Genomic DNA, 57,403 nt, shown 5'->3' on the forward strand with positions numbered 1-57,403 from the left:
GGGTTTGCAGCACCTGAAACGTGTCGCGCACGTCGTTGAACAGCGCCTGTTGATAAACCGCCAGCTGGTCGGCCGTCTCGCGCCGCTCCAGTCCGTCCCCGCGCAGCATTTCGCGCCGGAGATTTTCAATGGCGGTGCGCAGGGACTTCAGCCGGTCTGCCAGGGCCGCATCGTTGGTTTTAACTTCATCATACGCCGCGCCAAAATAGCCGTAGAGCGAGTAGAGCGTCCGGCTCAATTCCGGCACATTCACGGGCGCGGGGTCCGGCGGGGCAAAATTCAGGGGGGCGACGTCCTGTTTGATCGCGCCGATCAACCCCAGCTTTTTCTTCGGATTTTCGCGCAGGTATTGCGTAATGGAATCCACGCCGGACACCGCAGGCAGGTTGGTGAGCCGCGCCTCCCAGGCGGCCGCCTGGTCGAGATTCGACGCGACGACCGCGCCAAAGATGACCGATTTATTGGCGGTGGCGATCAGCTTGTGCTCGGCTTGCACCGCGGCCAGGCCCTTGCTCTGCATGTTGAGCAGGTTGTAGTCAAAAAACACCTTCCGCAGCTGGGTGCCCGCCAGCACGCACAACCCCACCGTCAATCCGGTCGTCAGCACGGGCCGTTGCAGCCACAGTCTCTCGATGCGCGCCCGGTGCTGGGGTTCGTGGTAATCGTGATCCAGCACATTTTGCCGGCCGCGCAGCAGCAGGGCGGGGAGCAGGGTCATCATCGGAATCAGGCAGACAATCAGCCCGCCGCCGCAGATCACGCCCATTTCCTGAATGCCTTTGAAATGGGTGAACGCCATGGCCAGAAAGCCGGCGGCCGTGGTGATGGCGCCGGTGAAAATGCCCTTGCCCGTGAACACCATCGCCTTGGTCAGGGCTTCCAGTTCGGTGTGCTGATGCCGCAGCTCCTCCTCGTAGCGCGTCACGAGGTGCACCCCAAAGTCGATCGCCAGCCCGATCAACATCGGCACAAAGGTGATCGTGAGGATGTTCAGATGCCCCACCGTCAGCGTCGCGAAGGCCATGGTGTAGGCCAGCCCGATCAGCAGACAGAACGTGGCCTTCACCGGTCGGCCGGTTTCGTTGTAGCCGTAGATGAAAATCAGCGCGCACAGGAACAGCGACACCACGCTCGCCAGCATCGTGTCCTTCTGCGATTGCAGCATTTCGTCCTCTTCCAGCACGGGCTCGCCGGTCAGGCCCACGTTGACCCCCGGCACTTCGATGCGGGTTTGCTCAATCAACTGGCGGAGGCGCGCCACCGCCGCGCTGTTCAAATCGTCGGTTGGCGCGTGCGCCGTGACCAGGAAGATGCGGCCGTTGTCGAAGGTGATGTAAATCTGCTGCTCCGCCTCGGGGCCGGCGTTGAACAGGGCGTTCAAGCCGGGCGACGGCGGTTTGCCCGGGCGTTTCAGCGCGGCCGTGGCCTGGTTGATGATGCGTTCGAGCGCCGGCAGGGCGTCAACCAGCGACCGGTTCTCCGGATTGTCCTCCCGGCTGGCGGTGCGAATCTGCGTGTTCACCAGGTTGAACAATGAAACGAGATTGGTCGCCTTGGTGAACTGGCTGACGAACGGCCGGTAATCCCGCAGCGTCTTTTGCAGATCCCGCAAATCCTCCTCGGGCACGAACAACAACGCCTTCGAGCCCAGCGTCTTGAGGTCACCCTTGTAGAAGACGTTGACGAAGTGGTTGGTGTCTGCTTCGAGCTTGGCGCCGAGCCGTTCGACGAACTGCCGGTTCTTTTCCGCCTCGCCGCTTTGCACCACCACCACCAGGTCGTCCGGCTGCGGGAACTCGGCCTTCAACCGCAGGAAATCCTCGTTGTATTTCAAGTGCGGCCCGACGAGCGCGTTGCGGTCCGTGTTGAACTGGAGGAAGCAAACCGTGTAGGCCGCGCAGGCGACCGCCAGGAGCAGTTGGGGCCAGATGAACCACGCGGGCCGCCGGTGAATGGCGCCTGTCAGCCACGTCAGACAACGGCCGAAAAAGGTTTCGCCAGACAGCGGCTTCATGCGGGGTTCACGGCGGGCAGGGGCGGAAGGCCGGCTATTTCACCGGCTCGACGAATACCGCCGTGCCGTAGCACAGCACCTCCGTGATGCCGGGCGCGATTTCGGTGGCGTCATAGCGCACGCCCACCACGGCATTCGCGCCCATCTGGCCGGCATGTGCCAGCAACTGGTTGAAGGCATCCTCTCGCGCACGTTCGCACAGCGAGGTGTAGAGCGTGATATTGCCGCCCACCAACGCCTGCAGGCTCGCGCCGATGTTTCCGATGACCGAGCGCGAGCGCACAATGATGCCCCGCACCACCCCGAAGTTGCGGGTGACCCGGTATCCGGGCAGCTCGAAGGTCGTTGTGGTGAGAGGATGCGTCTGGCTCATACGCAGGGGAATTCAACACCATGAAGCGAGCCGGCAAAAGCGGAAACTGACAGGGTCAGCCCGCGGCCTGCAACCGGTAGCCAATGCCCGGCTCCGTCAGAATCAGCGTTGGCTGGGCGGGATCGGCCTCCAGTTTTTCCCGCAGGTGCGCCACATACACCCGCAGATAGTGCGTCTGCTCCACCGCGCCGGGCCCCCAAACTTCCGTCAAAAGCTGGCGATGCGTGATCACCCGGCCGGCATGACGCACCAGCAGGCGCAGCAGATTGTATTCGGTGGCGGTCAGGCTGACCGACCTGCCCTTCACCGTCACCTGGCGGGTGGCCAGATCCACCACCACGTTTTCCGCCTGATAAACCCGTTCCGCTTCCGGCTGGGTGGCATGCCGCAACGCCACCCGGAGGCGCGCGAGCAATTCCGCTGAATTGAACGGCTTGGTGACATAGTCATCTGCGCCGCCGTCCAGCGCTGCGACCTTGCCGGCCTCGTCGTCCTGCACGGAGAGAATCACCACCGGCACGCGGCTCCATTCGCGAATGCGCCGCAGCACTTCCTGCCCTGAAAGATCGGGCAGGCCGAGGTCGAGGACGATGATGGCGGGACGATGTTGCGCCGCCAGCGCGAGACCCGCACTGCCGCTGCCGGCGGCCAGCACGCGGTAGCCATTGGCCTCCAGCGTCACGGTCAACAGCCGCCGGATTTGCGGCTCGTCATCCACGACCAACACCAGGGGTTTCGGAATTTCGCTCATGGCCTTTCTTCCGGAACAGGCGGCAGTTTCACGCGCGGCAGCCGGACGGTAAAGCGCGCCCCACCATCGGGACGGTTGGCGGCCTCGACCCGTCCGCCTTGGGCTTCGGCGAAGCCCTTCACCAACGAAAGTCCCAGGCCGGTTCCGCCAGGTGCGGCGTCCGGGCCGCGTTGAAAGCGGTCGAACAAACGCGTCGCCAGTCCGGGCGGCAGGCCGGGGCCGCGATCCGCCACGTCCAGCACCAGCCAGTCGGGTTCCAGCCGGGCGCTCACGACGATGGGCGTGCCGGGGGGCGTGTGCGCGGCGGCGTTGCCGAGCAGGTTGACGAGAATCTGTTCCGTCAGTGCTGCATCCAGCTTCACGGGTTCATGACCAAACGCGATGTCCACGGTCACAGCCCGATCCGCCAGCCCGCGGCTCAAACTCTCGCACGCCAGCCGCACCACGTCGTGCAGGTCGTGCCAGTCGAGGCGCGGATGCAGGTGGCCCGCTTCCAGCCGCGACAGGTCGAGCAGGTTGCGCACGAGCCGGTTCAAGCGCGCCGTGGCCTCGTCAACTTCACCCGCCAGCGTTCGTTGCGCGGGATTCAGTGCGCCGGCTTCGCGCAACCCGCTCGCGGCGCTCGCGATGGCGGCCAGCGGCGTGCGCAGCTCGTGTGAGACGGAGTTGAGCAGAGTTTTGCCGAGCCGCTCCGATTCGGCCACCAGCGTGGCGCGTGCCTCCGCATCGCGCAATTGCTGCCGGTCCAGCACCAACGCGATCTGCCGCGCAAAGGCGTCCAGCAGCTCTCGTTGCGCCGGCGGCACGGTGGCCGCATTGGGAAACCGCAAGCTCAACACGCCGGGCACCCGGTCGCCCGCCATCAACGGCAGGTGAACCCCCTCGGCCGAGGCCAGCGTGTCGGTCCCACGCCCAGCGGGCTGCTGATGTTGCAACGCCCAGACCGCGACGCTGAGCTCCTTTTCCGGCAGCGTCCACGTGCTGGCGAAGTAAGGCGTCAGCGGTGCTGGCCCGGGTTCGTCCGGCAGCGACAACGCCACGTCTGCGCGAAACGCTTCCCCCACGTGCCGCACGACGACGCCCAGCAGTTGCGCGAGGTCGCCAGACTCCGCCAGGTCGCGCGTGAGCAGATACAAGGCGGTGGCGCGCTGTTCGCGGGCACGCTCGGCGATTTGCTGTGCCCGCAAGCGCGCGGCGAGATGCCCCATCGCCAGCGCAACGACGAAGTAGGTGGCGAACAACATCGTGTCCTCGGCGTTGTCGATGCGGAACGTAAACCTCGGTTCCGTGAAGACAAAGTTCCACAACAGCGCCGTGACCGTGGCGGCGGCCAGCGTCGGACCGCGCCCCACGAACATGCCCAGCAACACCACGCTCAACAGGAACACCAGCGCCACGGACTGGTAACCAATCCAACGCTGGAGCACCGCGTTCAAAACGGTCGCCACCGCGCTCACGCCCAGGGCGATGCCGTAACTGCGCAAATCGGATTGCGCCAGCCGCGGTGGCCGTCCGGGACGACCGGGTGCCCCGGCCGTCTCCGCGCGCACCGCCAGCACATCGACGTTGCCGCTTTCGCGGATCAGCCGGTTCAGAAACGATCCGCCCCGGAACAGCTCGAGCACGCGCCAGCCGGCGGGTTTGCCGACCACGATCTGCGTTGCGTTGCGTTCACGCGCCACGCGCAACAGCGCCGCTACCACGTCCGGGTCGCTCGTGGTGACGACCTCGGCGCCCAGCTCACGCGCGAGGGCGAGGTGTTCGGCGAGGCGCCTGTTCTCTGGCTCGCCCACCGCGCGGGGTTGTTCGACATACACGGCCAGCCACGGTGCGCGCAGCTCGCCCGCCAGCCGCCGTGCCCAGCGAATCAACGAGGCGGAGGTCGGGCTCGCGCTCACCGCCACCAGCAGTCGCTGCCCGGACTTCCAAGGGTCGGCGATGCCATGCGCCTGTCGGTAATCGCGCACGTCCTGGCCAACCTGTTCCGCGGCGAAGCGCAACGCCAGTTCGCGCAGCGCGGAAAGATTGCCCGCGCGGAAAAAATTGTCCTGCGCTGTCGCGGCCCGTTCTGCGAGGTAAACCTTGCCGGCGGCCAGGCGCGCCCGCAATTCATCCGGCGGCAGGTCCACCAGCTCGAGTTCGGCCCCGGCCAGCACGGTGTCCGGCACGGTTTCGTAAATGGCGATGCCGGTGATTTGCCGCACCACTTCGGCGCGGCTTTCGAGGTGCTGGACGTTGAGCGTGGTGAAGACGTCAATGCCCGCCGCCAGCAGTTCGAGCACGTCCTGGCAGCGCTTGGGATGACGCGCGCCCGGCGCGTTGGTGTGGGCGAACTCGTCCACCAGCACGAGCTGCGGCCGGCGTGCCAGCGTGGCATCGAGGTCGAAATCCGTGAGCTGCACGCCGCGATATTCGAACCGCGCCCGCGGCAGGGTGGGCAGCCCCGCGGTGAGCGCGTCCGTTTCCTTGCGCCCGTGGGTTTCGACGTAGCCGATCACAACGTCACGCCCTGCCTTCAATTCGCGCTGGCCGGCCTCGAGCATGGCGTAGGTCTTCCCGACGCCCGCACACATGCCGAGAAAGACCTTGAGCCGGCCGCGTTGCTGGCGCAGGGCTTCGCTCTGAATGGCGGCCAGCAACGCATCGGGATTGGGGCGGCCTTCGCTCACGGCCTTATCTTAATGAATCCACCGCCAGGTTCAGCTTCAAAACATTCACGCGCGGCTCGCCCAAAAAGCCGAGCTGCGGCAGTTCAACGCTGCGGTCAACCAGAGCCGCCAACCGTTGCTGCTGCTCCGGCGTGAAATGCCGCGCCGCCGCCACGCGGTTAATCTGGAAGCGCGCGGCCTCCGGGCTGATGTGGGGATCCAACCCGCTGGCCGAGGCGAGCAACAAGTCCGCCGGCACGGGTGCGTCCGCCGGCAAATGCTGCGCTGCGCGCCATTGAGCCGCGCGCGCTTCGATGGCGTGTTTCAAGTCCGCGCTCGCCGGGCCCTTGTTGCTGGCGCCGGACGGAACGGTGGCGAAGTCGCCTGCCGAGGGCCGGGGCCAGAAGTAAGCCGCGTTGGTGAAGCTTTGTGCGATCAGCTCCGAACCCGCCAGCTCGCCATCACGCGCAATCAAGCTGCCCTGTGCCTGCCTTGGGAATAGCAGCCTGGCCACGCCGGTTACGGCAAGCGGATAGATGATGCCGGTGAGCAACGTCAGCACGGTGAACATGCGAAGGGCCGGAAGAATCGTTTTCATGCGAGGCCAATGTGGGTGATGAAGAGGTCGATCAACTTGATCCCAACGAATGGCGCAACCAGGCCGCCGAATCCGTAAACCAGCAGGTTGCGCCGCAGAATGATCGCGGCCCCAAGGGGACGATAACTCACGCCGCGCAGGGCCAGCGGCACAAGCGCGATGATGATCAATGCGTTGAAAATCACCGCGCTGAGGATTGCGCTTTGCGGCGAGGCCAGCCGCATCACGTTCAACGCCGCGAGCGGCCCCGCGTTGGCGCCGGCCACCGCATAAAGCCCGACGAACATTGCCGGCAGGATGGCGAAATATTTGGCCACGTCGTTCGCAATGCTGAACGTGGTCAACGCGCCGCGCGTCATCAGGAGTTGCTTCCCGATCTCGACGATCTCGATGAGCTTCGTCGGGTTCGAGTCGAGGTCCACCATGTTGCCGGCTTCGCGCGCGGCCTGCGTGCCGGTGTTCATGGCCACGCCGACGTCAGCTTGCGCGAGCGCCGGGGCGTCGTTCGTGCCGTCGCCGGTCATCGCGACGAGATGGCCCTTTTCCTGTTCAGCTCGGATGCGCGCGAGTTTATCCTCGGGCTTGGCCTGTGCCATGAAGTCGTCCACTCCCGCCTCGGCGGCGATGGCGGCGGCGGTCAGCGGATTGTCGCCCGTGATCATCACGGTGCGGATGCCCATCTTGCGAAGCTGCGCGAACCGCTCCTTGATGCCGCCTTTTACCACGTCCTTGAGTTGAATGACGCCGAGCACATCGGCATTGTCGGCAACGACGAGCGGCGTGGCGCCTTGGCGGGAAACGTCCTCCACCGTGCTGGCAACCGCATCCGGGAAACGGCCGCCTTGGGATTCGACGAATGATTGCACTGCGCCGGCCGCGCCTTTGCGGATCGCGCGCGGCATGTGACCGTCGAGTTTTGGAAAATCCACGCCGCTCATCCGGGTTTGCGCAGTGAATGGAACGAACTGCGCGTGTGGCGCTGCGACTTCGCGTCCGCGCAGGCCGAATTGTTCCTTGGCCAGCACCACAATGCTGCGACCTTCGGGAGTTTCGTCCGCGAGCGAGGCGAGTTGCGAGGCATCCGCCAGCCGCTCCGGGGTGATGTTGGGTGCGGGTAGAAACGCGGCGGCCATGCGGTTGCCCAATGTGATGGTTCCCGTCTTGTCGAGCAGCAGCACGTCGATGTCCCCCGCCGCTTCAACCGCTCGCCCGCTGGTCGCCATCACGTTGCGGCGGATCAACCGGTCAATGCCGCTGATGCCGATGGCGCTGAGCAGCCCGCCGATGGTCGTGGGAATCAGACAGACCAGCAACGCCACCAGCACCGGGAGGCTCAAGTTGGAAGAACCTGCTTGTCCGGCGGCGGTCTGACTGTATCCAGAAAATGCCGGCAGCGTGAACACCGCCAGGATGAATGCCGCCGTCAAGCCGAGCAGCAGCAGGCCCAGCGCAATTTCGTTCGGCGTCTTCTGACGCTGGGCGCCCTCGACCATCGCAATCATACGGTCGAGGAAGGTGTTACCCTTCTCCGAGGTGATGCGAATGACGATGCGGTCGCTGATGACGCGCGTGCCACCGGTCACGGCGCTGCGATCGCCGCCACTCTCGCGAATCACGGGCGCGCTTTCGCCCGTGATGGCCGATTCATCCACGGTCGCGATGCCTTCGATGACTTCGCCGTCGGCGGGGATGACGTCATTCGCCTCGCACACGACCGTATCGCCTTTCTGCAACTCCGGCGCGGCCACGCGCTCTTCACTGCCGTTGCGAAGCCGCCGGGCCATCGTCTGGGTGCGCGCCTTTTTGAGGCTCTCCGCCTGCGCCTTGCCGCGCCCTTCCGCGAGCGCCTCGGCGAAGTTCGCGAACAACACGGTGAACCAGAGCCAGAGGGTGATTTGCAGGTCGAAGCCGGACCACTGACCGGCGAACAGGTTGCGCAGCACCGCCACCGTGCACAGCGCCGCACCCAGTTCGGTGATGAACATCACGGGGTTTGCCCACTGCACACGCGGGTCGAGCTTGCGCAGCGCCGACCAGACGGCCGGTCGGAGCAGTTGCGGGTCCAACAGGGAGGATGATTTTTTCATGGTGATCAGCCCGGCGGGTTAAAACACCCGCCCTTGCAGCATCAGCAGTTGTTCAATGACCGGACCCAGCGTCAGCGCGGGCAGGAACGTGAGCGCGCCGACGATGATGACCACGCCGATGAGCAGCACGACAAACAAAGGTCCGTCTGTGGGAAAGGTGCCGCTCGAAGCGGGTGCCACCTTTTTGCCGGCCAGGCCGCCCGCCAGCGCCAGCGCCGGGATGATGACGGCAAAGCGCCCGACCAACATGCAGAACGCACCGAGCAGATCATAGAATGGCGTGGCGGCATTCAAGCCCGCGAAGGCGGAGCCGTTGTTGTTGGCCATCGAGGCGAACGCGTAAAGAATTTCGCTCAAGCCGTGCGGGCCGGCGTTGTTCAGGCTGCTTGTGCCCGCTGGAGTCACGGCGGCGATCGCCGAGCACACGAGCACCATCACGCACGGAGCGAGCACGGCGATCATGGCGAGCTTCACTTCACGCGCCTCGATTTTCTTGCCCAGGTATTCCGGCGTGCGTCCCACCATCAGACCCGCGAGAAATACGGTGAGCACCACAAACATCAGCATGCCGTATAAGCCCGCGCCCACCCCGCCGAAGACGACTTCGCCGAGGAGAATGTTGAACAACGGCACCAGCCCGCCCAGCGGCGAAAAGCTGTCGTGCATCGCATTGACAGAACCGTTGGAGGCGTCGGTCGTTGCGGTGGCCCACACCACCGAGTTGGCAATGCCGAAACGCGTTTCCTTGCCTTCCAGATTCGGCAGCCCCGCAAGCGCCGGGTTCGGTTGGTATTCGGCCCATAACGCCAGCCCGAGTCCCGCGAGGAACAGCACCATCATCGCGGCCCAGATCGCCCAGCCTTGGCGCCGCGAACCCACCATGCGGCCGTAGGTCAGGCACATCGCCGACGGAATCAGCAGAATGGCGAGCATTTCGAGGAAGTTCGTCAGCGGTGTGGGGTTCTCGAACGGGTGCGCCGAGTTCGCGCCGAAGAATCCGCCGCCGTTGGTGCCGAGTTGTTTGATGGCGATCTGTGAGGCGGCGGGTCCGAGCGGGACAAGCTGGTGGGCGTGTTCCAGCGTGGTGACATTGGCGTAGGGGGAGAAGCTTTGCACCACGCCCTGCCCTACCAGCACCACAGCCAGCACTAGCGACAACGGCAGCAACACATAAAGCGTCGCGCGAACGAGGTCGGCCCAGAAGTTGCCCAGCGTTTGCGTGGATTTACGAGCGAGGCCGCGCGTCAACGCCAGCAACACCGCGATGCCGGTGGCGGCACTGACGAAGTTTTGCACCGTGAGCCCGAGCATCTGCGTGAGGTAGCTCAGCGTCACCTCGCCGGAATACGCCTGCCAGTTGGTGTTGGTGACGAAGCTGACGGCGGTGTTCACCGCCAGATGCCACGCTGGCGCGGGCAGATGCTGCGGATTCAGCGGCAGGACGCCCTGCCCCCATTGCAGCAGGAACAGGAACACGACGCCCGCGAGATTGAACCACAGCAGCGCGGCGGCGTATTCGGTCCAGCGCATTTCCCGTCCGGGATCAACGCCGGCCAGCCGGTAGATGAACTGCTCGATGGGACCCAGCAACCGCGACAGCAGATGCCGCTCGCCCGTCAGGGCGCGGGCCAGGAATTCGCCGTGCCACGGGGTCAACGCCACCAACGCGCCGACATACACGATGATCTGGAGCCAATCGCGCTCGTTCATGCCGCCACGCTAGGCGGGTGTTGCGGAAGGCGTTAATCAAAACGCGGTCTCGCCGCGTTAAAAAAACGTCAAAATGAGCGGGATGCTCCGTTGACGCCGTTCAATGTTTCTCCGGCATGATCCGGTCCGGATGGCGCGCCCGGCTGACGGCGGTGTCGTAGGTGATGAGGCACTTGCAGTAGAGGTCGTAGAGGCAGTTGTCCATGAGCACCATGCCGTCCTTGCGCCCCATTTGCAGCGTGTTTTCCAGCTGGTGCAGCTGGTTTTCGCGGATGAGATTTCGCACTGCGCCGTTCGCGGTCAGCATTTCGTAGGCGAGCACGCGGCGGGTGCGGTCCGCGGCGGGCAGCAAATCCTGCGAGATGATGCCCTGCAGGGCATTGGCCAGCTGCAAAATGATCTGTCGTTGGGCGCTGCCTTCAAACACGCCGATGATGCGCTCCAGGGCGTGCGAGACGTTCGGTGAATGCATCGTGGCGAGGACGAGGTGGCCGGTTTCCGCCGCGGTCAACGCCGTGGAAATCGCTTCGTAGTCGCGCATCTCGCCCACGACGATCACGTCCGGATCCTGCCGCAACACGTGGATCAGTGCGCGGTTGAACGAGCGCACGTCGGTGAGCACTTCCTGCTGCACGACGATGGCGCGCTTGTTCTGATGCACGAATTCGATGGGATCCTCGATGGTGACAATCTTGCAGCGCCGCTCGCTGTTGATGAGGTCCACCAAGTAGTTCAACGTCGTCGTCTTGCCCGCGCCGGTCGGGCCGGTGATGAGCACCAGGCCGTTGGGCTTGCGCGCGAGTTCATCCAGGCGTTCGGGCAGGCCGAGCTCTTCGCGGGTGGCGATGCGGTCGCCGCAGAAGCGGAAGCTCAGTTCGGGATGCCCGTTGCGGCGGTAGAAGGTCACGCGCACCCGGCCGGCGGCGCTGTGCAGCAGCGAAATGCAAAGCTCCCACTCATTCTCAAATTTTTTCCGCTGTTGCTCGTTCAGCAGGCCGTTCGTGATGTCCGTGATGTCGGTTTCGGTGAGCGCATCTTCGTCGGCGAGGATGATTTCCCCGTTCACGCGATACGCGGGCGGCACACCGACGACCAGGTGCAGGTCCGATGCATCAAAATCGCTCGCGGCGGCCAGGAAACGATCCAGGTTTTCTGAGCTCATGGATGTGCAGCAGGACAAGCATCGTGCCCGTCCCGTGGGTTTTTCAAGTTGAAACGGCGCCCGGGATTGATTCTGACGCACCACCGAACAGGCGGGACGCCTGTCCCACTACCCTGGCGGCGCCAGCCTGAATCGGCATGCCTGGTCTTCATCGTCTGAAGCACTGCCTGACCAAACCGCGCACGCGGAGCCAGAAGCCGGTCTGGGCGACGTGCAGCAACGCGGCGCGCACTTCATCCGAGCGCGGGTTCAATTCCCGGGCGCGGTTGAATGAAACCGTGGCGGCGCCGGCCAGGCCGAGCGCCTGCTGGCACCGGCCCAGTTCGAGCCAGAGCAAAAAATGCCCCGCATTCCACTCCACCGCCTGCTGGAGCAGTTTCAAGGCGAGCGCGAACTGCTCGTAAAAGGAGCGGACGCGGGCGGCGAGCCAGGTGGTGAACCAATCCTGCGGCGCGAGCAACCGCGCCTTGTCGAAGCAATAATCGGCGCGGCTTTCCCGCCGGGCGAGCAGCACATCGCCGCGCGCCAGCCAGACGTAGGGAGTGTCGCCGCGTTCCTCGAGCGCCGCGTCCGAAAACGCCATCGCGCCCTGCAAATCCCCGGCGCGGCCGAGCGCCACGGCCTTGGCGGCAAGCAGCTCGGGCTCGTGCGGAAATTGTTCGAGCGCCTTGTCCGCCCACAGCCGGGCTTCTTGAAATTCGCCCAGTTCAATGAGCATGCGGACCTGACCGGTCCATGCCGCGGCGCAGCGCGGATTGAATTCGAGCACCTTGGAAAAGTGGCGCAGCGCGGACTCGAACCGGCCATTCTCGAACGCCGTCCGGGCTTCGGCAAGGAAGTGCGCCTCATCGCGCCGGGCCGTTTGCAGCGGCTGATGTGAACGCTCCTCGGAACCGTCCCCGAGTTCAAGATTTCCGAAGCGGCTCATGACCCGTTGATAGCAAGCTCACGCCGGCGGAACCACCGAATTCTTTGGCGCGCCGGCCGGACGTTTCACCAGCTTCGCGCGCGCCTTGCGCAATTCGTCGGCCGACAGCGCGTGGCCGACGAGGCGTTCCCGTCGCCTGGCGCGGGCCAGCCACGCGGCGCGGATGATCTGGGCGGCCAGAAGCAGCGCCAGCCACGGCAGCACGGGAAAAACGTAATCCCGATAGGCATCCGCCGGAAGCCGGGCCGCCAGGAACGTCGCGACGAGCAGGCACGCCAACGCGACGAGGAACACGGCAGCATTGCGTCCGCGTCCCCGCAGGTTCTCAAACAAGCCGGCCCAGAACGGACTCATAACGAAGCAAAAAGTTTAGCTCCCCCGCGCCACGTTGGCGCTGCGCGCCCGGCCTTCGGCCCACGTGCGCAATTCACCAATCTGTTCCGCCATCGTCTTCGCGAGCGGCACCGTCTGCGCGATAGACGCGAGCACCTGCGCCGTCGTCAAATCGGTGCGGGCATAAAATGCATCGTAGAGCGCGCTGTTGATGGCCTCCTCGATTTCCGCGCCGCTGAACTGGTCGCTCGCGTCCGCCAGCGCGGCCAGATCGAAGGCCGCCGCGTCACGACTGCGCCTGGCCAGATGGATGCGGAAAATCTCCCGTCGCTCCGCACGGCTGGGCAGATCCACGAAGAAAATTTCGTCGAGCCGGCCCTTGCGCAGCAGTTCGGGCGGCAGGTGTGCAATCTCATTGGCGGTGGCGACGACGAACACCGGCGCCGTTTTCTCGGAGAGCCAGGTCAGGAACGTGCCGAACACGCGCGCGGTCGTGCCACCGTCGGCAATGCCCGAGCCTTGCGAGCCGGCGAACGCCTTGTCGATTTCGTCCACCCACAGAATCGCGGGCGCCACGGACTCGGCCACGGCAATGGCGCGGCGCACGTTTTCCTCCGACGAGCCGACGAAACTGCCGAACATCCGGCCCATGTCGAAGCGCAGCAGCGGGAGCTGCCAGAGGTTCGAGACGGCCTTTGCGCACAGGCTCTTGCCACAGCCCTGCACGCCGAGCAGCAGCACGCCCTTCGGCGCGGGCAGGCCGAACGCACGGGCTTCGTCGGTGAAGGCGGCGGCACGTTTGGTCAGCCACTCCTTCAACACCGCCATGCCGCCGACGTGGTTGAAGTTTTCGTCGGTGGCGTAGTATTCCAGCAGGCCGCTCTTGCGGATGATTTGCTGCTTCTCCGCAAAGACGTCGCCCACGGCGTCCGCGCTCAAGCGCTCGTCCTTCACGATGATTTTGGCGAAGACATTCTCCGCCTCGCCAATCGTCAGGCCGAGTGCGGCCTGCAGCAGGCGCTCGCGCCCGGCTTCATCGAGGTCGATGGTTACCTGTTTGAATTGCTTTACGTCGGTGATGATGTGATCGAGCAGCGCGGACAAATCCTCGCGCGCCGGCAGCGGGTGGTTCAGCACCGTGATTTCCTTTTCGAGTTCCGTGGGGATTTCCAGCACCGGCGAGATCAGGATGATGGTCTTGTGGCTGTTCTTCAGATGGAGCGCGATGTCCTTGAGCTTGCGCGTCACGGCAAAGTTGTTCTTCGTCAGAAACGGATGAAGATCCTTGAACACAAACAACGCAGGCTCGACCTGTTCGATGACAAGGTCCAGCGCCGCGAGCGGTTCCTTCGTGGCGGGGCTGCGATTTTTTTGCGATTGAATGGACGTTCCGGCCGGCACAATGCCGGTGCTGCACGTCCACTCGAACACGCGCTTCTGCCGCTTCTTCGCAATCTCGGCGATGAGTTCCTGCACGCGCAGCTCCTCGCTCGAAATGATGTAGAGTATCGGATACCGCGCCCGGATCAGTGTTTCGATTTCGGTGGGGAAGGACATGGACGGGAAGGCGTGCTTGGTTCGGGCTCAGCCAAGGAAACGTTTCCACCACGGCCGGCCGGGCCTGGGCAGGTTTGCGATGGACTGGCTAAGCCGTTGTTCGACCGCGGGCGGCACGCTGACGCCGGCACGGTCTTCACGCAGCGCCTCCTCCACGGTGGCGAATTCGCGGGCCGAGGTGTGCTGGGACGGCGTCCGGGAAACTTGTTCCTGTTCACGGGATGCGGTTTTGATCTGGCGTTTCATGATTCACCTCAGGCGGTTTTCTCAAACTGTGCGGCAAAAACCTTGCGGGCGCGGTGCAGTTTGCCCCGCACGGCGTCGGCGGTCTGTCCGGTCAAATCGGCGATTTCCTCGTAGCTCATTTCCTCGTCGGCCACCAGCAACAACAACAGCCGATACTCGGGTGTGAGTCCGTCCAACGTGGTTTGAATGCGTTCGCCCAGTTCCTTCACCTCCAGGATGCGCAGGGGGGAGTCCCCCGCGGCGGGGGCGGTGTCGAGCAACGCGGTGTCATCGGTCGTGGTGATGTGCCGCTGGTGCCAGCTGGATTGCAGGTTGTGACAGTGATTGATGGTGATGCGATAAAGCCAGGTGCGGAAGGCGGATTCGCCGCGGAAGTCATCCAGCTTGCGATAAACCTTGAGGAACACGTCGTGCGTCACGTCCTCGGCGCGCTGTGGGTCGCCGAGATAGCGCAGCGCGAGGTAATACACCGCGCGGCTGTGCTCGTGGTAAAGGTCGGCGAACCCGGACGGCTCCAGCCCGGGCGGCGTGGCTTTTTCAACGCCAGAATCGTTCACGAGGGTTTCCACGGCGGATTAGACAGCAGCCGCGCGGAATCGTCACGCACGAAGGACGGCGCCGGCATCCTCGAATGACAAAACTGTAATGTCCCGGCCGGGTCCGCATTCATCCGCACATGGTCTGTTGAAGTGGAAAGGACGATCCGGTGATCGCCGAACAACGAAGACAGCCAACAAAAGGATATGACATGAAACTCAACACACTTGCAGTGATGGTGGCCGCGGGTCTGTTCGCGGCCGGAACGGTGTTTGCCGGGAACGGCCCCGGCCCGCGCGGCCAGGGCCACGGCGGCCCGCCGCAATCCGCCGAGGAGCGCGCCGCCCGGCAGGGCGCGTGCCTGGAAAAGGAACGGCGGCGTGTGCCCACAGGGCGGTCCGCGTGCGAATTGCCCCGGCTTGGGCAGAGGACCAGGCCAGGATCAGGGCCATCAATGGCGGCGCCGGGGGAGTGGGTTGCCCCTTCAGCCCCTGAGACAACAACATTCCTCGCCGGCCGAGGCAATGTCGGCCACGCTTCACGCCGCCAGGTGTTTCCGGATGGAAGCCACCACCTCGGGCATGTCCACCGGCTTGGCCAGGAACTCCAAGCCGCCGATCTGGCCGCCGTGCGAGTTCACTTCCTGCTTGGTGGCCGCCGCGGTCAGGAAGATGATCGGCACCTTCTCGAACCGGGGGCTGGCTTGGAAATGCGCGGCCAGCTGCCCGCCGTCCACGCCCGGCATGAGCACGTCCAGCAGGATGAGGTCCGGCTGAAACGTGAGCGCGGCCGTCAGGGCATGCGGGGCGGCGTTTTCGACCTGCACCACGAACTCACCGGTCTGTTCCAGGTTCAATTTCAGCATCCGGGTGATGCCGGGTTCATCATCCACCACGAGAATACGCTTCTTGCGCGGGTTCATAGTATTCCTCCTTTCAGGCTTTCAGCACCACGGTGACGAGCGCGCCCCCTTCGGGCGCATTGGTAATTTCAATTTCTCCGCCGTGCAGGGCGACGATCTTTCGCGCCACGGAAAGTCCCAGGCCGGTGCCGGTGCCGACCGGCTTGGTGGTGAAAAACGGATCAAAGACCTTCGGCAGCACGGCCTCGCTGAGGCCGGCTCCGGTATCCTGCACCTGCGCGATGATGACCATGTCGCCCGGATGGAACCGTCGGAAAATCGGTTCGCGGGCGGACAACGAGTCGAGCTTGTGCGTCCGGGTTCGGACCGTGAGGGTGCCGCCCCGGTCCATGGCTTGAATGCCGTTGATGAAGATGTTGATGAAGACCTGCTGGAGCTTCTGCGAATCCGCGGGCAGGCGCGGGAGCAGCGGGTCGAGTTCCTCCTTCAGGGTGACGTGTGAAGCGATCAACTCGTTGCGGACCAACATCAGCGAGCGTCGGATCACTTCATTCACGTCCTCCTCCGCCCAGTGGAATTCCAGGCTGGCGGACAGGCTCAACATCTCGCGGATGATGGTGTTGGCCCGTTTGACGGCGTCGCGCATGTCGTTCAACGCCGCGGCGAGGTTTTCATCCGGCTGGCCAAGGCGCGTCCCGAGGTAATCCAGCCCCATCAGAATCGTCTGCAGCGGATTTTTGACCTCATGCGCGACGCCGGCGGCCAGCGTCCCGAGCGATTCCAGCTTCGCCGCCTGGATCAACTGGAGCTGCGCCTCCTTAAGTTCCTTGTGGGAAACCTTCAACTGCCGCACCATCGTCTTCAGCAGCAACCCGCGCCGCGTGAGCCGTTCATAAGCGCGCTCCAACTGCTGGGCCGCCAGCCGCCGCTCCGTGATGTCCTGCACCATGCCGACAGAACGCACGATCTGGCCGTTGGCATCGCGCACGTGCTCGCATTTCTCGTGGACGATGCGGACTTCGCCCGTGGACTTGCGAATGACCCGGTGTTCGATCTCGTAAGTGTCACGGCCGTCGCGGACGGAGTCCGAATAGGCGGTGGCCACGGCAGCCCGGTCCTCGGGATGCACCCGCTCGAGAAACTCGTCGTAAGCGACGCCCGATTCCTGCCGCTCCATGCCGAAGATGCGATAAACCTCGTCCGACCAGGTCAATCCGTGGGTGGCGAGGTCCAGTTCCCAACCGCCCACGTGGGCGATGGATTCCGAGCGCCGCAGCCGTTCATCACTCTTCCGCAAGCGTTCCGCCGCCGTTTTGCGTTCCGTGATGTTGCGGGCGATGCCCACGAGGCCGATGATTTTTCCGTCCGCATTTTTGAGCGGCACCTTGGTCGTCAAAAACCAGTGCTGCTGCCCCGTCCGGTTCACCACGGGCTCCTCGCGATTGGACAACGGCTTGCCGCTGCGAAGAACCGCCTCCTCGTCGGCGCGATACTGCGCGGCCAGTTCCTGCGGAAAGAAATCGTGATCCGTCCGGCCCAGCGCCTCCCGGGTGTCGTTGGCACCCAACAGGCGCGCATGTGCCACATTGTTCAGCAGAAACCGGCTCTCCGTGTCTTTCACAAACACGCAGTCCGGCAGATTGTCGATCAGCGTGCGGAGGAGATTGCGTTCATGTTCGAGCGCCTCCTCAGACCGTCGGTGCTCCACAAACTGACCGATGTGCGCCCCTGCGGCGCCGAGCACCTCCAGCATGCGCTCGTCAGGCTGCTGTGGCTCGCGGCTGTAAAGCTCGATGACGCCGACCGTCTGATGGTTGAAATGAACCGGAAAGGCGCAGCCGCAGCGCAGCCCGGCCTTGGCTGGTGGTAAATCGCAGGCGAGGTCGGGATCGCACGAAACATCAGGAACCCAGACTGGCCCGCCCCGCAGCCAAACGCGGTTGGGAAGACCAGCACCCGAGCGGACCGCGTGCCTGCGGCCGCCCGGTCCAAAGTCAGCCGCTGGCAGCGGCGCCCGCCAGAACTCGTTTTCGCACCGGAGCGCGCCGGCCTCGCCGGTCCAGCAGGTCGCATGATGCCAGAGCAGGATTTTGCACAGATGTTCGAGCACCAGCGGCATGGCTCCGGCCAGTGTATTCCATTCTGCGAGGTCGCGGGTTACGGCATATTCAGCCGCCAGCAGCAATTCAGCCCGTTTGCGGCTGGTGATGTCTGCGATCAAACCATCGTAAGCCACCAGCTGCCCCTGAGGGTCATGATGGGGAATGGTGGTGTTTTGAACCCAACGCACGCCCCCCTGCTTGTGCATCAGCCGATGCTCCAGGGGGGGCGGCACATCGCCGGCCAGGATGCGGCTCGCCTGGGCCACCACTGCGTCACGGTCCTCCTCGTGAATCACCCGATACCAAAGATACGGATCGGCCGCGAACTCAGCGGAGGTGTAACCCGTGACCGCCGCGCAGCCCGGCCCGTGTGACGTTGCCCCGGAGCGGCCATTTTCCACCTTGACCGTGTAGATGTAGTCCGTGGTGGCCGCGAGCAAGCGACGATAACGTTGCTCACTTTCCCCCAGCGCCTGCTCGACCTGCTGGCGTTCCGCCATCAGGATTTCTGTCTTCATGCCCGCCTCCTTCCAGCATTGATTATGTTAACATACAATCAGCCGACGTGCTTGGGGTGGCGGGGCCCCCACCCTCAATTTGCCCGCTCAGGCATTCTTGATGAACAGCTTCCCGGGCAACTGGCGGATGAGGCGTTTCATTTCGAGGCTGAACAACGCCACGTTCGTGGCGGAAGCCGGCAGACCGCATTTGCGAATGACCTCGTCAATGCTCATTTCCTCCCGGCCGAGCACGGCATAAACCTTCTGCTCGTGCTCGGAGAGTTCCAGCGCGGGCAGGGTGCCGGTTTCGGCCGGCGAGGGCGGGCGATTGCTCGCGGGGAACAGGTATTCAAATTCGCTCAGGATGTCCTCGACACCTTCGCAAAGCTTCGCGCCCTTCTTGATGAGATCGTGGCAACCCTTGCTGCGCGGCGAGTCAATGCGTCCCGGCACGGCGAACACCTGCCGGCCGTATTCGGTGGCGAAGTTCGCCGTGATCAGCGCGCCACTGGTCAGGTTTGCCTCGACCACCACCGTGCCGAGCGTCATGCCGGCGACGATGCGGTTGCGGATGGCAAACGATTGCCGGTCGCCGTTGCGGTTGAAGGGAAATTGCGAAATCACCGCGCCGTTGGCGGCGATGCGTTCAAACAACTCCGCGTTCTCCGGAGGAAAAACCACGTTGATGGCCGTGCCCAGGATCGCAATGGTCCGGCCCTTCGCGCTCAGCGCGCCCTGGTGCGCGGCGGTGTCGATGCCGCGCGCGCCGCCGCTCACGACCGTGACGCCCGTGTAGGCGAGCTGGTAGCCAAGCTTGCGCGCCGTCTCGATGCCGTAATGCGTCGTCTGCCGGGAGCCGACCATGGCCACGGAATTCTTGTCGCGCTCGGCGAGCTGGCCCTTCACGTAAAGCACCACGGGCGGATCGTAAATCTCGCGCAGCAACGGCGGATATTCGGCGTCTGCCTGGGTGACAACATGGCAGCCAAAATCAGCGATGCGCTTGAGTTCGCCCGCGAGATCAACCGACCGTTCCCAATCGGCGATGGCGGTGGCGGTTTCGTCGCCGATGCCGCGCACCGAGAGCAGTTGTGATTTGGAGGCCCGGAGCACCGTGGCGGCGTCGCCGAAGAACTCCAGCAGCTGGCGGACGCGCACGGGGCCGACGCCTTCGACCAGATTCAACGCCACCAGTGCTTCGCGGGAGTCCATGCGGCGAGGTTAAGAACGCAGCGGGCGCGGGCAAGTCCGGTGTTTGCCCGGCCGCCTCAACCGCCGCGCGGGTGAACGGCACTCCTGCTACAACAGGCTGATCTGCGATTTTTCCTGGGCCACGACTTCGGCCAGGCTGGCCACACGGCGTTTGCGGCTTTCGATGATGTGCTTGTCCAGCGTGGCGTCGTAGGTCACCGGATAATTGCCGTCGTAGCACGCCATGCAGAAGCTCTCCGCCGGATGGCCGGTGGCCTTGACCATGCCTTCCTGGGAGAGGTAATGCAGCGAATCGGCGTTGAGATACTTGCGAATCTCCTCGCGGCTGTGGTTGGCGGCCATCAGCTTGCTGCGGTCCGGGAAATCAATGCCATACACGCACGGATTCATGTGCGGCGGGCAGCTCACGAGCACGTGCACCTCCTTGGCGCCGGCCTCCTTCAAATTGTTTACACGCGACTTGCACGTCGTGCCGCGCACGATCGAGTCGTCCACGATGATGACACGCCGGTTCTTCACCAGCTCGTGAATCAGGTTGAGCTTCACGCGCACGTTGAAGTCGCGGATGAGCTGCGACGGCTGGAGGAAGCTGCGGCCAACGTAGTGGTTGCGGACGAAGGCCATCTCATAGGGGATGCCGCTCTCGAGCGAGTAGCCGAGCGCGGCGCAATTGCCGCTGTCCGGCACCGGCACCACGATGTCGGCGTCGATCGGGCACTCGCGGGCGAGTTGCCGGCCCATTTCCACGCGCACCTGATAAACGCTGCGCCCGGCGAGATTGCTGTCCGGCCGGGCGAAGTAAACGTATTCAAAAATGCAGAACGCGCGGCGCTGTTGCTCCGGGAACGCCTGCACGCTCGTCAGCCCCTCGTCGTTGATGATGACGATTTCGCCGGGGGCGACGTCGCGGATGAACTTGGCCTGGATCAGGTCGAGCGCCGTGGTCTCGCTGGAGAGCACGTAGGCATCGTCCTTTTTGCCGATGCACAACGGCCGGAAGCCGTGCGGGTCGCGGACGCCGATGAGCTCTTTTTCCGTCATGATGACGAGCGAATAGGCCCCTTCGATGCGGCGGACGGTCTGCACGAGGTCATTGGCCTTGCCGTTGAATGTCGGCTGCGCCATCAGGTGCAGGATGATTTCGCTGTCCACCGTGGTCTGGAAAATCGAGCCGCGGGATTCCAGCTCCTCGCGAAGCTGCGAGGCGTTGGTCAGGTTGCCGTTGTGGGCGATGGCGATCTGGCCGATGGCGCAATCCACCGCGAGCGGCTGGGCATTGCGCAGGTGCGACGAGCCGGTGGTCGAATAGCGCGTGTGGCCGATGGCCATCTTGCCCACGAGCCCGTGGAGGATTTCACTGTTGAACACCTGCGGCACCAGGCCCATGCCCTTGTGGACGCGGAACTGTTTGCCGTCGGAGGTGGCAATGCCGGCGCTTTCCTGCCCGCGATGTTGCAGGGCATAGAGGCCGAAGTAGGTGAGTTCCGCGGCGTTGGGATGGCCATAAATGCCAAAAACGCCGCAATAATGTTTGGGGTAGTGCTGGGTGTGCATCAACGCGCGCCACGTTATTCCACCGAAGCCGTGCCCAATCGGCAAGTTTCAAATTCAAGCGCCCATCCCAACGGCCCGGAAACTTGTATTTGCCGCGCCGGGAAGGTTTTGCTCCAATGTCCCCATGAACCGCAAGGCACTTTGGCGGTTGCGTTTAAAGCGCCTGGGCCTGGCGATGCTCCTGCTGGGTGTCCTGGTTGCTGGAGCGCTGCTTGTTGAACGGTTGCGCGGCAGCCTTGCGTTAAATCATCGCCTCGCCGAACTCGCGAAGCAGGGAGAGCGTTTGCAAGTGACGGCGTTTGCGCCGGCGCGGACCACCACGAGCAACGATGCCGCCGCCGCCCTGCTCCGCCTCACGAACCAGCTGGATGCAACTTCTGCCGTGTGGACAACGTCGCCGCCCATGGGCCGCTACGCCGCACCCGGCAAGTTGATTGTCGCCACCAAACTCAACACCTGGATCAACGACCGGGAAACGAATGACTGGCGAACCGTTGCGAAGTCCCTCGGCCAGGACCGCGCGGTGCTGGAAAGCATCCACAGCGCCTTGCTGCGCCCCGGGTGGAACGACGGCTTTGCGTATGACAACGGCTTCCTCGATTTCAAAATCGGCCCGCTCGTCGTCTGGAAAAATTTTTCCCAGCGCCTTGCGCTGACCGCCTTGATGGCGTTGCGGCAAAATGACCCTGAATCCGCCGTGGCGCGTATCGAGGATGCGGGCCAGCTGCTGAAGTTGCAGGCCAATTCGCCGCTGCTCATCGCGCAGCTCGTGAGGCTCGCTTCCGCAACGGTGGTTTGGAATGCGACTTGGGAGATTGTTGTCAGCGGCCAATGCTCCGAACCCCAGCTCGCCCGGCTGCAAGCCGCGTGGGAAGGCCTGAACTTCCAAGCCGATATGGAGCGCGCGATGCAAATGGAACGCAACATGACGCTCGACCAATACGACTTGATGCTGGCCGATGCCGGACAGTGCGCCAAAGCGTTGGATGAACTGGAGCAGGCGGCCGAATTTGGGCTGGCATCCGATCCGCCCACACGGGGCTTCTGGTTGCATTCTGTTTACGCTCCGGTCTGGAGCTTTGCCTGGGCGCGCCAAGACGAACTGCGTTCGCTCAACCGTTGGCAGGAGTTGATTGAATTTGACCGCGCGGCCCGGGCCCAGTCGTGGAGCACCGTGAGCAACCAAGCGGCCCGGCTCAACAATTCCACGGGGTTGTTTGCGGTCGCGCCGGACGATGAGGGGCACGCCCGGATGAATCTTTATGACCGGCTGCGTTTTCTCTGGTCCGGCCAAACTTTTTCCGTTGGCAGCAGCATGACGCGCAAGGCAATGCAATGTGAGACGCAACGCCGGATGCTGGTCACCGCCGTGGCACTGCACCGCTGGAAACTACGGACCGGCACACTGCCCGCGAATCTCACCGCGCTGGCGCCGGAACTCCTGGCCGATGTGCCGTTGGATTTGATGAACCATCAGCCGCTGGTTTATCAGGTCGCGGCTGACGGCTCGATGCGTTTGTATTCGGTTGGTGTCGATGGCCGGGACGATGGCGGAGACCCGCGCCCGGCGGATGCGAAGGGCGATTATCACACGATGTGGGACGGCCGCGACGCGATTTGGCCCGCCGCCGCCGATGAGCAGATTGCGGAGGCCGTGGCCCACGCCAAGTGACCCAGCTTGCGCGGGTTCATTCCATGGCCCGCGCGATGGAGTTCCACCAGCCGTCGTGCAGTTCGGTGAGCGGGGCGGAGAATTCACCGGCTCTGGTCTTAATCGTCAGCTTGTCGCCGCCCACGGTGCCGATCTTCACGGCGGGGACCCCGAGCAGCTTCGCGCGCTCGATGACTTTCGTCGCGTTGATGGCTTTCGTGCTGATGACGACGCGGCTTTGCGTTTCGCCGAAGAGCAACGCGTCGAGGCGCGGCTTCCATTCTGACACGCCAGCTTCAATTGAACCGAGGTGGGTGATGTCTACCGTGGCTCCGATTAAGCGCGGCGTGTCCTTGGCGATGAGTTCGCTGATGCAGCTTTCGGCCAGCGCCACGGCAAGGCCGCCGTCGCTGCAATCGTGCGCGCTCTTGATGTCGCCGGTGTGGATGAGGCCGAGCAGCGACGTGTGCAGCGTCTTCGCGATGTCGAGGTCGCAACGCGGCGGGCTGCCGCTCTTCTTGCCGTGGATGACTTGCAGATAGGCGCTGCCGCCAAGGCCGAAGATGGGATCTGCGGTGTCCACGGGCGTGCCGAGCAGGATGATGGCGTCACCTTCGTCCTTGAACCATTGCGTGGTGATGTGCTCGGGCTTCTCGATGAGTCCCACCACCGCGACGGTCGGCGTCGGATCAATCGGGCCGCTCGGGTTCTGGTTGTAGAGCGAGCAATTGCCGCCGGTGACGGGCGCGTTGAAGGCGCGGCAGCCGTCGGCGAGGCCGCGCACGGATTCCTGCATCTGCCAGAACAACTCCGGCTTGTGCGGGTTCGCCATGTTGAGATTGTCCGTCGCGCCCAGCGGCACGGCACCGGAACAGGCAAGGTTACGGCAGCACTCGGCCATCGCAGCTTTCCCGCCTTCGTAGGGATCGAGGTAAACGTAAACGCCGTTGCAGTCCACGCTCATGGCGATGAACTTGTCCGGCACCTTTGCAGCGGTCGGATTCGTTTCGCACTGCGGCACGCAATCGGCCTTGATACGCAACACCGCGGCATCGCTGCCGGGGCAGACGATGGAGTTGTTGCGCACCATGTGGTCGTATTGGCGATAGACCCAGTTCTTCGACGCGATGCTCGGCCACGCGAGCAGCTTCTTGAGATCGTCCATCGGCGACTTCGTGTCGGCGATACCGTCGAGGCGGAACGCGCGGACATCCTTCAAGTAAGCCGGCTCCTGCGATGCACGCTGATACACGGGCGATTCATCGGCGATCTTCTTCGCCGGAATGTCCGCGACGATCTTGCCGTTGTGACGCACGACCATGCGGCCCGTGTCGGTCACGACACCGACCTCGGCCCACGGCAGATCCCACTTGTCGAAAATGCGTTTCACTTCGGCCTCGTGACCTTTCTTCACGATGATGAGCATGCGCTCCTGCGATTCGGAGAGCATGATCTCGTAGCTCGACATGTTCGGCACGCGCTGCGGCACCTTGTTGAGTTCGATTTCGATGCCGGTGCCAGCGCGCGCGGCGGTTTCGCACGTGGAACAGGTCAAACCCGCGGCGCCCATGTCTTGAATGCCCGCGACGCAACCGGTGGCGAGCAATTCCAAACACGCTTCGCACACGAGCTTTTCCATGAACGGATCGCCGACCTGGACGGCGCCGCGCTGTTGCTGCGCGGATTCGTCGGTCAAATCCTGCGACGCGAAAGCCGCGCCTGCGAGGCCGTCGCGCCCCGTGGCCGGGCCGACGTAGAACACGGGATTGCCGATGCCCTTGGCCGCGCCGCGCGCGATCTGGTCGTGGCGCAGCACGCCGAGGCAGAACGCGTTCACGAGCGGATTGCCCTCGTAGCTCTTGTCGAAATACACCTCGCCCGCGATGGTCGGGATGCCGAAACAATTGCCGTAATGCGCGATGCCATTTACCACGCCAGCAAAGAGGCGGCGGTTGTTCTTGATGTTTGCGCCTTCGGCGGAATCATTTTGCCCGCCCTCACCCCGGCCCTCTCCCCCGGGGAGAGGGAGGTCCGTTGCGGACGTCGTTGCTGAAATCGTGCGTGTTTGCCCGTCGCCGCCGCCAGCTTCTCCCTCTCCTGGGGGAGAGGGCCGGGGTGAGGGCGGACGTTCATCACTAATTGGTCCGAACCTGAGTGAGTTCAGCGCCGCAATCGGCCGCGCGCCCATGGTGAAGATGTCGCGCACGATGCCGCCGACGCCGGTGGCCGCGCCCTGGAAGGGTTCGACCGCGCTCGGGTGGTTGTGCGACTCGATCTTGAACGCGATGGCGAGGTTGTCGCCGATGTCGATGATGCCGGCGTTCTCCTCGCCGGCGCCGACGAGAATCTTCGGCGACTTGGTGGGGAAGGTGCGCAGCAGCGGCTTGGTGTTTTTGTAGGAGCAATGCTCGCTCCACATCACCGAGAAGATGCCGAGCTCGGTGTAGCTGGGTTCGCGGCCGCCGAGGATTTCCTTGGCGTGGGCGTATTCCTCGGGCGTCAGGTTGTGTTTGGCAACCAGTTCAGGCGTGATGGCGGGTTCGGTCATGGGAAAATTCAAATCAAACTCAACGACGGGAGCGGAAAGCTAATCAAACGATGTTTCCGTAAAGTTTCTTTTGCCAAGTCAGGATATTCCGGAAAGTTTTCGATCAAACGCGCCTTCTTCTTCACGGCCATAAAGTAGAAAAACTCTATTGCTTCAACCACGCCGTCAGACGTGTTTAACATCCAGTTTTTTATCTCTTCGCAGGCCGCATCTTCATCTCCACTGGAAATCATTTCTGAAATTTCACCAAGTCCTTTGAATGGAGCGAAATTGTCGTTGTATGAAACACGAAAAGTTTTCCAACCAACTTCAAGCAACTTGTGATCTCGTGCTTTATCCTCCTCCTTGTCGTGAAATTCTTTGCTGTCCGCCTCGATTGCAATTTTCAGAAATGGATTTCCAAAATCGACAAAGTATCCGAGCACCGGAAACTCAGGATATAGAACCACAGGTCGGCTTCTGATGCTTGCCCACAACGAGCTTTCGTTTTTGTTAAATTTCCAATCGAATGGATAAACACTATACCAAGTTGTCAGGCTCTCGCTGGCAAGGGCCATGATCTTTGGCAGCGCTTCATTGTAATACCTGCGGACGATTTTACGCCTTTCCGAGTTCGGAGAATATTCATATTCGTGCTCGCGTTCGATGTCCCGTTGAATCGCATCCCATAAATCGTTGAAGCTTTCTTCCTTCATGCTTGGGACGTTGGTCATTCGATTGAGCTTCTGTCGAATTTAAGCCGCCTTGGCCTTCGCCTGATTCTCGAGCCAGGCGATCATGCTTTGGAAAATCAGCAGGCCGTCGTCGCTGCCGAGGAGCTTCTCGCTCGCGCGTTCGGGATGCGGCATGAGGCCGGCCACGTTGCGGCGCGCGTTGCAGACGCCGGCGATGTTGAGCTGCGAACCGTTCGGGTTCGCGCCCTCAGTGATTGCGCCCGTGGCGTCGGTGTATTGCCAGAGGATCTGGTTGTTCGCCTGCAACTGGCTGAGCGTTTCGGCATCGGCGAAGTAGCTGCCTTCGCCATGGGCGATGGGCACGCGCAGCAGTTTGCCGGCGGGAATCTGGTTCGTGAACGGCGAATCGGGCGTCGGCGATTTCAGGAAAACATGTTCGCAGCGGAACTGGAGCGATTTGTTCCGCACGAGCGCGCCGGGCAGCAGGTTGGCTTCGCAGAGGATCTGGAAGCCGTTGCAGATGCCGAGCACGAGCCCGCCGTTGTCGGCGAACTGCTTCACGGCCTGCATCACGGGGCTGAACCGCGCGATGGCGCCGGTGCGCAGGTAATCGCCGTAGCTGAAGCCGCCGGGCACGATGACGGCGTCGGCGTCGCCGAGCGAGGCGTCCTTGTGCCAGACAAGGCGCGCGGTGTGGCCGAGGACGTTGCGGAGGACGTGGACGGAGTCCTGATCGCAGTTGGAACCGGGAAATTGTAGGACGGCGAAGTTCATGGCTTAATTTACCGCGGAGGCGCAGAGGCGCGGAGAAAAACAAATTGAAAACTTTCCTCTCCGCGTCTCCGCGTCTCGGCGGTTTAAATTCATTCGATCTCCAGCTTGTAGTCCTCGATGATGGGGTTGCTGAGGAGCTTGTGGCACGCGTCGTCGATGGCCTTCTGCGCGGCGACCTTGTCGGTGCCGGGCGCGAGGTCGATCTCGATGTATTTGCCGATGTGCACGCCGGCGACGCCGGTGTAGCCCATGTGTTCGAGCGCGCCCTGGACCGTCTTGCCCTGCGGGTCAACGACGGCCTTTTTCGGAGTGATGATGATCTTGGCTTTCATGAACGGGCGGGAACGCCGCCGCCCGTGAATTTTTAGCCAAGCCGTCGCGCCGGGCGAGAAGTTTCTGGGCCGAAGAGGGAAGATCCGGGGAACGCGTTACACGCCGAGGTGCGTCAGGTCCACTTCGGGAAAGTGCTGGCGGGCGCAGGTCGGGCAGATGCCGTGGGTGAAGGCGGCCGAGGTATGCTGGGCGATAAAGGCCTCGACCCGCTGCCAGTAGCCTTGATCGTCGCGAATCCCGTGGCAGTAGGAGCAAATGGGCAGCAGGCCGCTCAACGTTTTCACGTTGGCGAGGGCATTGGCCAGTTGGTGGGAGACACGGCGCAATTCCATTGTGTTGACAGCCATGCGGGCAAGCGCTTCGAGCGAGGCTTGCTGGGCGGCCGTCAACTGGCGCGGTTTCTGGTCGATGACACACAACGAGCCAAGTCCATGGCCCTGCGGGTTGCGCAACGGCGCGCCGGCGTAAAAGCGGATATGCGGTTCCATGGTAACGAGCGGATTCCACGCAAAGCGCTCGTCCTTGGTCGCGTCTTCGACCACGAGCGTGTCCGGCTGGAGAATGGTGTAGGCGCAAAATGCATGATCGCGCGGGGTTTCCGCGAGGCGGAGGCCGATCTTGGATTTAAACCACTGCCGGTCGCCATCCACGAGCGTCATGATGGCGATGGGCGCCTCGCAAATCGTCGAGGCCAGCGTGGTGATGTCGTCAAAAGCCTGTTCGGGCGGCGTGTCCAGCAAGCGGTATTGGCGCAAGGCCTCGAGCCGTGCGGCTTCATTCTCCGGTTTGGGTGGCGTTTTCATTGGCATGCTTCTTTGAACCATCTTATCGGCACGCGAGGAGAAAACTTTAGCCGCCCGGCAAGGCTCCGGCGCTGCGGCTGACAAAGCCTTGTCACTGCAAGCTAATCTGCGCCGGGCTGGTGTCCGGCGACAGGCCCTTTTCCGGCGGCGGGCCGGGCGCGACGCGGTTTTGGCCTTTCCACTTGTCAGTGTTTTACCCCGGGCCTAGAGTGCCGTCAGTGACAAGGGCCACGCGTTATTTGCCATGATTGAGTTGATTCAGTTTCCTTGGAGTCCGTTCTGCATCGTTACCCGACGCATCCTCGAGTTTTCGCAGGCCCGCTTCAAAATCACCGACCTCAAACTGACCGGCGATCGCTCCCTGGTTTGGGAGCTGACCGACCAGCGTTACTACAAGGTTCCGGTGGTCAAAGACGGTAAAAACGTGGTCTTCGAACTCGACGAGGAGACCCAGATTGTCGCGAAATACCTCGACGACCGCCTGGGCCTCGGCCTTTTCCCGCGCGAACTGGAAGGCGTGCAGTCCGTCATCTGGCGCAACATCGAACACGAGATTGAAGGCCTCGGGTTCAAGTTGAACGACGTCTTTTACCGCGATTTCGTGAAGCCGGCCGATCAACTGCCCTTCCTGCGCCACAAGGAACGCCGGTTTGGCACCGGCTGCATCGACCAATGGCGCGCGTCGCGGCCGCAATTGCTCAAGCAACTCGAGACAAAGCTCGTGCCCTACGAGGAAATGCTGGCCTACCAACCCTTCCTGCTCGATGAGCGGCCGCGCTTCGTGGATTTCGATCTTTACGGCATGCTCGGCAACTTTCTCTTCAGCGGCCATTACCGGCTGCCCAAGGCGCACAACCACCTGCGCGCCTGGCACCGCCGCATGCAGCACATCACCCTTTCCCAAGTCGCAAAAAATCAGTGAAAAACTACATCCTGGACACGAATGTCCTGCTCCACGATCCCCACAGCCTGCTCAATTTCGAGGAAAACTCCGTCCTCATTCCCATCGAGGTGATTGAGGAAATTGACCGCTTCAAGCGCGAGTCCTCCGAGCTGGGCCAGAACGCCCGGTCCGTTTCCCGTTCACTCGACGAACTCCGCCAGCACGGTGCCTTGAGCGACGGCGTCCCGCTGCCGAACGGCGGCCGGCTCAAAATCGTTTACGAGCACAAGCACAACGGGAACGGCAACGGCAATGGCAACGGCGAGGACGCGCCCAAGTTCAGCAACGATTCCGTGGACAACCGCATCCTGACGCTCGCCTACGGCATCAAGAAAAAGAGCCCCAAGGTGCCGACGATTCTGGTCTCGAAGGACATCAACCTGCGGATCAAGGCCGACGCCATCGGGCTGAAGGCCGAGGATTACGAGACCGACCGGGTTTACATCAAGGACCTCTACACCGGGATGCGCGAGATTCCGATGCATCCGGACAAGCTCGCGAACTTCCGCGCGAACGGCGAATTGGAGGCCGACGGCGGCAAGCAATATTACCCCAATGAGTATTGCACGCTCGTGGACGAAACGAACCCCAAACGCACGGTGCTCTCGCGCGTGGATGACTCCGGCGCCAGGTTCATTCCGATCCTCGACTGCCGCGACGGCGTGTGGGGCATCAAGCCGCGCAACCGCGAGCAGCACTTCGCGTTTGACGCGTTGCTCGACGACCGCATCAAGCTCGTCACGCTCATGGGCAAGGCCGGCACCGGCAAGACACTCATGGCGATGGCCGCCGGCTTGAAACGCACCGTGCTCGACCGCGAATTCCGCCGCCTGGTTGTCGCCCGCCCGACCATTGCGATGGGCAAGGAACTCGGCTTCCTGCCCGGTTCGCTCGATGAAAAGCTCGCGCCGTGGATGCAGCCCATTCACGACGCGCTGGAAATGTTGAGCGATTTGAACATGGGCCACGACCATCGCCGCAGCAGCGACCTGATGCGTTCCGGCACCATTGTCGTCGAGGCGCTGAGTTACATCCGCGGCCGCAGCATTGCGAACCAGTTCATGATCATCGACGAGGCGCAGAACCTGACGCCGCTGGAAGTGAAAACCATTGTCACCCGCGTGGGCAACGGCACCAAGCTCGTCTTTACCGGCGACCCCTATCAGATCGACAACCCCTACGTGGATTCGTCCTCGAACGGCTTCAACTACATCGTGAGCAAGTTCCGCGACCAGTCGCTGGCCGCGCACATCGAGCTGCAAAAGGGCGAGCGCTCCGAGCTGGCCGAACTCGCGGCGAACATTCTGTAGTGATTCGGTGGTGGGAGAGGCGTCCCGCCTGTCCGGTTGCGCGCACGATTGGCCGCCAAACCTGGCAACCGGCCCGGTCGTGGCTCCCAGGGCCGGCAAGCTGCCGGTCCCACGGCTGGTTTACGAACTGGGTGAGAGCAGCTCCGCCTTGATGGCCGCCAATTCCGCCTGCGGTTCGTCGCCCACGTGCGCCAGTTTCCCGGCGTGCCGATACCAATAACGGCTGTTGCCCAAGTCGCCCTCCTGCTTGTGCAACACCGCATGAATCCACGCCGCGGTCGCATCGCCCTCGTATTGCTGCACCAGGTTGTGGGCAGCCTCCCACTTCTTGGTCAACGCCAGTTCGACCGCGCGCAGCAGTTCATCGGGTGAGGCATTCATGGGCGTGTTTTACCGACGGGCCGGCATTGCCGCAAGGGCCGGCCGAGATTCCGGCGGCTTTCAATTCAGCGGGCTTTTTGCCGGGCAGGCGCGGGTCGCCGGCATGGACGATTCTCCGGCCAGTTCGCATTTGACCGGTTGCGGCGGGCGAGGCCAATATCGCACAACCACCACCGAGCAGTTCAGTTCCCAGAACGATCCAAATCCAAAAACACGAAAGGTTCCCATGAAGAAATTCATTCTGTGCAGTGCCCTGGTGGCCGTGGCCGGTGCGTTGTTCGCCGCGGACGCGAAGGAAGAGGTCACCGCCGCCATCAAGAAGCTGGGCGAACAGCCCAATTACAGTTGGAAAACCACGGTGGTCGTGCCTGACAGCGCGCGCTGGCGTCCCGGCCCCACCGAGGGAAAGACCGAAAAAGGCGGCGTCCTTTACCAGAAAATGACGTTTGGCGACAACACGACGGAAATCGTCAAGCAGGGCGACAAAGCCGCCTTTACGGACCGGGATGGCGAATGGCAGTCGGCGGCCAACTCGGAAGGTCAGGAAGGTCGTGGACGATTCATGGCAGCGATGGTGCGGAGTTTACAGGCCCCGGCGGCGCAGGCGGCGGACATCGCCGGTGGCGTGAAGGAATTCAAATCGGACGGCGACGCCTGGGCGGGTGATTTGACGGAGGACGCAGCGAAGAACCTGATGCGCTTCCGGCGCGGCGGTGGTGACGGCCCGACGATCAGCGACGCAAAGGGCTCGGCGAAGTTTTGGATCAAGGACGGGGTGCTGTCGAAATATGAATTCAAGCTCTCCGGCAAGATGGATTTCAACGGCAACGAAATGGACATGGATCGCACCACCACGGTCGAGATCAAGGACGTGGGGACGACGAAGGTCGAAGTGCCGGAAGGGGCGAAGGCGAAGCTGTCGTGAGCCCGGGCGCCATTCGGCGAAATTGATGAAACTCAACCGGCCGGGCCGCGGTGACGCGACCCGGCCTTCTGTTTACGTCGCCGTAAATACAAGTCCGCTACTTCTTCAAAAACGGGGCGAAGAGGTCGACCGGGATGGGCAGGAAAGTCGTTGTGTTATGTTCGCTCGAGATTTCCCGCATGGTTTGCAGGTAGCGCAGTTGGAGGGCGATGGGCTCCTTGCTGATCAGCGCGGCGGCTTGAACCATTTTCTCCGCCGCCTGGAACTCGCCCTCGGCATTCACGATTTTGGCGCGGCGCTCGCGCTCAGCCTCGGCCTGCTTGGCCATTGCGCGCTTCATGCTGTCGGGCAACGCCACATCCTTCACCTCCACCGCGGTGACCTTGACTCCCCACGGGTCAGTCTGGCGGTCGATGATTTCCTGGAGCGTGTGGTTGATTTTTTCGCGCTGGGCGAGCAGCTCGTCCATCTCGGCCTGGCCGAGCACGCTGCGGAGCGTGGTTTGCGAAATGAGCGCGGTGGCCTTCCAGAAGTTTTCCACCTTCACCACGGCGGCCATTGGATCCACGACGCGAAAGTAAACTACGGCGTCCACGGTTACGGGCACGTTGTCGCGGGTCATGACTTCCTGCTTGGCCACGTCGATGGTGACGACGCGGAGGTCCATCTTGACCATGCGGTCCACGATGGGGATGAGGAAGATGAGGCCGGGGCCTTTGGCGCCGAGCAGTTTGCCGAGACGAAAGATGACGCCACGCTCGTATTCACGCAGGATGCGGACCATCTGCGGCAGCACGATGGCGGCGATGATGATGGCCGGAATCAGCCAGAACGTGAGGTTCATGAGTTGTTGGATGAGCTGGGGCATAATCGTTGTTCCCTTCCTGGTTCGCGTTGTTTTTCGTTGAGCTGGCCCGCTGGCGTCGCCGCCCGCGGTTCACGTCCTGCGTTTCACCTTGAGCGTCAGGCCCTCCACGGAGACCACTTCAACGGGGACGTCCTTTTCAATGACGTCGTCGCTGACGGCCCGCCAGATTTCGCCCTCGATGAAAACCTTGCCTTCGGTGCGGCTGATGCGGGAGAGCGCGGGGATGACCTGGCCGATCATGGTCTCCCGGCCCGCGCGCACCGGCAGCGATTGCGCCCGCAGCCCCTTCCCGACGACGAACAGGAAAAACGCCACCGTCAGCACCACGCCGGGAATGATGTAACCGAGTGACAGCCGGAAGGCCGGGTCGGCCCGGTTGAACAGCATCAGCGCGCCGAGGAAAAAGGCGATGATGCCGCCGCCGGTCAACACGCCGTGCGTTGGCGCGAACACGTCGATCACGAACAGCAGCACGGCCAGGCCGATCAGCGCCAGCCCGGCAATGTTGACGGGCAGGATGCTCGACATGTAGAGGACCAGGATGAAGGCGATGGCGCCCACCACCCCGGGCAGGATGGCGCCCGGATTGCTGAGTTCGCCGATGATGCCGTAGATGGCGACGAGCATGAGAATGAACATCACTTCCGGCCGCCAGAGGGCCTGGAAGACGCGTTCGCGGGCAATCATGGGAATGGCCACCACCGAAGCACCCGCGGTGTGCAGCACCTTGTCACCCACCTTGCGCGTGTCGAGTTGCTGCAACAGGTCGGGCACGTCCTTGGCAATCAAATCAATAACCTTCAGTTCCAACGCTTTTTCCGCGGTGATGGAGGCGCTTTCCTTCACAGACGCTTTGGCCCACTCGATGTTGCGCCCGCGCTTCTGGGCGATGGCTTCGATGTAGCTGGTCGCAAAGTTTTCCAGCTTCTCCTTCATCACGTCATCGGTCTTTTCCTCGCCGCCCGGAACGCCGCCGATGGAGACCGGGTGCGCCGCGCCGATGCTGGTGTTGGGAGCCATGGCCGCGATGTCCGCCGCGAGGGTGATGAAGCATCCGGCGCTGCCCGCATTCGCGCCCGAAGGGGCGACGTAAACCACGACCGGCACGGGCGACGCGTAGAAGGCCTGCACGATTTGCTTGGTGGAATCAAGCAACCCGCCGGGGGTGTCGAGCTGGAGAATGAGGCAGGCATCGCCGCTCTGGCCGGCGACCTGGGTGGCGCGCTCAATGTAGCTGGCGGTGGCCGGTCCGATGGCGCCATCAATCTTGATGAACCCGACCTGGGCGGCCAGCCCGGGCCTTGTCCCCGCCACGAACATCAGGAGAGCGATAAGAAATCGGCATGTCATGGCTTCCCTCACCGCCAACAACTTACCTGATGCCGGGGGCTGCGCAAACTCGATTTGGCCGGCGGTGGGGCGAGACTTCGCGCTTTTGCTGCCCCGCCGACACGGCTAGGGTGCGCGCATGTCGCTGGTGCGCATTCTGGTGGATGGCTACAGCCTGCTGCACAACTGGCCCGAACTGGCGCCGGGGCAGGCACGCCATTCCGCGCCCGCCCGCGACGCCCTGGTGGAGAAACTGACGCAGTATCACGATGCGACGGGCACGCCGGTGAGCATTTTCTTCGACGGCTCCTTCGCCCGCGGCGCAGGCCCCAAGCCGCATTCCACGGCGGCGGTGGAGGTGCTGTTCTCGAGCGGCGGCCAGACGGCGGATGACTTGATTGAACGCGCCGCCCACCGGTTTCAGCCCTACGGCCAAGTGCTGGTGGTGACGGACGACATGGCCGAACGCGAAACCGTAATTGCGCTGGGCGCCTCCGCCGCGAGCTGCGACAATTTCATCGCCATGGTGCAGGCGGCACTGCATGAACTCGCCAACGACCTCAAACATCACAATCGCAATGAGCGAAATCGCTTCAATCGACGGCAGTGATCGTGTTTTCATCCGCCTCATGAAGACCTTGCGTGCCGCCCTGGCGGCGGTGTTCGCCCTGTGGCTGACGGGCTTAACCGTGGCCCGGGCAGTGGAGCCGGCGGCCCCGGGTAAAAAGGCCCAGCCCGCGCGGTGGTTGTTGATCGTGGACACTTCGTCCGCCATGGAACGCCGGGCCAAGGCGGTGGAAGGCGTGGTCGGGGAACTGGTGGCGTCCGGCATGAACGGCCAGATTCATCCGGGCGATGAGCTGGGCATCTGGACGTTCAACAAGGAACTCCGCGCTGGCGCCGCGCCGTTGCAAACGTGGCAGCCGGCGCACTCCAACAGCATTGCCGGCCATCTGGTGGCGTTTCTCGCCAAACAAAAGTATGAAGGCAAGGCGAACTTCCAGCCCGTGCTCGCCGAGTTGGGCCGGCTGGTTCCGGTCTCACGGCAGCTGACCATTCTGGTGATGGCCGACGGTTCGCAACCGATCGCGGGCACGCCCTTCGACGCCGCCATCAACGCGTCCTACGAAAAAACCCGCGCCGAACTCGCCCGGACGCGCATGCCGTTGGTGACGGTGCTGCGCGTCTATCACGGCAAATACATCGGCCAGAATGTATCCTTCGCTCCGTGGCCGGTTGAATTCCCGCCCTTCCCGCCAGAACCGCCGGTGACGGAAAGCCGGCCCACCACGGCGGCTCCGCCGGCCGTGCCGCCCATTACCGCGACGGCCAAGCCCATCATCATTCACAGCGAACCTAAACCGGCTGAATCAACCAACTTGATCACGGCGCCGCTGGCGCCTGCTCCGTCGCTGCCCTTGGTGACCACCCAGCCCGCCCCCGTTGTAACGGTGGCGCCTGCGCCCGCTGCTCAACCGGTCGTTGAGGCGCCGGCGGCACCGCCCGCCGTTTCGCCGCCTGTAGTCCAACCGTTGGCAGAACCCATGACACCGCCCGTTGCGCCCGCGCCCACCGCCACACCATCCGCGGCGGCACCCGTTGCTCCGTCGCCGGCGGTTGCGGTCGCGCCGGAGGCCGTTCCCACGGCACCGACGGCCACCGCAGACACGGTTACTGCGCGCAAATGGCCGCTGATTCTGGGGATTGGCTGCTTCTGGGTGGCCATCATGGTGGCGCTGGTGCTGGCACGCCGCGCCCGGCGGCAGGCCGGAACCAGTTACATTACACGTTCGATTGATCGCGAGATGAAGTGATGCCGCCGCCTTCGCGGGATTTTAGTTTGGCCTTAAACGCATCACCTGTCCTGCGTCCGGGGATTGTTTGACCTGTCCCTGACCCTAACCTAGACTCGCCGCCCATTTATGAAAGTGTTGGTTTGCGACCCCATTTCGCCCAAGGGCATTGCCCTCCTTCAGGAACGCCCCGAATTCAATGTCGTGGTGCTGCCCAAGAAGCACACCGAAGCCGAGTTGCTGCCGCTCGTGGCGGACGCCGCGGCCATCATCGTGCGTTCCGAGACGGAAGTGACCCAGAACGTGCTCGAAGCCGCGCCGCAATTGCGCGTCGTCGGCCGGGCCGGCGTGGGCGTGGACAACATCAACGTGGAGGCCGCCACCGCGCGCGGGGTGGTCGTCATGAACACGCCTGGTGGCAATACGGTCACCACGGCGGAACTGACCTTCGCGATGCTGCTGAACCTGGCCCGCAAGGTGCCGCAGGCGCATGCCTCGATGGCCGGCGGCAAGTGGGATCGCAAATTGTTTTCCGGCGTTGAAATGGCCGGCAAGACGCTCGGCGTGCTCGGCATGGGCCGCATCGGCGGCGAAGTGGCCAGGCGCGCCCTCGCCTTCGGCATGAAGGTGGTGGCCTACGACCCGTTCCTGACCGAGGGCCGGGCCCAGGCGTTGGGCGTGGAACTGGTTTCCGACCTCGACGGCATCTATCGCGTGGCGGATTTCATCACTGTGCACATGCCGGTGACGGAGCAGACGAAGGGCATGTTGAACGCCGCCGCGTTCGCGAAGATGAAACCCAACGTGCGCATCGTGAACTGCGCCCGCGGTGAAATCATCGTGGAAAACGACCTGCTCGCCGCGCTGGATTCCGGCAAGGTCGCGGCCGCCGCGCTGGACGTCTTTCGCGTCGAGCCGCTGGCCGCCGATCATCCCTTTCGCAAGCATCCGGCGCTGGTTCTCACGCCGCATCTGGGCGCCAGCACGAAGGAGGCGCAGGAAAAGTGCGGCATCGAAGTCGCCGAAGTCATCGCCTCGTATCTCCTGACCGGCGAAGTCCGCAACGCGGTCAACCTGCCCTACCTCGACGCGAAGACTTACGAGCAGGTCAAGCCCTACCTCACGCTTGGCGAAAAGCTCGGCAAGATGCTGGGCCAGATCACGCCTTCGGCGGTGGACCGTTTGCACATCACCTACGGCGGCAAGGCGCAGGAACTGCCGAACATCGACCCCATCACGCGCGCGGTGCTGGTCGGTTTCCTGTCCTGCTCGGACAACAAGGACATCAACAACGTCAACGTGCGCAGCGTGGCGGCGGCGGCCGGCCTGACCGTGGAGGAAAAGCGGTCCAATGAGCCCGTCACTTTCAACGAATGGCTGCACGTGCAGGCCTTCAACGGCACCCAAAAAGTGGGTTCCACGGGTGGCACCTTCTTCGGTTCGCCCGACAATCCGCGCATTGTGCGCGTGCTCAGCCGGCCCACGGAAATTGTTCCTTCCGGCGTGGTGCTGCTGCTGACAAACAAGGACGTGCCGGGCATCGTCGGCCAGCTCGGCACCTTGCTTGCCAAGCACAAGGTCAACATCGCCGGCATGAGCCTCTCCCGTGACACCGTGGGTGGCCATGCGCTGACGGCCCTGAATCTCGACAGCGTGCCGCCGCCGGCCTTGATCCAGGAAATCGAAAACGATCCGAACATCTCCAACGTCCAAGTGGTCAAACTCTAGTCCGACTTTATGAACATAATCCGAACGAACTCCGTGCTGCTCCTGGCGGCGCTTACTGCCGTCCATCTGACCGCCAGCGCGGCGGATTCGACGAACACCGACGCGGCGCTGGCCAAGGATTCCGTGGCCAAGCCCCTGGAGCTGTTCGCCAATGACATCGTGGCGAAGGGCGACGACGTGAAGGTCACCCGCGCCATGCTTGACGAGGCGATGATCAACATCAAGGCCTCCGCCGCGGCGCGGGGGCAGGCCATTCCGCCGCAGCGCATGACGGCGCTTGAGTCGCAGGTGTTGGACCGCCTGATCGGCATGCAGTTGTTGAACAAAATGGCGACCGCCGCCGACCGGACGAATGGCCTCGAGTCCGCTCAGAAACAGTTTTCCCTCATCAAGACGAACGCCGGCAGCGAGGAAAACCTGCTGCGGCAGCTCAAGACCGTGGGCATGACGGTTGAAGAGTTGAACAAGAAGCTCGCGGAGGAGGCCGTGGCCGACGCCGTGTTGCAGCGCGAAATCAAATTTGATGTGAGCGATGCCGATGTGAAGAAGTTTTACGACGACAACCCGAGCCAGTTCGAGCAGCCGGAAACGGTGCGGGCCGCGCACATTTTGATCAGCACGCAGGAGAAGGACGGCTCCGAAATGAGCGATGCCAAGAAGGCGGAGAAGAAGAAGCTCGCCGAAGGGCTGCTCAAGCGCGCCAAGGCCGGCGAGGATTTTGCCAAACTGGCGCAGGAATACTCCGACGATCCCGGCTCCAAGGATCGCGGCGGCGAATATACCTTCCCACGCGGCCAGATGGTGCCGGAGTTTGAAGCCGCGGCGTTCGGCATGGAAACCAATCAAATCAGCGACCTTGTCACCACCCAGTTTGGCTACCACATCATCAAGCTGCTCGAGAAGCATCCGGCCAAGACTGTTTCCTTTGAAGAAGCAGCGCCGGACATCCGCAAATATCTCAAAACGCGCGGCATTCAGCAGCAGATTCCCGCCTTCATGGCCAAGCTGGAAAAGGACGCGCACGTCGAGATTCTGGACCCGGATTTGAAACAGGCGGCCGCCGACCGCGCGAAGGCGCTGGCGGAACAGCCGGCCGATGCAGCGGCCAAACCGCCCGTCGCAGGCGAGAAGAAAACGGACGGTCAGAAGTAATCGCCCGCTTCAAAAGCATTCAAGGCCCGGCTCACGCCGGGCCTTTTTTTATTGGCGGAGATCCGGCCTGGCGCAGTTCCTTTCGCAGCCGGCGGCGGACGCAGAGAACCAGAAAAAGCCCCGCTGCCACGAGCGGAACGATGAGCCAATTTCGACTTCTCTCAGGCACACACAAGCAAAGGCAACGGCATAGCTCGTAGCCAGCAGCGCGATTTGGACGGCAAAGCGGCGCCCCAAGGGATTGTCCCGCGTTGCCTTCACGGATTTCCAGCGCACCAGCCAGCCCCACCACGCGCCCAAGCCGGCGGCAACGGCAACGAAAGCAACGGCAAGAACGGCGCCTGACATGACGAATCCATGGCGCCGTCAGCCGGCTCCGTAACGCTTGCTGAACTTCTTCTTGGAATCGGCGTCCGGCGCGGCGCTCGACGCCGTGTGGTCGTGGGGGGCGGGCGTGTTTGCCGTGGGTTCGGTCGGAGGCTGCTGGACGGTTTCCACAAAGGCCAGGCGCACGCTCATCAGGTGCTGCTTCAGCAGTTGCTCTTCTTCAGGTGAGAGGTTGCCCCGGGTTTTGGTGGCGAGCATTTCGAGCTGTTCCACGAACAACTGGGCGGCCTCCAAATCAGTCTCGGTCTGGCCTGTCACCGGATTCGGAGCGCGGCCCATCAGCACCAGGGCGGTGCTGGCCAGCTGCATCACCATTTGGGCGAAGAGCGCAGCGTGCATTTCTTCGCGCGTCATCGGCGCGTCGGCAAATTCACCGATGGGATTATTCATGGCTTGCGTCGGTGCGGTGGCGGCGAATGTCCGCCAGCAGAAATTGAATCAGTTGCCGCAGCCGGGCATCGACCGCGACGGTTTCCAGAATGGTCTGCCGTTCCCGCGCGTCGGGCAGGACGGCGCACGAGACGAGATCGGCGAGCTGGGCCGGGTCTTCGATGGCGCCGAGGTATTTGAGCACTTCCTTGGCGGGGATGCCACTGGCCTGCGTGCCTTCGAGATCCGGTGCGGGCGCGACGGGAAACGGGAAGGGCAGGCCGAGCTTGATGCGCTCCTCCAGCAAATCCCGCAGCTTGTCCACCAAGGCATCCACCGCCACAGTGTCGCACGGCGGTGAGGGGAGCAGTTCGACACGATGCTTGCGATAAGGCTTGTAGCGGACCGCCTCACGCAGCTGCACGCGCGCCAATCCCTGCAAAATGAGGTGCGAGGTGGCGTCCTTGTGCTGGACGGAGACGCGGACGACGCCCAGGCCTGCCACCGGGATGGGTGTTTCGCGCATTGAACCCGGCCGTTGCATGGCCACGGCGAACATGCGATGCGTTTCCAGCGCGTCGCTCAGCATCCGCCGGTAACGGGGCTCAAAGATGTAAAGCGGCAGCAACGCCTGGGGAAAAAGCGTGGCGTTGGAAAGAATCATAACCGGCACTTCGTGCGGCAGTTGCATGCCCGTAATCTAGGGGCAGTCTGCGCCAGTGCAAGCGGGCAGGCTTGCCAAACCGGCGGGTTCGTCTCATTGTGGGCGGGGCGCGCGGCCGTTTTTTTGAATTTCCCGATTCAGGCTGCGTCTCAACCACTCATTTATGAAAGTGAAAGTTCTAGCTGCAATTCTGGCGGTGGGCGTGCTGGGTCTGGTGATCGCGCTCCTCTCCAATCGCAAGACCATTGCGGAACAACAGGAAGCGATTGCCTACCACTCCAACCAATGGGCGGAAACCCGCATCAAACTGGATGACCTGAAGCAGGTGCATGCTGCGACCGAGGCCGATCTGGACAAGCGCAACGCGGAATTCCTCAGCCTGACCAATGCCTACACCGAGGCGCTGGGCACCTTGTCGAAGACGGAAACCGAACTCAAGCAGACCGAAGATTCCTTGAAAATGACCAAGGATGAACTGGCGGCGCGTGATGCGAAAATTGCATCCCTTGAAGAGCAGAACAAGGAGCTCGACACCAAGTCCGCCGCACTGAGCACGGCCATCACGAACCTCACCACACAGATTGAGCAAACCCAGAAAAAACTCGCGGCCTCCGAAGGCGACAAGGAATTCCTTCAGAAGGAGTTGAACCGGTTGATGGCCGAGAAAGCCGAACTCGAACGGCAGCTCAACGATCTCAATTTCCTGAAGGCCCAGGTTTCGCACCTCAAGGCCGAACTCTCCATCGCCAGGCGGCTGGAGTGGATTCGGCAGGGACTTTTTGCGCCGGGCGAAAAGAAGGGCGCCACCTTGCTGATGGAAAAGAATCCGCCGAAGCCGGCGCCGACCAACAATTACGACCTGAACGTCGAAATCAAATCGGACGGCAGCGTGAAGGTGATTCCGCCGCTGACCAACGCCCCGGCCGGCAAGTAAGGCGCGGATGACTTTGCACGGCGGCCCGCTCTCACCGGAGGGCGGGCCGTTTTCGTTCGCCCGCTTGACTGCCCGCGCCGCCGCGTTATTACATATTCCCATCTGACTATGCCAACTTACGCTTACGTTTGCGCCAAGTGCGGCCACGAATTCGATAAATTTCAGTCCATGAAGGATCCCGCGCTGACCATTTGTCCGCAGGACGCCTGCGGCCAGAAGCGCTGGGGCAAGGGCAAGGTCAACCGCCAGCTCGGCACGGGCGCGGGACTGCTGTTCAAGGGTTCGGGCTTTTATATCACCGACTACCGCAGCCCGAACTACCAGCAGGCGGCGAAGAAGGAATCCGCCAGCACCACTCCGGCGCCGGCGGAAAAGAAAACCACCGGTGGTGAAGCCAAGCCGGCCAAATCGGGGGCCAAGCAAGCCTAGCCGCCCGCCGGGCGTTGTTCGCTCACCATGAAAATCGCCGCCGCCTTCGCCCTCACGCTGATTGCGGCGGCGCCCGGTTTGGCGCAGTTGCTGCCCACCGCGACCACTGCGGCGTGCAGTGCCACCGGGCAGTTTACCGTGACGGCGCCCCGCGTTGCCAGCTGGCTCCGTGCGACGGGTCCCGTGGGCACCAACACGGACTGGGTCCGGCTGGAGCCGACTTACGTGGCGATCTCCGCCGAACGAATCAAACAGGCCGTCTGGCGTGACCTTGGCATCAGCGGCGGCTGGCAGCAGCGGGTTGCCATCGCCCTGCAACCGGCGCGGAGCGCGGACGAACGGGTCACCATTGTTTCGGATCGCTCGCCGGGCGGCTGGAGTTATCGCGTGCTGATGCCGGACCAGTTGACACGTGAGCGTTACCTGCGCGCCATGGTGCAGGTGGTTTTGCTGGAGGTGGCCAATCGCACGGCGCAGGAGCGTTCCGCGGAAATTCCATCCTGGCTGGCCGAGGGCCTGCTTTTCGAACTGCTCTCCAATGAAGGCGCGGAACTGGTGTTGAATCCGCCGCACCGCTCGGCCAACGGCGTCTTTTTCCACACCGTGACCACCGATGCGCGCCAGCTCAGCCCGCTCGAGAAGGCCCACAAAATTCTGCTGGGTTCCACGCCGCTCACGTTTGAGGAATTGAGCTGGCCGGCGCCCGGACAATTGGACGGCCCGGGCGGTCCGGCCTACCGCGCCAGCGCCCAGTTGTTCGTCAGCGAACTCCTGGCCTTGCCCGACGGCCCGGCCTGCCTGCGCGATTTTTTGGCGACGTTGCCCAATTATCTCAACTGGCAGATGGCGTTCTTGCGCGCCTTCAAGCCGCACTTCAGCCGGCCGCTGGACATTGAGAAATGGTGGGCGCTCCAAGGCGCGGAGTTTGCCGGGCGCGACCTGACCCAGACCTGGCCTTACGAAGAAAGCTGGCGCAAGCTTGCGTCCGCCGTGCGGCAGCGGGTGGATGTGTTTGCCGCAACCAACCAGCTGCCCAAGCAGTCCGAGGTGAAATTGCAGGCCGTCATCCAGGAATGGGAACCCGCCCGGCGGGATCAGGTATTGCGGGACAAACTCATGGAGTTGATTTCCCTGCGCCTGCGGCTGGCGCCGGAACTGGCGCCGCTGGCCACGCAATACGCGGAGACGCTCGACGCGTGGTTCAAACTCCGCGAAGCGCCCGCACCTTCCGGCAAAATGCCGCGAGCGACGGATCTGGCCCTGCGTCGCAATGGCCGCGCACTGGCGCAACGGCTGGACGTGTTGGATGCGCTGCTCGAAAAGGCGCGGCCGCAGTCCCTCGCCGGCAACGCACCGGCTCCGCGCTGAATCATCCAATGCTCACGTCGGGCGCGTGGCGGCGGCATCGGTTTGGGCGAGAATCTCCGCCACAATGTCCTGCGGCCGGCGAGCAGGCGTATCCTTGTCCTCCCGCCCGATCAGCCGGTGCGTGAGCACGGCGGGGGCAATCGCCCGCACGTGCGCCATGGTGGCGGTAGCGGAACCTTCAATCGCGGCGAGTGCCTGTGCCAGGCGAAACAATCCCAGCGACGCCCGCGGGCTGGCGCCCAAGCGCAGGGCCGGGTGTTTGCGGGTGGCATGCACCAGCGCGAGCAGATAATCGCACACCTCTGCGTCCACCTTCACCGCACGCACCGCCTGCTGGCAACGCATGATTTGGTCCGGTGTAGCCACGGGCTTGAGCGTTTCAATCGGATGCCCCAGTTGAAACCGCTCACACATTTCCCGTTCATCCTGCAAGGCGGGATAGCCCAGGCTCAGACGGACCAGGAACCGGTCCTTTTGCGCTTCGGGCAGCGGAAAAGTTCCCTCCTGTTCGATGGGATTCTGCGTTGCGATCACCATGAAGGGATGCTGCAAATGGTAGGTGACGCGCTCGGACGTGATCATGCCTTCGCCCATGGCCTCCAGCAGCGCCGCCTGTGTGCGGGGACTCGCCCGGTTGATTTCATCCACCAGCACGAACTGCGAAAACAGCGGCCCGAACACGAACTCGGTCCGGCCGGTTTGTGGGTCCACGCGCGCCTCGCCGAGCACATCCTGCGGTTGCAAATCGGGCGTGCACTGGATGCGCTTGAACGTGCAGCCGGCACTCTGGGCCAGCGCGCGGCCCAGCATCGTTTTGGCCACCCCGGGCACGTCCTCCACGAGCAAATGGCCCTCGGCTAAAAGAGTCGCCACCGCGAGGACGATGGGCTCGTGCTTGCCCACGATAACTCTTTCCATGTTGGCGACCAGTTGCTGGGCGAACGGAGCCACTTCGGCCGGCTTCAACGGCTCCACCTCGGTGATGGGCGGGATGGTGACTTTAGGTCGCTTGCTGCCCGCAGGTTCCACAAGCACCAGCCGTGTTGTCTTTCCGCAATGGGGACACACGGCTTCCTTGCCCGCCATCGAATCGGGCGTTTCCAGGGACTGCCCACAATGCTGACAAAGATATTTCGCCATGCTGCTTGCTCCGCCGGGCCGGGGCCGCCCGCAGCCCGCTGCGCCCATTAACTCCCGTTTGCGAAATAGTTCGAGCTATTTTTCACGGTTCCAGGCCGGAGTGGAGGGATATGCGTCCTTGCCCTGCCGGCCAAATGAAACTTGCCGTCGTGCAGAGACCGGGCAAAGTAATTCTGCCTGTCAGCGTGGGCCGGCCGGGCTTTGCCAGGCGGAAAGCCGGACCCATCAACCGATCAAGGTTTAAATTTTCTGCGCCCGTAGCTCAGTTGGATAGAGCATCTGCCTTCTAAGCAGGTGGTCCCGCGTTCGAATCGCGGCGGGCGCGCCACTTTTTGAAGCCCACGGAAACCCTGTCAATCAAGGCTTTCCTGGCCTCTGCGCCCCGACATCCGGCCCCCTTCTCAGGCCGGCCAAGGGCCGAAAACCGGCCGTCAGTCCACGCATCGGTCCACTGTCCTCGGGGGGTGAAAAAGCGCTCAAGCGAAAACTACCCATAATGGGATATTCCAAAAAGACCACCGAATTTCCACGAAAATCCAGTATCCAAGCGTCACTGACAAATATGGACGATGCTCTTTTAGAAGCGATTTTGGCTGAAGAATATCCCGGATGCCCAGCTTGGAACTCTCGCATTTATCCCAATGCCCAACGCAAAAGCCCGCCGCGCACTGGATAAGCTGTATTCATCGAAGCGGAAGACGCATGCATGCCGGCGGGACCCACCAGGTGAACGGGATAGCGTGGCCGGGAACCCGCGCCCGGAGCACCCGCTCGACCTGCAGACACAGCGGTGGTAGCCGGAACTATTCCGACACCGCAAACACCGTGCTTCGGTGAAACAAATGCCTGTTCATTCCAACAGCCCGCTGATACTGGTCCAAATTGTGCGCCCGATAATGTTCCTTCTTGTTTGTTTGTGCAGTCTTGCGGCGGGAGCCGCGCCGGTCAGCAGCCTCACACTGACCTCGTCCAGCCCCCACTTGGAAAGCGCTTTCAACTGGAACAAAGCAAAAGCGCTGAGCTGGGTGCGGACGGGTGTGAAAAGCGGCTACATTCCCTGCTACTGGGCCGGCTACAATTACCGCCAGGCTTTTTACGTGAGGGATATCGCCCACCAATGCGAGGGGGCGGCCTTATTGGGCCTCAATAATGAGAACTTCTCCATGTGGCAGGCGTTCGCCGGCACGGCCAACGAGTCGCGGCAGTGGTTTTGCCTGTGGGCGCTGGATTTCCACGGGAAAACCTACGCCGTGGATTATCGCAGCGATACCAACTTTGTTCGCGAGATTCCCGCACCACTGGAACTCGTGGACAAAGCCTACGCCTGCTATAAGTGGAGCGCCGATCCACGTTGGATCGGCGACCCGGTCCTGACGAACTTTTACCGGACCACCATGAATCAGTTTATCGCCAAACACGATGACAACGGCGACGGCATCGCAGAGGGGCATTCTATCGACATTTTCGACGGCGCCTGCGGCTCTTACTGCGAACAATCGGCCGGTGGCTATGGAGTGGGCGGCGACAACATCGCCACCACCTGGTCGGCCTACATCGCCTACGCGAACCTGCTGACGGCGACGGGCAGGCGTTCCGAAGCCGCTCTCTGCCTGGCGAAGGCCGATCGCGTGAAGCGCGAGTATGACCAGAACTGGTGGAATGCCGGCGCGGGAAATTACTACGCGGGCCGGACCATCGGCTTGACCGGCTGGATTACGAACTTTGACCAGTTTAGCAAGGAAACTTACGATTTCCAAGCGGTCAAGTGCATCGCCCAACCGGGAGACAGGGCTGATGCCATGCTGGAAAAAATAGACCATAATTACCGGGAGAACCGGAGGCATTATAATTTCGAATCCTTCACCTATTTACCTGAGGTTTTCTACAATTACGGCATGAACGACAAGGGCTGGTATTGGCTGAAGTGCATCATGGATTCTCACTATGACTATCCGGAGGTGTCGTTCACATCCGTCGAATTTATTGCCACGGGGATGATGGGCATCGAGCCGGACGCGCCGAACCACAAAATTGCCACGCTGGGCCGCCTAACCGACGAAGTGGGCTGGGTTCAACTCGATCACATCCCGGTCGGAGCCTACGACGTGCTGGTAAAGCACGAAAATTCCAACCGAACTACCACGGTCCGGAACAACACCGGGGACGCAACGCTGACCTGGGAGGCACGGTTTCCCGGCTCGTTCGAGATGCTCATTGTCGATGGTGTGCCGCGAACTGCCAGGCATAAAACTCTCAATGGCGTGAACGTTAGTTCCGTCGAAGTCCTGCTGCGCGGTGGTGAGCAAAAGACCGTCAAGGCCGAAGCGCAATAGATGCGGCTGTGGACAAATTGGCAACAGCGACCCGCGAGCGATGGCTCGTGGTTGGAAAAAGGCGCTCAGAAGAAAACACCTGTAACGGGTAAACGACCACGAGCGTGAATGCGGGAATTGCCGCCGACCGAACAAACAAAAAGCCATCAGCCGGCGAACAAGCACCGGGAATCTACCTGCAAGCTGAAGGAGAACGGGGGATCTACCACTACAAGGACTGCGAGGGGAGAATCACCTGCCATTACCATGGGTGTCCGTGGATCGCGGGGAAGCGAATCTGGCGATCGCTGGGATTTGCCTTCATGGCGCAGAGCAGCCTGAAGCTGGCACGCGAGGAATACAATCGCCGTCGCACCGAAGCCGGCGGTCAATCCAAACAACACGCCCTCTCAATGCGGGCTGGAGCCGAGAACAACAGTGAGACCAAAAAGGCCGCCGACCCTGGCGGGAAGTTGTCCGTGGCCGAAATCCTCACCCGTTGTCGTGATGCCGGCTTCCCGGACAAATACCTGACCACGGGCGCCGTCATTGATTTCGGCCCGAGCTCATGCCACGTTGCCGCCATGCAACTGCTCGAGGAATTGCGCGCCGAGCATGATCTGATTGACCAGATGCTGGATTCATTTCGGACCGCAGTGAGTCAATTCGTCGGCGCCCAAAGCGGCCCGCAGGACTTGGTTCGGTTCGTTCGCTTTTTTCGCGTGTATGCCGACCAATTCCACCATTCCCGGGAAGAGCAAGTGCTGTTTGCGACCCTGGCAAATCAACTCCATCTTCCCGGCGATCACGGCCCGATTGCCGTCCTGACCGATGATCACCGTCAATTCAAAGCCTGGCTGGATCAGATCGAGCAGTTGGTCGCGAAGCAACCGTTGCCGCCGACGGATCAAATTCGACTCCGGACCACGACCGAACAATACATCGCGGCCATGCAGCACCATATTGACGCGGAAAACTCGGTCCTGTTTGTTGAAGGCGAGATCTGTCTGCAGGATGCCGGGATACCCGAACTTCCGTCCCGGAGCCTCACCGCCGACGAGCAGCAGGTTCGGCTCCTGGCGGAAGAACTTCTGCAACGCTACCCGCCCACGCCAAACGTGGAGGTCATTCGCGGCGATGGTTGCGTCATGTGTCCGGTCTATCAAAAGACCTGCGACGGCTACGAACGTGAATGGTCCAAGGCCTCCCGGTGGGGTCATGCGGAAGACGACGATCCGTTTTCCGACGGGTGACTCAATTTCCAAAAGCGTGGCGCCGCCAATGGCGAATCTCTCAACACCTAAGAAGCATCACATCACGGAGTAGCGGCCCTTCCCGGGTGCGGTCTCCCCCAATAAAGAACCAATGACCTGAGCCGCGCAGCATGAGCACGGAGTGATGGGGTGGCGTGCGGCTTTCCGAGCAAAATTGCGGGTGCAGCGCGCAACACGCAACACGAGCACGGGACAACTCCGATTTTCCCCACCGAGCCTATCAATCAGCTCCGTGCGTGATTACGGGAAGTCGAGCCAGCGCGCTGCCAATTGCTGCTTGAGCGCCGGATAAAATTCCGGCAGTCCGGCCATCTGTGCACAGCCGGGACAGAAATACGGCCCTTTGCCCGTGTCCATGAAACGGGGTTTCAGCAGATCCAACCGGCCCAGTTGCAGGGTCGCATCAAGATTTCAGAGTTGAAGCACGGCGCGCATTTTCGACGGCTGTTTGATCAGGTCCGCCAGAGTATAGCGATCCAGCACCGCGAAGAAGGCCGACGCGGCCTCATCCAGCACGCCCCGCAATTGGCAGGCTGGGAAGATTCGGCACTGAGAACCGGGTTTGTCCGTGCAATCTATGACGGCCTCGCTTTCCTCGCCCAAGCGGACGATGTCGCCGACTCGAATCTTCTCGGGGGCGCGGCCGAGAGTGAATCCACCTCCCGCTCCGCGCTGCGTTTGCAGATAACCGCTGCACCCCAAGTCGTGGACCACCTTGACCAGATGATGACGTGAAATGCCGAACGTCTCAGCCACCTGGTCGACGGTGACTCGCTGGGGCCCGCGCAGGGCCGCCTGCATGAGCACACGGAACGCGTAATCGGAATAAGCGCTCAATCGCATCGAAACCAAGATGCAGCGGAGATTGCAAGGACACAAGCTAAAAATGTATTTGAAATACAGCTTTAACTCGCCTACGTTTGGAGGGCGTTCTTTGGTGCACTGTTATGGAAACAACTTTGGAGATCATTCCATCCGCCGCTGCGGAAATAAATCATACCTTGGAGGTGCAGGAGAAGATTCAGTTTCTGCGCCAGATGCTCCGTATTCGGCGGTTTGAGCAGGCGGCGCTCAAACAATACCAGACCAGCGGCCAGATCGGCGGCTTTTTGCATCTTTGCATCGGCCAGGAATCCGTCGCCGTCGGCACGATGTCGCTGTGCGGCGACGACGACCATATCATCACCGGCTACCGCAACCACGGTCACGCCCTGGCGGCCGGCATGAGCATGAATGAATGCATGGCGGAGTTGTTCGGCAAGGCCACGGGTTGTTCCAAAGGGAAGGGGGGTTCGATGCACTTCTTCGCTCCGGACAAGAATTTCTGGGGCGGACACGGCATTGTCGCCGGGCAGACCCCGCTCGGCCTCGGATTGGCCTTCGCGCTGAAATACAAAGGCATCAAGGGCTGCTGCCTTTGCTACCTCGGTGACGGCGCGGTCAATCAGGGCGTTTATCAAGCCTCGCTCAATCTCGCCTCGCTGTGGAGTCTGCCGGTGGTTTACATCATCGAAAACAACCAATATTCGATGGGCACGAGTCAGGAACGTTCCTCCGCCTGCCGGGATTGCCTGGCGGCACGGGCCGAGGCTTACGACATCGAGTGGGATCGGTTTAACGGCGAGGACATTTACGAAGTGCGTGCCAAAACATTGCCCGCGATTCTGCGCGCGCGAGAGGAATCGCGGCCCACGGTTCTGGAAATCGCCACCTACCGTTACTATGGTCACTCGGTTTCCGACGCCAACGCCAAGAAATACCGCAGTCCGGAGGAAATTGAAAAATATCGCAAGCTGCACGACCCGATTCAGCTTTGGCAAAAGCGATTGTTGGACGAAGGCGTTTTGACCGAAGAACAGGCAGCCGAGTTGGATGCGGTGGCCATGGCCGAGGCCGCCGAGTCGGTGCGCTTTGCCCAGGAGAGTCCGTTGCCGGAGAAACCCGACATTTTCGCGGACGTTTACTGCGAAGTGGATCGGCAGACGGCCGCCGGCCGGACCGGAAAATTTTTCTTCAATGATTGACCGCGAATTTCCATGCCTGTCATCACTTATCGCAAAGCCTTGAACGACGCGCTGGCGGAGGAACTCGCGCGGGACGAAAACGTTTTCATCATCGGCGAGGAGGTCGCGCACTACAACGGCGCTTACAAGGTGACCGAAGGCTTGTGGCAACGGTTTGGCGACAAACGCGTGCTGGACACACCAATCACCGAAGCGGCGTTCATCGGCCTGAGTGCCGGCGCTTCGATGCTGGGGCTGCGCCCGGTCGTTGAATTGATGTTTTGGAGTTTTGCCTATGTGGCTTACGACCAGATCGTCAACAACGCCGGCTGCATCCGCTACATGTCCGGCGGCCAGATCAATCTGCCACTGGTCATTCGCGGCCCGGCCAACGGCGGCACCAACGTCGGCGCCACGCACTCGCACACGCCAGAAAGCATCCTGGCGAACAACCCCGGCGTGAAGGTCGTTTGCCCCGCCACGGCCTACGACGCAAAAGGGCTGATGAAAACCGCCATCCGCGACAACGATCCCGTCTTTGTAATGGAGAACACCCTGCTCTACGGCGAGACGTGGGAAGTGCCGGATGAGGAATACTTGATTCCGCTCGGCGTCGCCGACGTGAAACGCGAAGGCGCGGATGTCTCGCTCATCGCGCATGGACGCGCGGTCATCACGAGTTTGCAGGCGGCGGAAATTCTGGCGCACGAACACAACATCCACGCCGAGGTCGTGGATTTGCGCTCCATCCGCCCGCTGGATGAAGAAACTCTCCTGCGCTCCGTGCGCAAAACCCATCGTGCCGTGCTGGTGGACGAGAACAAACCCTTTTGTGCCGTGAGCGCCCAAATCGCCGCGACCATACAGGAAAAAGCGTTCGACGATCTGGACGCGCCGGTCCTGCGCGTTTGCACGCTGGACGCGCCGGCCATTTACAGTCCGCCGCTCGAAAAACTTCAACTGCCCACGCCCGAGCGCGTCGTGGAAAAAGTTTTAAGCATTGCCTGATGCCGTTATGCCCTACATTGAAATGCCCAAACTGAGCGACACGATGACCGAAGGCACCGTGGTCAAGTGGCGCAAGGCCGTCGGCGAGCCGGTTGACGTTGGCGACGTCATTGCCGAAATCGAAACTGACAAGGCGGTGATGGAACTGGAAGCTTTTGATGGCGGAACGCTCCAGGAAATCTATGTCAGTGAAGGTGGCAAGGCACGGATCGGCGAAAAACTGGCGTTGCTGCTGGCGGCGGGGGAAGACGCGCCGCAAAAGGACGGCCAGGCTGCCAAAACGCAACAAGTCAATCCGCTGGCCGGGAGTCCGAGCCGGACATCTCCGGCTCCAGCCAAAGCGGAGAAAGCCGCCGCACCCGTTTCGCGCGGCCGCGTGAAAGCCTCGCCATTGGCGAAGAAAATTGCGGGCGCAAAACGCGTGGACCTGGCTTTGATTCAAGGTTCCGGCCCAGGAGGACGCATCGTTGCCCGCGACGTCGAGTCGGCTCCCGTTACACCGGCGGCGATCCCAACAGCGGCGGCCGCAATTCCCGTCTTGCCGCCCGGCCCCGGCGACCGGCGCATACCGCTTACCGGAATGCGCAAAATCATTGCCGAGCGGTTGCTCGCCAGCAAAACGCAAATTCCGCATTTCTACCTGAACATTGAAGTGGACGCGGGTGAACTCGTCCGGCTGCGAACACAGTTGAACGAGCACTTGGAAAAGTCCGGTCAGGGCAAACTGACGTTCAATGATTTCATTTTGAAAGCCGTGGTCGCTGCCGCCACGAAGGTTCCGCGTGTCAATGCATCCTTCGCTGGCGACGCTGTTATTGAATACACCGACATTCACCCTTCGGTGGCGGTGGCCGTTGAGGATGGTTTGGTGACGCCGGTCATTCGGCAAGCGCAGAAGAAGTCGCTGCGCGAAATCAGCGAAGCGGTGAAAGACCTGGCCACGCGCGCCCGCAGCAAGAAAATCAAGCCGGAGGAATATCAGGGTGGCACGCTCACCGTGTCGAATCTGGGCAGCCACGGTATTGATAGCTTTTCGGCGGTCATCAATCCGCCGCAGGCCGTCATCCTTTCGATTGGCGCCATCGTGAAAAAGCCGGTGCTCAACGCACAGGACCAGATCGTTCCGGGCCATCGCCTCGCCATCGGTTTGAGCGCAGATCATCGTGTGGTGGATGGCGCCACCGGCGCGCAGTATCTCGCGGAACTGCGCGGGCTGCTCGAGAATCCAGCCGCGTTGTTGCTTTAATTGAATGCTTATGAATTACGATCTGATTGTCATTGGCGGCGGTCCCGCCGGCTATGTCGGCGCCATTCGCGCCGCGCAAGTGGGCAAACGCGTCGCCTGTGTCGAAAAAGAGCGAGCCGGCGGCACCTGCCTCAACTGGGGCTGCATCCCCACCAAATCGCTGCTGCGCAACGCCGAACTGTTTCACCTGATGAAGCAGCGCGGTGGCGAGTTCGGTTTCAGCTTCGACAACCTCCGTCACGACTGGAGCAAAATCATCAAACGCTCGCGCGACGTCGCCGACAAAAACGCCGCCGGCATCGAGCATTTGTTCAAGAAAAACAAGGTGGACTATGTTCGCGGCGAAGCGTCGCTCACCGACGCCGGTGCGGTGACGGTAAAAAGCGCCGATGGGAAAACCCAGAAACTCGAAGCCGCGAAAATTCTGATCGCCACCGGCGTCGTGTCGCGGCCGCTGTCCGATTTTCCGTTCAACGGCAAAACGGTCATCAGCAGCCGCGAAGCGATGGTTTTGGCAAAGCAACCCAAAGACATCATTATCATCGGCGCCGGCGCGATCGGTGTTGAGTTCGCCTATTTCTTCAACGCCTTCGGCACGAAGGTCACGCTCGTAGAGATGCTGCCGGATCTTCTGCCGCTTGAAGACGCCGAAGTTTCGCAAGCGCTGGAAAAGACCTTCGTTAAACAGGGTATCAACGTTCTGGCAGCCACCAAAGTCGTCAAAGCCGAAGCCACCGGCCAGGGCGTGAGGATCACCGTCGAAGGGAAAAAATCTGAAACGCTGGAGGCTGAAGTCTGCTTGGTGGCCATCGGTGTGCAGCCGTTGCTGCCGGCCGGCCTGTCGCTCCAACTCACGCCGCGCGGTTTCATCCAGACAACGGATCGTTATCAAACGAGTGTTCCGGAAGTCTTCGCCGCCGGAGACATCATCGGGCCGCCCTTGCTCGCGCATGTCGCCAGTTATGAAGCGATTCAGGCCGTCGAGGGGATGTTCACCCATCACCTCCCGAAGCGAATCAGCTTTTTTCCCAGTTGCACCTATTGCCAGCCGCAAGTAGCGAGTGTCGGTTTGACCGAGCGCGCGGCACGGGAACAGGGATTGAAATACCGGGTTGGGAAATTCCCCTTCAGCGCCAGCGGCAAAGCCCGCGCCGTGGGCGAAGTGGATGGTTTTGTGAAACTACTTTTTGGCGAGCCTTATGGCGAACTGCTCGGCGCACACATCATCGGCGCGGAAGCGACGGAGATGATCGCCGAACTGGGCCTGGCGCTCACGCTCGAAGCGACCCATGAGGAAATTGTGGCCAGCATTCATGCCCATCCGACCTTGAGCGAAGCCGTCCACGAAGCCACCGGTCAGGCTTATGGGGCCGCGATCCACCTTTAGCCGATGTGAGAATTTGGCATGAAGGAAGAAATGAAACCCGTTCAGGAATCGAAGCCAGCGTCAACGTTCGACGACGGCGTCGCGTGCGATGTTTGCGGAAGGTTCGGCGCTTATCGCTTTGGCGAGCGCTTGCTTTGCCAGGAATGTTACACGGGCAGCGGTTCTTGCTGCCCGGAGTTCGGCAAAGATGATTTGTGGACATTCCTGGAAGAAGGTCCGAAGGCATCGAGCCGATCCCTCGAGTCCCAATGAAACACATAAAGAGAAAGGCAAAACATCATGGCCGACAAGAATAGCCGATTGCCACAGAATGTTCCTGGCGCCTGGTATGTGGACTCCACCTGCATTGATTGCGATCTATGCCGGGAAACCGCATCCAGCGTTTTTCGGCGCGACGAAGATAATGGCAACAGCATCGTGTTCCACCAACCCGAGACCGTGGAGGAACTGCGCCAGGCAGAGGAAGCGATGGCCGGCTGCCCGGTCGAGGCAATCGGCAATGATGCCTCCTCGCCCTCTGCGCCAACCGAGACAGCAGATTCCGAATCACCCGGGCCGGCGGTCGTCGTTCCGTCGGTTTGCGCTCCTGATCAAGCCAGCGCTAAAAAACAGGTTGTGCCTGATCGTTGACATTTCCTGAACGAAGTGGATTTATGAAAATGAGATTTTTCCCAACCATCTTGGTTGGAGCCATTACTGCGACGCAATTGGCCTGCGCCGCCTTGCCTCATGTCGAAACTCAGCTCACCTACGCGCCGAATGTTCCTCCGCCGGTTACAAGGCAGAAACCGGCCATCGTGGAGGTTAATCTGGTCGCTGCGCACAAGGTGATGCCGCTGTCGTCTTCATCGGATTACACCTTTTGGACCTTCAACGACCATGTGCCGGGCCCGTTCATCCGCGTCCGCGCCGGTGATTGGCTGCAGGTGCGAATCTCCAACACCGATCCGAGCGGCATGCCGCACAACGTGGACTTTCACGCCGTGACGGGGCCGGGCGGCGGGGCGCAAGTGTTGACCGTCACACCGGGAACGACGAACGTGGGGTGGTTCCACCTTCTGCATCCGGGCCTGTTCGTCTATCATTGCGCGGTTCCGCCCATGATTGACCACATTGCCAACGGCATGTTTGGTCTCATTTTGGTGGATCCGACGAATGGATTGCCGCATGCCGATCGCGAGCTTTACGTCATGCAAAGTGAGTTTTATACGACAAACAATCCCAACGGCGGCCGGCTGCTCGGGTTCTCGCATGAGCGCGCCATGGAAGAACACCCGACTTATGTGGTGTTCAACGGCCAGTCCGGCTCCATGTTCTTCTCCGACGCGCCGTCCGCCAAAGCCGGCGATCGCATTCGCATCTACTTTGGCAACGCCGGCCCGAATCTCATCTCCTCCTTTCACGTCATCGGGACGCTGATGCAAAATGTCTATCGTGAAGGCAGCCTGACTGACCCTGCGGCGCACGATTTGCAAACGGTGACGGTGTCTCCCGGGTCGTCAGCCATCGTTGAGTTCACGCCGGTGGTGCCGGGAATTTACACGTTTTTGGATCACGACATGGCACACGCCGACAAGGGTGCGTCAGGACAAATAAACGTGAGTGGTGCGCCGCGGCTGGACATTTACCGCTCTGCGCAGGATGGCCCGCCAACACAGTAAACCGTTACCGATGGTCAGATTTGTGGTCGGACGGTTGCGTTCTGGAGACGTGAAAAATGCAGGACGAGGACAAAAGCGAGAAACGTGTGGTGGTGCTGGGCGCCGGCTTTGGAGGGCTGACGTTTTGTCAGGCCTTCAATTGTCCGCGTGCCCGGGTCACACTGGTGGACCGGCAAAACCACCACCTGTTTCAGCCCCTCCTGTATCAAGTCGCCACTGCCGGTTTGTCGGCGCCGGAGATTGCCCAACCCATCCGCTCAATCCTCTCTCGACGAAAGCATGCTGAGGTGCTCCTGGCCGAGGTCACAGGAATGGACCTGACCCGTCGCGAAGTGCGGCTTAACCACACTGTCATGACCTACGATTATCTGGTGCTGGCCCTTGGCGGCGTGACCAGCTACTTCGGCCATCCGGAGTGGGAGCAGCATGCGCCCGGGCTCAAATCACTGGACGATGCCTTGCGAATCCGGCGTCAAGTGCTGCTCGCGTTCGAACGGGCTGAAACCGCGCTCGACGCCGGTGAACAGGCACGCCTGATGACCATCGTGGTCGTGGGCGGTGGTGCCACCGGAGTTGAACTCGCCGGTGCGTTTGCCGAACTGGCTCGGCGTGTGTTGAAGCGGGACTTTCGCCGAATCGATCCGCGTCGCGCACGTGTGATCCTGCTGGAGGCAGGGCCGCGGCTGTTACCGCAATTCTCCGAGCAACTGGCCGCGAAGGCTGCACGCCGACTGACGGCGCTCGGAGTGGAAATTCACACTCACACTCGCGTCGAGAACATCGGGGAAGGGTTTCTTGTCCTGGCAAATGGCACTCGGATCGAAAGCGCGAACATGATTTGGGCCGCAGGGGTCGCAGCCAATCCGCTGGCGCGACTGCTGGGCGTCGAACTGGACCGCGCAGGAAGGGTGCGCGTCAGTCCGGACCTGAGTGTTCCTGGCCACCCGGAGGTTTTTGTTGTTGGTGACATGGCTGTGGTTCAGGGCCACGATGGGCGGACTGTGCCTGGAGTATCGCCAGCGGCAATCCAGATGGCACGCCATGTCGCACGCGTCATTGCCCGCGAGTGTCGGGCCGGTTCCGCGAATCTCTCCGGGCGGCCCGCGTTTCGGTATTGGAACAAGGGCACGATGGCCACGATTGGCCGGTCGGCCGCAGTCGCCCAAATTGGGCGTTTTGAATTCTCGGGGTGGCTGGCTTGGGCCGCATGGCTGCTTATACACCTGGTTTTCCTCATTGGTTTTCGCAATCGGGCGGCCGTCCTTTTGCAGTGGATTTACTCCTATTTCACCTACAAAAGAGGCGCTCGCATCATCACCGGTCTGGACAGCCTGCCCTAAATTCACGCCCCGGCGACCGCGGGAAGCGCCGGGCGGGGGGGCGCTGAAGACGCAGGCACGGGCTGAAGGGATGGGGCATTCTCAAACCTCCAAGAGCATCCGCAGTGGCTTCTCCACGCCCTCCTTGATGCGTCGCAGGAATATCACGGCTTCTTGGCCGGATAGCGCAATGGGGCGTTCTTATATGGCGTGCAACCCGGGGATGCCGCTCTAAGGCGGATTCACCAGCGGCGTCGAAAGCCATGATCCGAAGACTCCGCCGTTGGTTGTGGCGAACGTTCCGCCTTCAAGTTCATCGGGCTTGAGTTTGGTTCCCCGGTTGCCCTGGGCGAATGCGGAAACTGGTTGGTCGAACTCGGCAAAGCTCAACCGAACCGCCTCGCGCAACACTGGCACAACCAAACCGCGGTCGGTGCTGACGACCACACCGATGACTGTTGCGACCCAAGTCATACCCCTTTTCGCCAAGGGATGGCGCGAAATGCCAAAAGTGCTGGCAACCTCGTTTACGGCAACCCTTTAGGGGACTATGCAAGGCGGCTTGCACGAGCGGGCACCCTGAGTAATCGGAACAGGCGCTGCGTCGCATCGGGAAGCAAGCCGCATGAGCAGCAAGGGTGGATTCAAAGCTAAAGTTATATTTGAAATACAACTTTAGGTTCGTTATCCTTTTGTTCGACGAGCGCGCCTATGAACACTGCCAGCATCAACGAACACTACACTCACGATCATGACAGGCTGGATGAGCTCCTTCACCAGTTCTTAACGCTCAAGAACTCCGACCGTGCGCAGGCGGCCACCAATTTCCGGGAATTCAAAGCCGGGCTGGAACAACACATCGTATGGGAGGAGCAGATTCTGTTTCCTGCATTCGAGGGCAAGACTGGAATGGTCGCCGGGCCGACGGAAGTGATGCGTTGGGAACACCGGCAAATCCGGGGCTTTCTTGAATCCATCGCGGACAGGCTCGTGCGCGATGACTTTGACACGACTGACGAAGAAGCCGGCTTGCTGGCGGTGCTTGAACCGCACAACCACAAGGAGGAGAACATCCTCTATCCCATGATTGATCAGGTCACACGCGCTGAGGAGCGGGCGGAGATTTTCGCCCGCATGAGCGCGAGCGTAAGCCATTGAAAGCGCTCAACCGTCAAACCAAACACCTGAATGCCATCGCCGAAGAACTTTTGTGAAAACTATAACACCTGAAACCACTGTCGGAGAACTCGTCCGTGCTGTGCCAGCCCGTTCGCGCATCTTTGAAAACCTCGGCGTTGATTACTGCTGCGGTGGCAAGAAGCCATTGGCGGAAATCTGTCGCGCCAAAAACCTCGATCCTGCCACGGTGATTGCCATGCTGAACGCGCTCGACCGCGCGGCGGACGTGCCGAGCGCCAATCCCGACGCGATGGGTCTGGCCGAACTGTGTGATCACATCGAGCGTGCGCATCACGATTACCTGCGCGAAGAACTGCCGCGATTGGATTTCATGACG

General features: G+C 62.1%; 53 protein-coding genes, 1 tRNA gene and 1 pseudogene (1 of these 55 cut by a window edge). 24 read left to right on the top strand and 31 right to left on the bottom strand.

Going from position 1 to position 57,403, the window contains the following annotated elements; translation table 11 throughout:
* The 17 genes from VFV96_12590 to purF all read right to left on the bottom strand — a co-directional run.
* Positions 1–2,014, bottom strand: a 2,014-nt coding sequence (locus VFV96_12590; GenBank protein ID HEU5071236.1) for an MMPL family transporter, incomplete at its 3' end; no start/stop codon positions are given.
* Positions 2,015–2,048: 34 nt separating this feature from the next.
* Positions 2,049–2,387, bottom strand: coding sequence for a YbjQ family protein (locus VFV96_12595; protein HEU5071237.1), 339 nt, complete (start codon positions 2,385–2,387; stop codon positions 2,049–2,051).
* A 55-nt stretch (positions 2,388–2,442) separates the two neighbouring features.
* On the bottom strand, positions 2,443–3,138 hold the full coding sequence (locus VFV96_12600; GenBank protein HEU5071238.1) for a response regulator: 696 nt from the start codon (positions 3,136–3,138) through the stop codon (positions 2,443–2,445).
* On the bottom strand, positions 3,135–5,807 hold the full coding sequence (locus VFV96_12605; protein ID HEU5071239.1) for a sensor histidine kinase KdpD: 2,673 nt from the start codon (positions 5,805–5,807) through the stop codon (positions 3,135–3,137). Before VFV96_12605 ends, VFV96_12600 begins: the two co-directional genes overlap by 4 nt.
* 4 nt (positions 5,808–5,811) lie before the next feature.
* Complete coding sequence (gene kdpC, locus VFV96_12610) at positions 5,812–6,384, bottom strand: potassium-transporting ATPase subunit KdpC (protein HEU5071240.1); 573 nt, start codon at positions 6,382–6,384, stop codon at positions 5,812–5,814.
* Positions 6,381–8,471: a potassium-transporting ATPase subunit KdpB gene (kdpB, locus tag VFV96_12615; protein HEU5071241.1), complete on the bottom strand. Its 2,091-nt coding sequence runs from the start codon at positions 8,469–8,471 to the stop codon at positions 6,381–6,383. Before kdpB ends, kdpC begins: the two co-directional genes overlap by 4 nt.
* Before the next feature lie 18 nt (positions 8,472–8,489).
* Positions 8,490–10,181 (bottom strand): potassium-transporting ATPase subunit KdpA, encoded by a 1,692-nt coding sequence (kdpA, locus tag VFV96_12620; protein HEU5071242.1) that lies wholly within the window; start codon positions 10,179–10,181, stop codon positions 8,490–8,492.
* Between the two features lie 100 nt (positions 10,182–10,281).
* Complete coding sequence (locus VFV96_12625; GenBank protein HEU5071243.1) at positions 10,282–11,343, bottom strand: PilT/PilU family type 4a pilus ATPase; 1,062 nt, start codon at positions 11,341–11,343, stop codon at positions 10,282–10,284.
* Positions 11,344–11,491: 148 nt separating this feature from the next.
* Positions 11,492–12,271 carry a tetratricopeptide repeat protein gene (locus VFV96_12630; GenBank protein ID HEU5071244.1) on the bottom strand — a complete coding sequence of 260 codons (780 nt, stop codon included), beginning with the start codon at positions 12,269–12,271 and terminating at the stop codon, positions 11,492–11,494.
* Between the two features lie 18 nt (positions 12,272–12,289).
* Entirely contained in the window at positions 12,290–12,625 is a 336-nt protein-coding gene (locus VFV96_12635; protein HEU5071245.1) for a hypothetical protein, read from the bottom strand.
* 15 nt (positions 12,626–12,640) lie between these two features.
* Positions 12,641–14,161: an AAA family ATPase gene (locus VFV96_12640; GenBank protein HEU5071246.1), complete on the bottom strand. Its 1,521-nt coding sequence runs from the start codon at positions 14,159–14,161 to the stop codon at positions 12,641–12,643.
* 27 nt (positions 14,162–14,188) lie between these two features.
* Positions 14,189–14,407, bottom strand: coding sequence for a hypothetical protein (locus VFV96_12645; GenBank protein HEU5071247.1), 219 nt, complete (start codon positions 14,405–14,407; stop codon positions 14,189–14,191).
* 8 nt (positions 14,408–14,415) lie between these two features.
* Positions 14,416–14,964: an RNA polymerase sigma factor gene (locus VFV96_12650; protein ID HEU5071248.1), complete on the bottom strand. Its 549-nt coding sequence runs from the start codon at positions 14,962–14,964 to the stop codon at positions 14,416–14,418.
* A gap of 518 nt (positions 14,965–15,482) precedes the next feature.
* Positions 15,483–15,866, bottom strand: a complete 384-nt coding sequence (locus VFV96_12655) for a response regulator (protein ID HEU5071249.1) — start codon at positions 15,864–15,866, stop codon at positions 15,483–15,485.
* 13 nt (positions 15,867–15,879) lie between these two features.
* Positions 15,880–18,426: a PAS domain S-box protein gene (locus VFV96_12660; GenBank protein HEU5071250.1), complete on the bottom strand. Its 2,547-nt coding sequence runs from the start codon at positions 18,424–18,426 to the stop codon at positions 15,880–15,882.
* Between the two features lie 87 nt (positions 18,427–18,513).
* Entirely contained in the window at positions 18,514–19,620 is a 1,107-nt protein-coding gene (gene dprA / locus VFV96_12665; protein HEU5071251.1) for a DNA-processing protein DprA, read from the bottom strand.
* An 87-nt stretch (positions 19,621–19,707) separates the two neighbouring features.
* The gene (purF, locus tag VFV96_12670; protein ID HEU5071252.1) at positions 19,708–21,219 is read right to left on the bottom strand and encodes an amidophosphoribosyltransferase; all 1,512 of its coding nucleotides are present in this window, start codon (positions 21,217–21,219) and stop codon (positions 19,708–19,710) included.
* Between the two features lie 79 nt (positions 21,220–21,298).
* Here purF and VFV96_12675 point away from each other — a divergent pair, with 79 nt between their 5' ends.
* Complete coding sequence (locus tag VFV96_12675) at positions 21,299–22,846, top strand: hypothetical protein (protein ID HEU5071253.1); 1,548 nt, start codon at positions 21,299–21,301, stop codon at positions 22,844–22,846.
* 16 nt (positions 22,847–22,862) lie between these two features.
* Here VFV96_12675 and purL read toward each other — a convergent pair whose 3' ends face one another.
* The 5 genes from purL to VFV96_12700 form a co-directional block, all read right to left on the bottom strand.
* Positions 22,863–25,373, bottom strand: coding sequence for a phosphoribosylformylglycinamidine synthase subunit PurL (gene purL / locus VFV96_12680; GenBank protein ID HEU5071254.1), 2,511 nt, complete (start codon positions 25,371–25,373; stop codon positions 22,863–22,865).
* A gap of 8 nt (positions 25,374–25,381) precedes the next feature.
* Positions 25,382–26,068, bottom strand: coding sequence for a DUF559 domain-containing protein (locus VFV96_12685; GenBank protein HEU5071255.1), 687 nt, complete (start codon positions 26,066–26,068; stop codon positions 25,382–25,384).
* Positions 26,069–26,107: 39 nt separating this feature from the next.
* Positions 26,108–26,821, bottom strand: a complete 714-nt coding sequence (gene purQ / locus VFV96_12690; GenBank protein HEU5071256.1) for a phosphoribosylformylglycinamidine synthase subunit PurQ — start codon at positions 26,819–26,821, stop codon at positions 26,108–26,110.
* Between the two features lie 89 nt (positions 26,822–26,910).
* Positions 26,911–27,153, bottom strand: coding sequence for a phosphoribosylformylglycinamidine synthase subunit PurS (purS, locus tag VFV96_12695; GenBank protein ID HEU5071257.1), 243 nt, complete (start codon positions 27,151–27,153; stop codon positions 26,911–26,913).
* A gap of 96 nt (positions 27,154–27,249) precedes the next feature.
* On the bottom strand, positions 27,250–27,957 hold the full coding sequence (locus tag VFV96_12700; protein ID HEU5071258.1) for a GAF domain-containing protein: 708 nt from the start codon (positions 27,955–27,957) through the stop codon (positions 27,250–27,252).
* Positions 27,958–28,201: 244 nt separating this feature from the next.
* Here VFV96_12700 and VFV96_12705 point away from each other — a divergent pair, with 244 nt between their 5' ends.
* Entirely contained in the window at positions 28,202–28,879 is a 678-nt protein-coding gene (locus VFV96_12705) for a glutathione S-transferase C-terminal domain-containing protein (GenBank protein HEU5071259.1), read from the top strand.
* Positions 28,876–30,210 (top strand): PhoH family protein, encoded by a 1,335-nt coding sequence (locus VFV96_12710; protein HEU5071260.1) that lies wholly within the window; start codon positions 28,876–28,878, stop codon positions 30,208–30,210. Before VFV96_12705 ends, VFV96_12710 begins: the two co-directional genes overlap by 4 nt.
* Before the next feature lie 120 nt (positions 30,211–30,330).
* Here the strand turns inward: VFV96_12710 and VFV96_12715 are convergent, their stop codons facing one another.
* Positions 30,331–30,591: a hypothetical protein gene (locus VFV96_12715; protein HEU5071261.1), complete on the bottom strand. Its 261-nt coding sequence runs from the start codon at positions 30,589–30,591 to the stop codon at positions 30,331–30,333.
* Between the two features lie 226 nt (positions 30,592–30,817).
* On the opposite strand from VFV96_12715, the gene VFV96_12720 reads away from it, so the two are divergent.
* Positions 30,818–31,516 (top strand): hypothetical protein, encoded by a 699-nt coding sequence (locus VFV96_12720; GenBank protein HEU5071262.1) that lies wholly within the window; start codon positions 30,818–30,820, stop codon positions 31,514–31,516.
* A gap of 97 nt (positions 31,517–31,613) precedes the next feature.
* On the opposite strand, the gene VFV96_12725 is transcribed toward VFV96_12720, so the two are convergent.
* Positions 31,614–32,384 carry a slipin family protein gene (locus tag VFV96_12725; protein HEU5071263.1) on the bottom strand — a complete coding sequence of 257 codons (771 nt, stop codon included), beginning with the start codon at positions 32,382–32,384 and terminating at the stop codon, positions 31,614–31,616.
* Positions 32,385–32,453: 69 nt separating this feature from the next.
* Positions 32,454–33,734, bottom strand: coding sequence for a nodulation protein NfeD (locus VFV96_12730; protein HEU5071264.1), 1,281 nt, complete (start codon positions 33,732–33,734; stop codon positions 32,454–32,456).
* A gap of 118 nt (positions 33,735–33,852) precedes the next feature.
* On the opposite strand from VFV96_12730, the gene VFV96_12735 reads away from it, so the two are divergent.
* From VFV96_12735 to VFV96_12750, 4 genes are all read left to right on the top strand, one after another.
* The gene (locus tag VFV96_12735) at positions 33,853–34,323 is read left to right on the top strand and encodes an NYN domain-containing protein (protein ID HEU5071265.1); all 471 of its coding nucleotides are present in this window, start codon (positions 33,853–33,855) and stop codon (positions 34,321–34,323) included.
* A gap of 19 nt (positions 34,324–34,342) precedes the next feature.
* On the top strand, positions 34,343–35,527 hold the full coding sequence (locus VFV96_12740; protein HEU5071266.1) for a hypothetical protein: 1,185 nt from the start codon (positions 34,343–34,345) through the stop codon (positions 35,525–35,527).
* Positions 35,528–35,635: 108 nt separating this feature from the next.
* Positions 35,636–37,234 carry a phosphoglycerate dehydrogenase gene (gene serA / locus VFV96_12745; GenBank protein HEU5071267.1) on the top strand — a complete coding sequence of 533 codons (1,599 nt, stop codon included), beginning with the start codon at positions 35,636–35,638 and terminating at the stop codon, positions 37,232–37,234.
* A gap of 9 nt (positions 37,235–37,243) precedes the next feature.
* On the top strand, positions 37,244–38,386 hold the full coding sequence (locus VFV96_12750) for a peptidylprolyl isomerase (GenBank protein HEU5071268.1): 1,143 nt from the start codon (positions 37,244–37,246) through the stop codon (positions 38,384–38,386).
* 366 nt (positions 38,387–38,752) lie between these two features.
* On the opposite strand, the gene VFV96_12755 is transcribed toward VFV96_12750, so the two are convergent.
* A complete protein-coding gene (locus VFV96_12755) occupies positions 38,753–39,163 on the bottom strand; it encodes a DUF1844 domain-containing protein (protein HEU5071269.1) in 411 nt (136 codons plus the stop codon).
* Positions 39,156–39,833, bottom strand: a complete 678-nt coding sequence (locus VFV96_12760; protein HEU5071270.1) for an LON peptidase substrate-binding domain-containing protein — start codon at positions 39,831–39,833, stop codon at positions 39,156–39,158. The genes VFV96_12755 and VFV96_12760 overlap by 8 nt, the downstream gene beginning before the upstream one ends.
* A gap of 136 nt (positions 39,834–39,969) precedes the next feature.
* Between VFV96_12760 and VFV96_12765 the strand changes: the two genes are divergently transcribed.
* The 3 genes from VFV96_12765 to VFV96_12775 all read left to right on the top strand — a co-directional run bounded on the left by VFV96_12765 (position 39,970) and on the right by VFV96_12775 (position 42,537).
* Positions 39,970–40,740, top strand: coding sequence for a hypothetical protein (locus tag VFV96_12765; protein ID HEU5071271.1), 771 nt, complete (start codon positions 39,970–39,972; stop codon positions 40,738–40,740).
* A 108-nt stretch (positions 40,741–40,848) separates the two neighbouring features.
* Positions 40,849–41,169, top strand: a complete 321-nt coding sequence (locus VFV96_12770) for an FmdB family zinc ribbon protein (protein HEU5071272.1) — start codon at positions 40,849–40,851, stop codon at positions 41,167–41,169.
* A gap of 27 nt (positions 41,170–41,196) precedes the next feature.
* Positions 41,197–42,537: a hypothetical protein gene (locus tag VFV96_12775; protein ID HEU5071273.1), complete on the top strand. Its 1,341-nt coding sequence runs from the start codon at positions 41,197–41,199 to the stop codon at positions 42,535–42,537.
* 12 nt (positions 42,538–42,549) lie between these two features.
* On the opposite strand, the gene VFV96_12780 is transcribed toward VFV96_12775, so the two are convergent.
* Complete coding sequence (locus tag VFV96_12780) at positions 42,550–43,572, bottom strand: MoxR family ATPase (GenBank protein HEU5071274.1); 1,023 nt, start codon at positions 43,570–43,572, stop codon at positions 42,550–42,552.
* A 356-nt stretch (positions 43,573–43,928) separates the two neighbouring features.
* Here VFV96_12780 and VFV96_12785 point away from each other — a divergent pair.
* The 3 genes from VFV96_12785 to VFV96_12795 all read left to right on the top strand — a co-directional run bounded on the left by VFV96_12785 (position 43,929) and on the right by VFV96_12795 (position 47,242).
* Positions 43,929–44,005: transfer RNA gene (locus VFV96_12785), tRNA-Arg, on the top strand.
* Between the two features lie 568 nt (positions 44,006–44,573).
* The gene (locus VFV96_12790) at positions 44,574–46,010 is read left to right on the top strand and encodes a hypothetical protein (protein ID HEU5071275.1); all 1,437 of its coding nucleotides are present in this window, start codon (positions 44,574–44,576) and stop codon (positions 46,008–46,010) included.
* Positions 46,011–46,114: 104 nt separating this feature from the next.
* Positions 46,115–47,242, top strand: coding sequence for a hemerythrin domain-containing protein (locus VFV96_12795; protein HEU5071276.1), 1,128 nt, complete (start codon positions 46,115–46,117; stop codon positions 47,240–47,242).
* Between the two features lie 261 nt (positions 47,243–47,503).
* Here the strand turns inward: VFV96_12795 and VFV96_12800 are convergent, their stop codons facing one another.
* Positions 47,504–47,644 carry a DUF3088 family protein gene (locus VFV96_12800; GenBank protein HEU5071277.1) on the bottom strand — a complete coding sequence of 47 codons (141 nt, stop codon included), beginning with the start codon at positions 47,642–47,644 and terminating at the stop codon, positions 47,504–47,506.
* A gap of 30 nt (positions 47,645–47,674) precedes the next feature.
* Positions 47,675–48,106 carry an Rrf2 family transcriptional regulator gene (locus tag VFV96_12805; protein HEU5071278.1) on the bottom strand — a complete coding sequence of 144 codons (432 nt, stop codon included), beginning with the start codon at positions 48,104–48,106 and terminating at the stop codon, positions 47,675–47,677.
* A 104-nt stretch (positions 48,107–48,210) separates the two neighbouring features.
* On the opposite strand from VFV96_12805, the gene VFV96_12810 reads away from it, so the two are divergent.
* From VFV96_12810 to VFV96_12845, 8 genes are all read left to right on the top strand, one after another.
* Positions 48,211–49,287 carry a thiamine pyrophosphate-dependent enzyme gene (locus VFV96_12810; protein HEU5071279.1) on the top strand — a complete coding sequence of 359 codons (1,077 nt, stop codon included), beginning with the start codon at positions 48,211–48,213 and terminating at the stop codon, positions 49,285–49,287.
* A gap of 12 nt (positions 49,288–49,299) precedes the next feature.
* A complete protein-coding gene (locus tag VFV96_12815; protein ID HEU5071280.1) occupies positions 49,300–50,274 on the top strand; it encodes an alpha-ketoacid dehydrogenase subunit beta in 975 nt (324 codons plus the stop codon).
* 7 nt (positions 50,275–50,281) lie between these two features.
* Entirely contained in the window at positions 50,282–51,520 is a 1,239-nt protein-coding gene (locus tag VFV96_12820) for a dihydrolipoamide acetyltransferase family protein (protein HEU5071281.1), read from the top strand.
* A 10-nt stretch (positions 51,521–51,530) separates the two neighbouring features.
* A complete protein-coding gene (gene lpdA, locus VFV96_12825) occupies positions 51,531–52,907 on the top strand; it encodes a dihydrolipoyl dehydrogenase (protein ID HEU5071282.1) in 1,377 nt (458 codons plus the stop codon).
* An 18-nt stretch (positions 52,908–52,925) separates the two neighbouring features.
* Positions 52,926–53,159, top strand: coding sequence for a hypothetical protein (locus VFV96_12830; protein HEU5071283.1), 234 nt, complete (start codon positions 52,926–52,928; stop codon positions 53,157–53,159).
* A gap of 27 nt (positions 53,160–53,186) precedes the next feature.
* A complete protein-coding gene (locus VFV96_12835; GenBank protein ID HEU5071284.1) occupies positions 53,187–53,537 on the top strand; it encodes a ferredoxin in 351 nt (116 codons plus the stop codon).
* 92 nt (positions 53,538–53,629) lie between these two features.
* Entirely contained in the window at positions 53,630–54,568 is a 939-nt protein-coding gene (locus tag VFV96_12840; GenBank protein ID HEU5071285.1) for a multicopper oxidase domain-containing protein, read from the top strand.
* 56 nt (positions 54,569–54,624) lie between these two features.
* Positions 54,625–55,908: an NAD(P)/FAD-dependent oxidoreductase gene (locus tag VFV96_12845; protein HEU5071286.1), complete on the top strand. Its 1,284-nt coding sequence runs from the start codon at positions 54,625–54,627 to the stop codon at positions 55,906–55,908.
* Between the two features lie 81 nt (positions 55,909–55,989).
* On the opposite strand, the pseudogene VFV96_12850 reads toward VFV96_12845, so the two are convergent.
* Positions 55,990–56,340: pseudogene (locus VFV96_12850) on the bottom strand (2-oxo acid dehydrogenase subunit E2).
* 258 nt (positions 56,341–56,598) lie between these two features.
* Here VFV96_12850 and VFV96_12855 point away from each other — a divergent pair.
* Positions 56,599–57,045 carry a hemerythrin domain-containing protein gene (locus tag VFV96_12855; protein HEU5071287.1) on the top strand — a complete coding sequence of 149 codons (447 nt, stop codon included), beginning with the start codon at positions 56,599–56,601 and terminating at the stop codon, positions 57,043–57,045.
* 52 nt (positions 57,046–57,097) lie between these two features.
* Positions 57,098–57,403, top strand: partial view of an iron-sulfur cluster repair di-iron protein gene (gene ric / locus VFV96_12860; protein ID HEU5071288.1) — the start only. Its footprint extends 396 nt past the window's final position; only the first 306 of its 702 coding nucleotides appear in the window; the start codon lies at positions 57,098–57,100; its stop codon lies off the right edge, out of view.

Source organism: Verrucomicrobiia bacterium (genome assembly GCA_035765895.1).
In the GTDB taxonomy this organism is placed as follows: domain Bacteria; phylum Verrucomicrobiota; class Verrucomicrobiia; order Limisphaerales; family DSYF01; genus DSYF01.

Excerpts from the sequence above, each read along its gene's own strand:
- VFV96_12730 (HEU5071264.1), bottom strand. The coding sequence starts at position 33,734 with ATGACATGCCGATTTCTTATCGCTCTCCTGATGTTCGTGGCGGGGACA.
- purS (HEU5071257.1), bottom strand. The coding sequence starts at position 27,153 with ATGAAAGCCAAGATCATCATCACTCCGAAAAAGGCCGTCGTTGACCCG.
- VFV96_12790 (HEU5071275.1), top strand. The coding sequence starts at position 44,574 with ATGTTCCTTCTTGTTTGTTTGTGCAGTCTTGCGGCGGGAGCCGCGCCG.
- VFV96_12635 (HEU5071245.1), bottom strand. The coding sequence starts at position 12,625 with ATGAGTCCGTTCTGGGCCGGCTTGTTTGAGAACCTGCGGGGACGCGGA.
- dprA (HEU5071251.1), bottom strand. The coding sequence starts at position 19,620 with ATGGACTCCCGCGAAGCACTGGTGGCGTTGAATCTGGTCGAAGGCGTC.
- VFV96_12630 (HEU5071244.1), bottom strand. The coding sequence starts at position 12,271 with ATGAGCCGCTTCGGAAATCTTGAACTCGGGGACGGTTCCGAGGAGCGT.
- VFV96_12640 (HEU5071246.1), bottom strand. The coding sequence starts at position 14,161 with ATGTCCTTCCCCACCGAAATCGAAACACTGATCCGGGCGCGGTATCCG.
- VFV96_12835 (HEU5071284.1), top strand. The coding sequence starts at position 53,187 with ATGGCCGACAAGAATAGCCGATTGCCACAGAATGTTCCTGGCGCCTGG.
- VFV96_12820 (HEU5071281.1), top strand. The coding sequence starts at position 50,282 with ATGCCCTACATTGAAATGCCCAAACTGAGCGACACGATGACCGAAGGC.
- VFV96_12720 (HEU5071262.1), top strand. The coding sequence starts at position 30,818 with ATGAAGAAATTCATTCTGTGCAGTGCCCTGGTGGCCGTGGCCGGTGCG.
- VFV96_12755 (HEU5071269.1), bottom strand. The coding sequence starts at position 39,163 with ATGAATAATCCCATCGGTGAATTTGCCGACGCGCCGATGACGCGCGAA.
- kdpC (HEU5071240.1), bottom strand. The coding sequence starts at position 6,384 with ATGAAAACGATTCTTCCGGCCCTTCGCATGTTCACCGTGCTGACGTTG.
- VFV96_12770 (HEU5071272.1), top strand. The coding sequence starts at position 40,849 with ATGCCAACTTACGCTTACGTTTGCGCCAAGTGCGGCCACGAATTCGAT.
- VFV96_12775 (HEU5071273.1), top strand. The coding sequence starts at position 41,197 with ATGAAAATCGCCGCCGCCTTCGCCCTCACGCTGATTGCGGCGGCGCCC.
- VFV96_12855 (HEU5071287.1), top strand. The coding sequence starts at position 56,599 with ATGAACACTGCCAGCATCAACGAACACTACACTCACGATCATGACAGG.
- VFV96_12660 (HEU5071250.1), bottom strand. The coding sequence starts at position 18,426 with ATGAAGACAGAAATCCTGATGGCGGAACGCCAGCAGGTCGAGCAGGCG.
- VFV96_12705 (HEU5071259.1), top strand. The coding sequence starts at position 28,202 with ATGATTGAGTTGATTCAGTTTCCTTGGAGTCCGTTCTGCATCGTTACC.
- lpdA (HEU5071282.1), top strand. The coding sequence starts at position 51,531 with ATGAATTACGATCTGATTGTCATTGGCGGCGGTCCCGCCGGCTATGTC.
- VFV96_12685 (HEU5071255.1), bottom strand. The coding sequence starts at position 26,068 with ATGAAGGAAGAAAGCTTCAACGATTTATGGGATGCGATTCAACGGGAC.
- VFV96_12725 (HEU5071263.1), bottom strand. The coding sequence starts at position 32,384 with ATGCCCCAGCTCATCCAACAACTCATGAACCTCACGTTCTGGCTGATT.
- VFV96_12645 (HEU5071247.1), bottom strand. The coding sequence starts at position 14,407 with ATGAAACGCCAGATCAAAACCGCATCCCGTGAACAGGAACAAGTTTCC.
- VFV96_12830 (HEU5071283.1), top strand. The coding sequence starts at position 52,926 with ATGAAGGAAGAAATGAAACCCGTTCAGGAATCGAAGCCAGCGTCAACG.
- purQ (HEU5071256.1), bottom strand. The coding sequence starts at position 26,821 with ATGAACTTCGCCGTCCTACAATTTCCCGGTTCCAACTGCGATCAGGAC.
- VFV96_12765 (HEU5071271.1), top strand. The coding sequence starts at position 39,970 with ATGAAAGTGAAAGTTCTAGCTGCAATTCTGGCGGTGGGCGTGCTGGGT.
- kdpB (HEU5071241.1), bottom strand. The coding sequence starts at position 8,471 with ATGAAAAAATCATCCTCCCTGTTGGACCCGCAACTGCTCCGACCGGCC.
- serA (HEU5071267.1), top strand. The coding sequence starts at position 35,636 with ATGAAAGTGTTGGTTTGCGACCCCATTTCGCCCAAGGGCATTGCCCTC.
- VFV96_12595 (HEU5071237.1), bottom strand. The coding sequence starts at position 2,387 with ATGAGCCAGACGCATCCTCTCACCACAACGACCTTCGAGCTGCCCGGA.
- VFV96_12675 (HEU5071253.1), top strand. The coding sequence starts at position 21,299 with ATGAACCGCAAGGCACTTTGGCGGTTGCGTTTAAAGCGCCTGGGCCTG.
- VFV96_12845 (HEU5071286.1), top strand. The coding sequence starts at position 54,625 with ATGCAGGACGAGGACAAAAGCGAGAAACGTGTGGTGGTGCTGGGCGCC.
- VFV96_12715 (HEU5071261.1), bottom strand. The coding sequence starts at position 30,591 with ATGAATGCCTCACCCGATGAACTGCTGCGCGCGGTCGAACTGGCGTTG.
- VFV96_12740 (HEU5071266.1), top strand. The coding sequence starts at position 34,343 with ATGAAGACCTTGCGTGCCGCCCTGGCGGCGGTGTTCGCCCTGTGGCTG.
- VFV96_12735 (HEU5071265.1), top strand. The coding sequence starts at position 33,853 with ATGTCGCTGGTGCGCATTCTGGTGGATGGCTACAGCCTGCTGCACAAC.
- purL (HEU5071254.1), bottom strand. The coding sequence starts at position 25,373 with ATGACCGAACCCGCCATCACGCCTGAACTGGTTGCCAAACACAACCTG.
- VFV96_12655 (HEU5071249.1), bottom strand. The coding sequence starts at position 15,866 with ATGAACCCGCGCAAGAAGCGTATTCTCGTGGTGGATGATGAACCCGGC.
- VFV96_12760 (HEU5071270.1), bottom strand. The coding sequence starts at position 39,833 with ATGCAACTGCCGCACGAAGTGCCGGTTATGATTCTTTCCAACGCCACG.
- VFV96_12815 (HEU5071280.1), top strand. The coding sequence starts at position 49,300 with ATGCCTGTCATCACTTATCGCAAAGCCTTGAACGACGCGCTGGCGGAG.
- kdpA (HEU5071242.1), bottom strand. The coding sequence starts at position 10,181 with ATGAACGAGCGCGATTGGCTCCAGATCATCGTGTATGTCGGCGCGTTG.
- VFV96_12625 (HEU5071243.1), bottom strand. The coding sequence starts at position 11,343 with ATGAGCTCAGAAAACCTGGATCGTTTCCTGGCCGCCGCGAGCGATTTT.
- VFV96_12600 (HEU5071238.1), bottom strand. The coding sequence starts at position 3,138 with ATGAGCGAAATTCCGAAACCCCTGGTGTTGGTCGTGGATGACGAGCCG.
- VFV96_12700 (HEU5071258.1), bottom strand. The coding sequence starts at position 27,957 with ATGAAAACGCCACCCAAACCGGAGAATGAAGCCGCACGGCTCGAGGCC.
- VFV96_12805 (HEU5071278.1), bottom strand. The coding sequence starts at position 48,106 with ATGCGATTGAGCGCTTATTCCGATTACGCGTTCCGTGTGCTCATGCAG.
- VFV96_12810 (HEU5071279.1), top strand. The coding sequence starts at position 48,211 with ATGGAAACAACTTTGGAGATCATTCCATCCGCCGCTGCGGAAATAAAT.
- VFV96_12750 (HEU5071268.1), top strand. The coding sequence starts at position 37,244 with ATGAACATAATCCGAACGAACTCCGTGCTGCTCCTGGCGGCGCTTACT.